General features: G+C 67.6%; 52 protein-coding genes (2 of these 52 running past the window's edge). 26 read left to right on the forward strand and 26 right to left on the reverse strand.

Going from position 1 to position 57,021, the window contains the following annotated elements; translation table 11 throughout:
- Positions 1-701 carry the 5' portion of a D-serine ammonia-lyase gene (locus tag H4P35_RS14610; RefSeq protein WP_226846065.1) on the reverse strand. 646 nt of this gene lie to the left of the window's left edge, so 701 of the gene's 1,347 nt are visible here — the first part of the coding sequence; its start codon is at positions 699-701; its stop codon lies beyond the left edge, outside the window.
- A 119-nt stretch (positions 702-820) separates the two neighbouring features.
- Here H4P35_RS14610 and H4P35_RS14615 point away from each other — a divergent pair, with 119 nt between their 5' ends.
- Positions 821-1,750, forward strand: a complete 930-nt coding sequence (locus H4P35_RS14615; protein ID WP_226846066.1) for a LysR family transcriptional regulator — start codon at positions 821-823, stop codon at positions 1,748-1,750.
- 11 nt (positions 1,751-1,761) lie between these two features.
- Here the strand turns inward: H4P35_RS14615 and fhuE are convergent, their stop codons facing one another.
- The 4 genes from fhuE to H4P35_RS14635 form a co-directional block, all read right to left on the reverse strand.
- Entirely contained in the window at positions 1,762-3,957 is a 2,196-nt protein-coding gene (gene fhuE / locus H4P35_RS14620) for a ferric-rhodotorulic acid/ferric-coprogen receptor FhuE (RefSeq protein ID WP_226846067.1), read from the reverse strand.
- Positions 3,958-4,061: 104 nt separating this feature from the next.
- Positions 4,062-4,706 carry a PQQ-binding-like beta-propeller repeat protein gene (locus tag H4P35_RS14625; protein ID WP_152384618.1) on the reverse strand — a complete coding sequence of 215 codons (645 nt, stop codon included), beginning with the start codon at positions 4,704-4,706 and terminating at the stop codon, positions 4,062-4,064.
- Positions 4,707-4,737: 31 nt separating this feature from the next.
- Positions 4,738-5,967 carry a helix-turn-helix domain-containing protein gene (locus tag H4P35_RS14630; protein WP_226846068.1) on the reverse strand — a complete coding sequence of 410 codons (1,230 nt, stop codon included), beginning with the start codon at positions 5,965-5,967 and terminating at the stop codon, positions 4,738-4,740.
- Positions 5,968-6,035: 68 nt separating this feature from the next.
- A complete protein-coding gene (locus H4P35_RS14635) occupies positions 6,036-6,614 on the reverse strand; it encodes a M23 family metallopeptidase (RefSeq protein ID WP_226846069.1) in 579 nt (192 codons plus the stop codon).
- Between the two features lie 186 nt (positions 6,615-6,800).
- Between H4P35_RS14635 and H4P35_RS14640 the strand changes: the two genes are divergently transcribed.
- From H4P35_RS14640 to H4P35_RS14670, 7 genes are all read left to right on the forward strand, one after another.
- Entirely contained in the window at positions 6,801-7,649 is an 849-nt protein-coding gene (locus tag H4P35_RS14640) for a DUF3348 domain-containing protein (protein WP_226846070.1), read from the forward strand.
- A 10-nt stretch (positions 7,650-7,659) separates the two neighbouring features.
- The gene (locus H4P35_RS14645) at positions 7,660-10,956 is read left to right on the forward strand and encodes a DUF802 domain-containing protein (RefSeq protein WP_226846071.1); all 3,297 of its coding nucleotides are present in this window, start codon (positions 7,660-7,662) and stop codon (positions 10,954-10,956) included.
- Positions 10,953-11,603 (forward strand): OmpA family protein, encoded by a 651-nt coding sequence (locus H4P35_RS14650; RefSeq protein WP_226846072.1) that lies wholly within the window; start codon positions 10,953-10,955, stop codon positions 11,601-11,603. Before H4P35_RS14645 ends, H4P35_RS14650 begins: the two co-directional genes overlap by 4 nt.
- On the forward strand, positions 11,593-12,312 hold the full coding sequence (locus tag H4P35_RS14655; RefSeq protein ID WP_226846073.1) for a DUF2894 domain-containing protein: 720 nt from the start codon (positions 11,593-11,595) through the stop codon (positions 12,310-12,312). Before H4P35_RS14650 ends, H4P35_RS14655 begins: the two co-directional genes overlap by 11 nt.
- A 74-nt stretch (positions 12,313-12,386) precedes the next feature.
- Positions 12,387-12,632, forward strand: coding sequence for a ParD-like family protein (locus H4P35_RS14660; protein WP_056318213.1), 246 nt, complete (start codon positions 12,387-12,389; stop codon positions 12,630-12,632).
- Positions 12,633-13,424 (forward strand): type I methionyl aminopeptidase, encoded by a 792-nt coding sequence (map, locus tag H4P35_RS14665; protein WP_056318211.1) that lies wholly within the window; start codon positions 12,633-12,635, stop codon positions 13,422-13,424.
- Positions 13,425-13,529: 105 nt separating this feature from the next.
- Complete coding sequence (locus tag H4P35_RS14670; RefSeq protein WP_226846074.1) at positions 13,530-14,780, forward strand: MFS transporter; 1,251 nt, start codon at positions 13,530-13,532, stop codon at positions 14,778-14,780.
- Here H4P35_RS14670 and H4P35_RS14675 read toward each other — a convergent pair.
- The 6 genes from H4P35_RS14675 to alaE all read right to left on the reverse strand — a co-directional run bounded on the left by H4P35_RS14675 (position 14,758) and on the right by alaE (position 20,583).
- The gene (locus tag H4P35_RS14675) at positions 14,758-15,624 is read right to left on the reverse strand and encodes a carboxylesterase (RefSeq protein ID WP_226846075.1); all 867 of its coding nucleotides are present in this window, start codon (positions 15,622-15,624) and stop codon (positions 14,758-14,760) included. The two genes, H4P35_RS14670 and H4P35_RS14675, sit on opposite strands and share 23 nt — an antisense overlap.
- Positions 15,621-16,778 (reverse strand): glycosyltransferase family 4 protein, encoded by a 1,158-nt coding sequence (locus tag H4P35_RS14680; RefSeq protein ID WP_226846076.1) that lies wholly within the window; start codon positions 16,776-16,778, stop codon positions 15,621-15,623. The genes H4P35_RS14675 and H4P35_RS14680 overlap by 4 nt, the downstream gene beginning before the upstream one ends.
- Positions 16,753-17,709: a glycosyltransferase family 9 protein gene (locus H4P35_RS14685; RefSeq protein WP_217617612.1), complete on the reverse strand. Its 957-nt coding sequence runs from the start codon at positions 17,707-17,709 to the stop codon at positions 16,753-16,755. Before H4P35_RS14685 ends, H4P35_RS14680 begins: the two co-directional genes overlap by 26 nt.
- 160 nt (positions 17,710-17,869) lie before the next feature.
- A complete protein-coding gene (locus H4P35_RS14690) occupies positions 17,870-19,177 on the reverse strand; it encodes an ATP-binding protein (protein ID WP_226846077.1) in 1,308 nt (435 codons plus the stop codon).
- Positions 19,170-19,871 (reverse strand): response regulator, encoded by a 702-nt coding sequence (locus H4P35_RS14695; protein WP_370638981.1) that lies wholly within the window; start codon positions 19,869-19,871, stop codon positions 19,170-19,172. Before H4P35_RS14695 ends, H4P35_RS14690 begins: the two co-directional genes overlap by 8 nt.
- 127 nt (positions 19,872-19,998) lie before the next feature.
- Complete coding sequence (alaE, locus tag H4P35_RS14700) at positions 19,999-20,583, reverse strand: L-alanine exporter AlaE (protein ID WP_226846079.1); 585 nt, start codon at positions 20,581-20,583, stop codon at positions 19,999-20,001.
- Here alaE and H4P35_RS14705 point away from each other — a divergent pair.
- Entirely contained in the window at positions 20,582-21,205 is a 624-nt protein-coding gene (locus H4P35_RS14705; protein WP_226846080.1) for a glutathione S-transferase family protein, read from the forward strand. The two genes, alaE and H4P35_RS14705, sit on opposite strands and share 2 nt — an antisense overlap.
- Before the next feature lie 46 nt (positions 21,206-21,251).
- Here the strand turns inward: H4P35_RS14705 and sodC are convergent, their stop codons facing one another.
- The 4 genes from sodC to H4P35_RS14725 form a co-directional block, all read right to left on the reverse strand.
- Entirely contained in the window at positions 21,252-21,776 is a 525-nt protein-coding gene (gene sodC / locus H4P35_RS14710; protein ID WP_056318192.1) for a superoxide dismutase family protein, read from the reverse strand.
- Between the two features lie 166 nt (positions 21,777-21,942).
- Positions 21,943-23,271, reverse strand: coding sequence for a DUF445 domain-containing protein (locus H4P35_RS14715; RefSeq protein ID WP_062841004.1), 1,329 nt, complete (start codon positions 23,269-23,271; stop codon positions 21,943-21,945).
- A gap of 78 nt (positions 23,272-23,349) precedes the next feature.
- A complete protein-coding gene (locus H4P35_RS14720) occupies positions 23,350-24,564 on the reverse strand; it encodes an AI-2E family transporter (protein WP_226846081.1) in 1,215 nt (404 codons plus the stop codon).
- A 53-nt stretch (positions 24,565-24,617) separates the two neighbouring features.
- Entirely contained in the window at positions 24,618-25,550 is a 933-nt protein-coding gene (locus H4P35_RS14725) for a LysR family transcriptional regulator (protein ID WP_180098596.1), read from the reverse strand.
- Positions 25,551-25,757: 207 nt separating this feature from the next.
- On the opposite strand from H4P35_RS14725, the gene H4P35_RS14730 reads away from it, so the two are divergent.
- From H4P35_RS14730 to H4P35_RS14760, 7 genes are all read left to right on the forward strand, one after another.
- Positions 25,758-27,878, forward strand: a complete 2,121-nt coding sequence (locus H4P35_RS14730; RefSeq protein WP_226846082.1) for a 3-hydroxyacyl-CoA dehydrogenase NAD-binding domain-containing protein — start codon at positions 25,758-25,760, stop codon at positions 27,876-27,878.
- 24 nt (positions 27,879-27,902) lie between these two features.
- Complete coding sequence (locus H4P35_RS14735; RefSeq protein WP_152384633.1) at positions 27,903-29,084, forward strand: acetyl-CoA C-acyltransferase; 1,182 nt, start codon at positions 27,903-27,905, stop codon at positions 29,082-29,084.
- A gap of 9 nt (positions 29,085-29,093) precedes the next feature.
- Positions 29,094-30,290 carry an acyl-CoA dehydrogenase family protein gene (locus tag H4P35_RS14740; protein ID WP_226846083.1) on the forward strand — a complete coding sequence of 399 codons (1,197 nt, stop codon included), beginning with the start codon at positions 29,094-29,096 and terminating at the stop codon, positions 30,288-30,290.
- 9 nt (positions 30,291-30,299) lie between these two features.
- The gene (locus tag H4P35_RS14745) at positions 30,300-31,433 is read left to right on the forward strand and encodes an acyl-CoA dehydrogenase family protein (protein ID WP_226846084.1); all 1,134 of its coding nucleotides are present in this window, start codon (positions 30,300-30,302) and stop codon (positions 31,431-31,433) included.
- 16 nt (positions 31,434-31,449) lie between these two features.
- Positions 31,450-33,390 carry an acyl-CoA synthetase gene (locus tag H4P35_RS14750; RefSeq protein WP_226846085.1) on the forward strand — a complete coding sequence of 647 codons (1,941 nt, stop codon included), beginning with the start codon at positions 31,450-31,452 and terminating at the stop codon, positions 33,388-33,390.
- A gap of 39 nt (positions 33,391-33,429) precedes the next feature.
- Entirely contained in the window at positions 33,430-34,413 is a 984-nt protein-coding gene (locus H4P35_RS14755) for a tripartite tricarboxylate transporter substrate binding protein (protein WP_056318169.1), read from the forward strand.
- Positions 34,414-34,574: 161 nt separating this feature from the next.
- Complete coding sequence (locus H4P35_RS14760; protein WP_226846086.1) at positions 34,575-35,261, forward strand: GntR family transcriptional regulator; 687 nt, start codon at positions 34,575-34,577, stop codon at positions 35,259-35,261.
- A gap of 11 nt (positions 35,262-35,272) precedes the next feature.
- Here the strand turns inward: H4P35_RS14760 and H4P35_RS14765 are convergent, their stop codons facing one another.
- On the reverse strand, positions 35,273-36,145 hold the full coding sequence (locus H4P35_RS14765) for a LysR family transcriptional regulator (protein ID WP_152384638.1): 873 nt from the start codon (positions 36,143-36,145) through the stop codon (positions 35,273-35,275).
- Between the two features lie 137 nt (positions 36,146-36,282).
- Between H4P35_RS14765 and H4P35_RS14770 the strand changes: the two genes are divergently transcribed.
- The gene (locus tag H4P35_RS14770) at positions 36,283-37,803 is read left to right on the forward strand and encodes an MFS transporter (protein ID WP_180098589.1); all 1,521 of its coding nucleotides are present in this window, start codon (positions 36,283-36,285) and stop codon (positions 37,801-37,803) included.
- Between the two features lie 50 nt (positions 37,804-37,853).
- Here the strand turns inward: H4P35_RS14770 and H4P35_RS14775 are convergent, their stop codons facing one another.
- The 3 genes from H4P35_RS14775 to H4P35_RS14785 form a co-directional block, all read right to left on the reverse strand.
- Positions 37,854-39,137, reverse strand: coding sequence for a cystathionine gamma-synthase family protein (locus H4P35_RS14775; RefSeq protein WP_180098588.1), 1,284 nt, complete (start codon positions 39,135-39,137; stop codon positions 37,854-37,856).
- Positions 39,138-39,305: 168 nt separating this feature from the next.
- The gene (locus H4P35_RS14780) at positions 39,306-39,905 is read right to left on the reverse strand and encodes a thiamine pyrophosphate-dependent enzyme (protein WP_226846087.1); all 600 of its coding nucleotides are present in this window, start codon (positions 39,903-39,905) and stop codon (positions 39,306-39,308) included.
- A complete protein-coding gene (locus H4P35_RS14785; RefSeq protein ID WP_128829144.1) occupies positions 39,905-40,441 on the reverse strand; it encodes a thiamine pyrophosphate-binding protein in 537 nt (178 codons plus the stop codon). The genes H4P35_RS14780 and H4P35_RS14785 overlap by 1 nt, the downstream gene beginning before the upstream one ends.
- A gap of 114 nt (positions 40,442-40,555) precedes the next feature.
- Between H4P35_RS14785 and H4P35_RS14790 the strand changes: the two genes are divergently transcribed.
- The 9 genes from H4P35_RS14790 to H4P35_RS14830 all read left to right on the forward strand — a co-directional run bounded on the left by H4P35_RS14790 (position 40,556) and on the right by H4P35_RS14830 (position 48,904).
- Positions 40,556-41,488: a LysR substrate-binding domain-containing protein gene (locus H4P35_RS14790; RefSeq protein WP_226846088.1), complete on the forward strand. Its 933-nt coding sequence runs from the start codon at positions 40,556-40,558 to the stop codon at positions 41,486-41,488.
- 116 nt (positions 41,489-41,604) lie between these two features.
- Entirely contained in the window at positions 41,605-42,300 is a 696-nt protein-coding gene (locus H4P35_RS14795; RefSeq protein WP_226846089.1) for an alpha/beta hydrolase, read from the forward strand.
- A 69-nt stretch (positions 42,301-42,369) separates the two neighbouring features.
- On the forward strand, positions 42,370-43,338 hold the full coding sequence (locus tag H4P35_RS14800) for a tripartite tricarboxylate transporter substrate binding protein (protein WP_226846090.1): 969 nt from the start codon (positions 42,370-42,372) through the stop codon (positions 43,336-43,338).
- A 38-nt stretch (positions 43,339-43,376) separates the two neighbouring features.
- The gene (locus tag H4P35_RS14805) at positions 43,377-44,333 is read left to right on the forward strand and encodes a tripartite tricarboxylate transporter substrate binding protein (RefSeq protein WP_226846091.1); all 957 of its coding nucleotides are present in this window, start codon (positions 43,377-43,379) and stop codon (positions 44,331-44,333) included.
- A 193-nt stretch (positions 44,334-44,526) separates the two neighbouring features.
- Positions 44,527-45,402, forward strand: a complete 876-nt coding sequence (locus H4P35_RS14810; protein WP_226846092.1) for an NAD(P)-dependent oxidoreductase — start codon at positions 44,527-44,529, stop codon at positions 45,400-45,402.
- A gap of 59 nt (positions 45,403-45,461) precedes the next feature.
- Entirely contained in the window at positions 45,462-46,427 is a 966-nt protein-coding gene (locus tag H4P35_RS14815; protein ID WP_056318153.1) for a tripartite tricarboxylate transporter substrate binding protein, read from the forward strand.
- A gap of 36 nt (positions 46,428-46,463) precedes the next feature.
- Positions 46,464-47,135 (forward strand): RraA family protein, encoded by a 672-nt coding sequence (locus H4P35_RS14820; RefSeq protein ID WP_056318150.1) that lies wholly within the window; start codon positions 46,464-46,466, stop codon positions 47,133-47,135.
- 2 nt (positions 47,136-47,137) lie between these two features.
- Complete coding sequence (locus H4P35_RS14825) at positions 47,138-48,190, forward strand: NAD(P)-dependent oxidoreductase (RefSeq protein WP_226846093.1); 1,053 nt, start codon at positions 47,138-47,140, stop codon at positions 48,188-48,190.
- A 54-nt stretch (positions 48,191-48,244) separates the two neighbouring features.
- A complete protein-coding gene (locus tag H4P35_RS14830; RefSeq protein WP_226846094.1) occupies positions 48,245-48,904 on the forward strand; it encodes a GntR family transcriptional regulator in 660 nt (219 codons plus the stop codon).
- Between the two features lie 27 nt (positions 48,905-48,931).
- On the opposite strand, the gene H4P35_RS14835 is transcribed toward H4P35_RS14830, so the two are convergent.
- The 7 genes in view from H4P35_RS14835 to H4P35_RS14865 are tightly spaced (at most 34 nt apart) and all read right to left on the reverse strand, a layout consistent with a single transcriptional unit that may run on beyond the window.
- Positions 48,932-49,945, reverse strand: a complete 1,014-nt coding sequence (locus H4P35_RS14835) for a PleD family two-component system response regulator (protein WP_056318137.1) — start codon at positions 49,943-49,945, stop codon at positions 48,932-48,934.
- 34 nt (positions 49,946-49,979) lie between these two features.
- Complete coding sequence (locus tag H4P35_RS14840; RefSeq protein WP_056318132.1) at positions 49,980-50,990, reverse strand: chemotaxis response regulator protein-glutamate methylesterase; 1,011 nt, start codon at positions 50,988-50,990, stop codon at positions 49,980-49,982.
- A complete protein-coding gene (locus H4P35_RS14845; protein ID WP_226846095.1) occupies positions 50,987-53,302 on the reverse strand; it encodes a hybrid sensor histidine kinase/response regulator in 2,316 nt (771 codons plus the stop codon). Before H4P35_RS14845 ends, H4P35_RS14840 begins: the two co-directional genes overlap by 4 nt.
- On the reverse strand, positions 53,299-53,949 hold the full coding sequence (locus tag H4P35_RS14850) for a chemotaxis protein CheW (protein ID WP_226846096.1): 651 nt from the start codon (positions 53,947-53,949) through the stop codon (positions 53,299-53,301). The genes H4P35_RS14845 and H4P35_RS14850 overlap by 4 nt, the downstream gene beginning before the upstream one ends.
- A gap of 4 nt (positions 53,950-53,953) precedes the next feature.
- Positions 53,954-55,240, reverse strand: a complete 1,287-nt coding sequence (locus H4P35_RS14855; protein ID WP_226846097.1) for a protein-glutamate O-methyltransferase CheR — start codon at positions 55,238-55,240, stop codon at positions 53,954-53,956.
- Positions 55,237-55,779: a chemotaxis protein CheW gene (locus H4P35_RS14860; RefSeq protein WP_226846098.1), complete on the reverse strand. Its 543-nt coding sequence runs from the start codon at positions 55,777-55,779 to the stop codon at positions 55,237-55,239. The genes H4P35_RS14855 and H4P35_RS14860 overlap by 4 nt, the downstream gene beginning before the upstream one ends.
- An 8-nt stretch (positions 55,780-55,787) precedes the next feature.
- On the reverse strand, positions 55,788-57,021 hold the 3' portion of the coding sequence (locus H4P35_RS14865; RefSeq protein ID WP_226846099.1) for a methyl-accepting chemotaxis protein. It continues 386 nt past the right edge of the window; 1,234 of the gene's 1,620 nt are visible here — the last part of the coding sequence; the start codon falls outside the window, past its right edge; its stop codon occupies positions 55,788-55,790.

The following is a 57,021-nucleotide window of genomic DNA, read 5'->3' on the forward strand; positions in this document are numbered from 1 at the left end:
GCCGACCGCTCGTCGTCCACGAAATACCCGAACGGATCCGCTTCGACCTGCGCCCGGCCCGCGGCCACGGCCTTTTCGTAGTCGCCCGCGTGCTCGACCACCTCGACTCCGCGCGCGCGCAGCCGCGCCTTTTTCCATTCCTTCGCGTCGGCCGACATATGCACCGCCGAGCGGAATCCCAGCGCCGACGCGATCACGCCGATCGACAAGCCCAGGTTGCCCGTGGACCCCACGGCGACCTGATAACGGGCGAACACGGCGCGGGCCTCGGGGCCGGCCAGCTTGCGGTAGTCGTCGCCCTGGCGCAGCACGCCCTCACGCATGGCCAAGGACTCGGCAAATTCCAGCACCTCGTGGATCCCGCCCCGCGCCTTGATCGACCCGGCCACCGGCAGCGCGTGATCCGCCTTGATCCACAACCGGCCCGCGTCCTGCGGCAGGCCCATGGCCGCCTGCATGGCGGCGGCGGGCAACAGCGGCGACTCGATCACGCCGCCCGTCGCGGCCAGCTCGGGAAATAATTCCGCCAAGAGCGGCGCAAACCGCGCAAAGCGCTCTTGCGCGGACAGCACCTGGTCCATCAGGAAGTGCGCGCCCGGCCCAGCAGCCGCACGCGTTTCAGGGCCGGTCCACAGCACCGGCTTTGCTTGACGGAGCGAATCCAGAACGGGGGATTTGGAGGGAGCGTCGGATTGAAACATGGCTGTGCTAGCGAATGAGAGCGCAAGGAATGCCCACATCCTAGAGGCGGCCGACGCTTTGCAGCAATATCAATGGTTAGAATTCTTCTTTGCGCTTTCCGCAAACCTTGGATCCGACCATGAACCCTCGCGTCCTGCAGGAGATTTCCCTGCGCTATTTCCTGGAAGTCGTGCGCACCGGCTCGGTCAGCGAAGCCGCCGCCCGCCTGGATGTCGCCCCGTCGGCCGTCAGCCGGCAGATTGCCCGCGTCGAACGCGAACTGGGCACGCTGCTGTTCGAGCGCCGCGCGCGCGGCATGGTCCCGAACGCCGCTGGCGAACTGCTGGCCGCGCACGCCAAGCGCATGCAGCAGGACGTGGATCGCGTGGCGGGCGACATCCTGGCGCTACGCGGCCTGCGCCAGGGCCATGTGCGCATCGTCAGCACCGAGGGCTATGCGTCGGAATTCGTCCCCGCCGCCATCGCGGCGTTCCGGCAGCACTACGCCGGTATCCGCTTTTCACTGGATGTCTGCTCGCAGCAGGAAATTCCCCAGCGCATCCGGGACGGCTCGGCGGACATCGGCGTCACGCTCAGCCTGACGTCTCAGCGCGATATCCGCGTGGAAGCGCGCGTGCCTGCGCCGGTGCGCGCGATCCTTTCGGCCGGCCATCCGCTGGCCGACCGCCGCGAGTTGGCGCTGGCGCAATTGATGGCGTATCCGCTTGCGCTGCCCACGCCCGATTCCACGCTGCGCCAGCTGATCGACATCAGCTGCAGCCGCCAGCAGTTGCACTGCGAGCCGGCGTTCACCAGCCGCAGCATCGACGCGCTGGTGGGTTTTGCCAGCGCGGGCGGCGGGGTCGCCTTCTGCGGCGAACTGGCGATCCGAAACCGCCTGGCGTGGGGAAAAATCGTCGCCGTGCCCCTGCGCGACCGCGAGATGAACGAGCGCCACTTCGAGGTGCAGACGCTGGCCGGGCGCATCATGCCGGAAGCCGCCAAAGCCTTCATTGCCAGCATCGCCGAGGCCGCGCGGGCGGCGTCGGGGCCAATCGGCCCCGCCTAGGCGCGCTGCGGTCAGTACTGGTAGCGCATCGTCAGCATCGCGCTGCGGCCCGCGGCCCACGCGCCCTGGCTGTAGAAGCCGATCTGGCTGTAATACTTGCGGTCGAACACGTTGTTCACGTTCAGTTGCGCCGACAGATTGCGGTTGAAACGGTAGCGCGCCATGAGGTTGGTCACGGCATAGCTGCCCTGCCCCACGCGCTCGTCGCCGTTGGGGCCGCTGGCGATGGTGTAGACGTGGCTTTGCCAGTTCACGCCCCCGCCCACGGTCAGGCGGTTCCAGTCTCCCGGCAGTTGGTAGGTCGTGAAGACGCGCACCAGGCTGCGCGGCTGGTCGGTCTGGATCGCGTTGCCGTCGCCATCGCGCGCGGTCCAGTGCGACCACCCGGCCGCCACATTCCAGCCCGGCGTCACTTCGCCCGACAGTTCCAGGTCGAACCCGCGGCTGCGCGTGCCTTGCGCTGCCGTGTACGCCTGGTTGGTCGTGCCCGGCACCATCTGGCCGGGATCCGCCTGCGCCACGTTGTCCTGGTCGATCTGGAAGACGGCGGCGCTGGCATTCAAGCGGCCGTCCAGCCATTCGCCCTTGATGCCGGCTTCATACGACTTGCCTTCCAGCGGGTCCAGCCAGTTGCCGTTGCGGTCCTGATAGGTCTGCGGATTGAAGATGCCTGTGTAGCTGACGTACGCCGTATAGGTGTCATTGATGTCGTACAGCAGGCCGGCGTATGGCGTGAAGTCGTTCTTGTCGAACTCGGTGCGCCCTTCGCCGCCAAAACCGACCGAATTGGTCTTCCAGGTGCTGTAGCGCCCGCCCACGATCAGCTTTAGCGGGTCCGCGAGGTTCAGGCGCAGCGCGCCGTACCAGCCGGTCTGCGTGGTGGTGTAGCGGTTGGCAATGATCGAATCGTTCCAGTCGGGTTCAGGATACGAGCCGTCCCAGTCCAGGAAATTGCCCACGGCGGCGGCGCCGATGGCAGACCGGTAGTTGAAGTCGCCCTTCTGACGGTTGAAGCTTGCACCCACCACGGCTTCGTGGCGGCGGCCGAACAATGTGAACGGGCCGTTTGCCTTCAGGTCCAGCGCGTTCTGCTTGCGGTCGCCCAGATACCAGGCCGGCGAGGCGCCCATGCCCAGTCCGGTTTCCCGATCCGGCCAGCCGTACAGGTACAACAGCTTGCCGTCCATTTCATTCTTGGAATACGAGCCCACGGCCTGCACACGCCAGTCGTTGTCGAAGCGGTGCTCCAGGCTGGCAAACGCGCCCTGCGTGGTGCTGCCCCACGAGGACCAGCGCGCGCCGGTGTTCAGCGACCGGCGCCAATCGGTGCGCCCGCCGTCCGCATACCAGAGCGGAAAGCCGCCCCACGTGCTGCCCTTTGGCTCGTTGTCCTGGTAGTTGTAGCCCACGCTGAGCGTCGTGCGCGAGGTCAGGTCGGCGTCCACCACGCCGTAGAAAACCTTCTTCTTGTTCTGGTAGTAGTCCAGGAACGAATGGTTGTCCTGGTACGCCGCCACGATGCGGCCGCGCACGCTGCCCTCGGCATTGAGTGGCGTGGACAGGTCTGCCGTGGCGCGATAGGTGTCCCACGTGCCCACGCCCGCGCTCAGGTCCGCCTTGAACTCGCGGCTGTCGGCGTGCTTGCGCACCAGGTTGATCGAGGCCGACGGATTGCCCGCGCCCGTCATCAGGCCCGTGGCGCCCCGCACGACTTCCACGCGGTCGTAGATGATCGGGTCGACGGACGACTCGCCTGCCGCATAGCCCACGTCGAACGCCGTGGGCACGCCGTCGTACATGTAGTTGGTGATGCTGAAGCCGCGCGAATTGAAGGTGTAGCGCTCGCTATCGAAGTTCTGCACCGAAATGCCGGGCGTGCTGGCCATCACGTCCGCCAGCGACCGCATGTCCTCGTCGTCCATGCGCTGACGCGTCATGACGGTGACCGACTGCGGCGTCTCGCGCAGCGACAGCGACAGCCCGGTGCTGGCCGCCGTGGCGCGCGGCGTGTAGGAACCGGTTCCCTCGGTCGTGTTCGCGTTGGCGGTGTCGCCCACCACCTGCACCGACGGCATCGTGGCGACAGCGGCCTCCTGCGCGACCGCGCCTGCCGAGGCCAACGCCAGAAAAACCATCGCCGACGTGCGGCGCAGCACAAAGCGAGGGTGAACAAGGGGGCCGCGCGCGACGCGTCTCTGATCTTGCATTGTGGCTTCCTACCGAATTGGAATAAGAGTGACAAATCGGCACGAAGTTTAAATGCAAATACTTCTCATATCCACTAATGTTGTATTTTTCCAATTGCCCTGGGTCAACTGGACGCTTTTGCGGGGCGCTGCACCGCTCGCACCTTGCCGCTCTCGCCGCCTCCGCAGTAGAACGTGCCGCCGCCGTCGGATTCCAGTCCCGACACGCCCACGCCCGCCGGCATCTCCACGGCCTCCAGCACTTGCCCGGTGCGCGGTTCCAGGCGCCGCAGCTCGCTTTCTTCCGCTTCCCAGGTGCCATGCCACAGCTCGCCGTCCACCCACGTCACGCCTGTCACGTAGCGGTTGGAATCAATCGTGCGCAGCACCTTGCCGGTGGCGGGATCGACCTGATGAATCTTGCGGTCGCGGTAGGCGCCGACCCACAGACTGCCTTCGGCCCACGCCATGCCGGACACGCATTCGCCTCCGGGCGCGGGGATCGTGGACAGGATTTCCCCGCTCGAGGGGTCCACCTTCTGGATGTGGCCATCGGCAATCTGATAGAGATAGGTGCCGTCGAAGGCCGTGCCCGCGTTGGCCGTGATGTCGAGCGCGCGGGAGGTCTGTCCGGTCACGGGGTCCATGGCGACGAGGCGGTCGCCCGTGGCAAACCACACTTGTTCGCCGTCGTACGTCAGCCCGTGGACTGCATCGACACCGGGGAACGGGCCATATTCACGCAGGATTTCGGCTTGAGATCGTTTCATGTCGGCTTCCTTTTGTAGGGGTCCGTTCATGCTAATGGCCCGGCAGAATCACCGGAAGTAACAAGCTTGTCGTGAATCCTGGCACGGGCGGCAGCATCCAGCGCCGCGCGCGCCCCTGGCCGAAGGCCTGCACCTTGCCGGCTGCGGCCAGCGTCTCAAGCGCGCGCTGCACGGTGCGCTGGCTGGACCCGACGACCAGCGCCAGCGCCGAACTCGACCAGCCCTCGCCGTCGGCCAGAAAGGCGAGCAGCGCGCCCGCCTCCGGATCCGATTCCTCGCCCGCAGGCGCCAGCAGCGCCACGTCGCTCGCCACAAGGGGCTTGAGCGCGTAGCCGTGCCGGGTGGCCTGCACGTCGGCCAGCGGGCCGATCACGACCCGCAGACGGCCCATTTCGACACGCAGGCGCGCGCGGTGCGTGTCGTCGAAATAGCGCGTGCGAAAGGCCTGGGCGATGAGCGCCTCGCGCGTTGCCTCGCCGGGCCAGTTTTGCGCCAGCGCCCGCAACAGCGCAAACAGCACGGGGCGGCCGGCCAGCGCGATGGTCCCTTGCGCTGCGCGCACGGCGTGCCGGCAGGCATCCACGACCAGCGCCCCGGACGCGAGCAACGCCTCGACCTCGTCCAGCGACAGGGTCCTTTCGCTGTCGTGTGCGATGCGCCGCGCCGCCGGCGCGTCCAGCGCCTGTTCGGCGTGTTCCACTTCCGCCATCAGCGCCGGGATCCTTGCCTGGCCGGCGCACTGCGCCGCGCGCGTGAGTGCGGCCCGGCCTGCCGCAGCCTGCTGGCGGCGTATGGCGATGCCCGCGACAATGAGTTCATGAATGGCCCGCGACGCCCACGGCAACGCGGCCACGTCCAATCCGGCGAGCGTGCGCTCGGCTTCTTCAAGACGCCCCAGCAGCAACTGGCGGCGAGCCGCCAGGTGACCGGCATGCGCCGCATTGACCACATCGCCGTGCGCGTGCAGCGTGGCGCGCGCGGCATCCAGCGCCTTCTCGCCATTGCCCAGGTCGCGCGAAGCCAGCGCGATTTCGGCCCCGGCGACGACGCAGCGGGCCCGCGCCACGGCCTGTCGCGGCCCAAAAGCGCGGGCGGCGCCTTGCAGCAGGCTACGCGCGCGCGCCAGATCGCCCAGCTGCGCCATGGCGATGCCGCGCAAGGCCAGCGCGGGCGCGTCGCTACGCAGCGCCACGTGGTTCAACGCGCCCAGCGGGTCGCCCGCCGCCAGCGCGCGCGCCGCAGCCGAGATCAGAAAGTCCATGGAAAGTGCGCCACGCCTTGCCCCATTATTCTGGCCAGGACACAAATCTACACCGGCGCGCCGCGCGCTTATTGCGGGGACGACACCGGCATGGGGGAACCGCCGGGCGAGATCAGGAGCGGATAGGGATTGAGCGCCCCGCCCCCGGCATAGATGCCGTAGTGCAAATGCGGCGGCGTGCCTTTGGCGTTGCCCGTATTGCCGACAAAGCCCAGCACGTCGCCCGGCGCAACAAGCTGGCCGCGGCGGATATCCGCATAGCCGTCCAGGTGCGCGTAATAGTGCATCTGCCGGCCCGGCCCCATCACCCAGACCACCTGGCCGCCCAGTGTGTTCTCGCCGATGCGTGTGACCACGCCTTCGGTTGCCGACAGCACCGGCGTGCCGCGCTTGGCGAAGATGTCGATGCCCTGATGCGTGCGCCCGCCCGACCGCGAGGCGCCCCAGGTATCGGCCAGCCGCCGGGGCGCTACGCCCTGCACGGGTACCGGCAACGACAGCGGCGCGTCCTGCCAGGAAAGCCGCGCCATGTGCCAGGGTGCGCGCGCCGATTCGGGCAGGCGCGGCCAGACCCAAACCGCCAAGGCGGCCAGCGCGGCAAGAACGAGGAGTCGTCGGGTAAATCGCCAGGGGGTGCGGGCATCCATGCAGGGTTCGACGGACGGGCGGGCCGAGGGTTCCTGCCCGCCGGGTGGCGACACAGTGTTGCGGCAGCGGCGACGCGCCGGCCATGATGCGACCCCATTTTGTGCTTTGTCCCCGGTCCGGGCGTCCCGACAGGCCCTCCGGGGCCGTCGCAGCGTGTAAACTCCCCCCTTTTTGACTCTGGTGGTATGTTGCAAGCCCCCCAGCGCACAGGTTTAAGCGGCCCGACGCTCATTCGCTTGCTGACTCGCCTGACGGACGCGGAAGTCCAGCAGTCCAGGCAGTCGCTATCCGACCATCTGAGCCAATGGCTTGGCTGGACGGACGCGATCGCCCTGTCGGCGGCGCTCAATACCGCTCCGCCCGTGATTGCGCCCGGCGCCCGCATGTTCAGCAGCGCCGAAGAACGCGAATGCGTGCGGGTGCGCACCACGCTTGCCGACGCCATCGCCAGCGACACGGCGGCCACGGCCGCCAAGCGGGTTGCCCCGGCTCGGGCGCCCGCCAAGAAATTGGCGGCCGTCCTGGCCGAAGATGCGTTCGATTATTCGAGTTTTCGCCAGCGGTATCTGTCGTTGCAGCACACGATGGAAACCAGCGTAGGCAACCTGCGCAGCCGGCTGCGCGGGATGGTGGCCGCCCGCAACGGGGAGTGGACGCGCCTGGCCGTCGTGGACGCGATCATGGACCGCGCGCTGCTGCCCAAGGAGCGGGCCCTGCTGGGCGCCATCCCGAAACTGCTGCAGGTGCACTTCGACGGCCTGCGCAAGGCCGAGGAAGCGGCGCTGGCGCAGGCTGCGGAGCAGGCCCTGGCTGAACCGGGCGCGCCGGCCGATGCGACGGCCGACGTGCCAGGCGATACCCAGGCGCCCGCCGTTGACGCCGCGCAGGCCGGGACGTCGCCGCCCGCCCCGGCCATTACCGCCGGCGCGTGGCTGGACACGTTCCGTGCCGACATGCGCGCCGTTCTGCTGGCCGAATTGGATGTTCGTTTACAACCGGTCGAAGGGCTGCTCGCCGCCCTTCGCACCAGCTAATTAGGACACTATGTCCAAGAATCTGATCAATATCGTGGTTTTCCTGGCCGGACTGGCCGTTGTGGGCTGGATCGGCGCGGGTTACGCGGGCACGAACCCGCTGGCGCTGGCCGTGACGCTGCTGATTGGCGTCTGTTACCTGGCGGGCGCGCTGGAACTGCTGCGCTACCAGCAGGCAACGTCGTCGCTGACGCGCGCCGTATCGGACCTGAACGAAGCGCCGGGCAGCCTCGGCGCCTGGCTGGACAAGCTTCCGGCCGGTCTGCGCAACGCGGTGCGCCTGCGCATCGAAGGCGAGCGCGTGGGCCTGCCCGGCCCGTCGCTCACGCCGTATCTGGTGGGCCTGCTGGTCCTTCTGGGTATGCTGGGCACTTTTCTTGGCATGGTCGTCACGCTGCGCGGCACTGGCCTTGCGCTTGAAAGCTCGACCGATCTGGCCGCGATCCGCGCGTCGCTGGCCGCCCCCGTCAAGGGTCTGGGCTTTGCTTTCGGCACCTCGATCGCCGGCGTTGCCGCGTCCGCCATGCTGGGCCTGTTGGCCGCGCTGTCGCGGCGCGACCGCGTCCACGCGGCGCAGCTTCTCGATACCAGGACCGCGACCACGCTGCGCGTGTACTCGCAAGGCTACCAGCGCGAAGAATCCTTCAAGCTGCTCCAGCGCCAGGCCGAGATCATGCAGCGGCAGGCCGAAGCCATGCCCGCCATCGTCGGCCAGCTGGAATCCATGATGAAGAGCATGGAACAGCAGAACCAGGCGCTGAACGAACGCCAGATCGCCAGCCAGACCGCCTTTCAGGGCAAGGCCGAAGCCGCCTACGCCCGGCTGGCGTCCGTCATGGAACAGTCCATGAAAGACAGCGTGGCGCAAAGCGCGCGCTCCGCCGGCGAGGCCCTGCAGCCTGTCGTGCAGGCCACGATGGACAGCCTGTCCCGCGAAACCGCCACCCTGCAGGACACCGTGGCCCAAGCCGTGCGCCAGCAGCTCGAAGGCCTGACGGCAGGCCTGCAAGCCGCGACGACGGACGTCGCGGGCATCTGGAGCCAGGCGGTCGCTGGCCAGCAACGCGCCAGCGAGGCCATGGCCCAAGACCTGCGCGCATCGCTCGACCGCTTCGCCCAGACCTTCGAACAACGCTCGGCCAGCCTGCTGGACAGCGTGTCGGCACGTCTGGAGGCGTCGTCGGGCGACATGTCGCAAGCTTGGACCGAAGCGCTGTCGCGCCAGCAGCAGGCCGGCGAAAAACTGGCCGGCGACAACCTGCAGGCGCTCACCGCCGCGGCCGCCAGCTTCGAGCAGCATTCGGCGTCGCTCTTGCGCACCCTGAACGCGTCGCACGCCGCGCTGCAAACCGACCTTGCCTCGCGCGACCAGCAGCGCCTGGCCGCCTGGACCGAAACGCTGGGCACGATGGGCGCCACGCTACGTCAGGAATGGGAGCAGTCCGGCGCGCAGGCCACCGTCCGCCAGCAGGAAATCAACGACACCCTGGCGCAGACCGTGCGCGACGTTGCCGAACAAGCCGCCGCGCAGGCGGCCCTGCTCGAAGGCGTGTCGGCCCGCATGGAGGCCGCCGCCAACGGCGTGTCGGACCAATGGACCCGCGCGCTTGCCCGCCAGGAAGAAGCCAGCAGCAAGCTGGCCGCCGGCAATCAGGCCGCGTTGGAAGCCGCCACGGCGGCATTCGAGCAACACGCCGCATCGCTCCTGCGCACGCTGGACCAGTCGCACACCGAATTGCAGGCCGCCCTGGCCGCGCGCGACGAAGAACGCCTTGCTGCGTGGCGCGACACGCTGGGCGCCATGACCGCCAAGCTGGGCCAGGACTGGGAACAGGCCGGCGCGAACACCGTCGCCCGCCATCAGGAAATCAACGACGCGCTCGCCCAGACCGCGCGCGGCATCGCCGGTCAGACCGAAGCGCAGGCCCGGCTGCTGCAAGACGTGTCGACCCGCCTGGAAACGGCGGCAGGCAGCGTCACGCAGGCCTGGACGGACGCCCAGACCCGCCAGGAAGACCTGGGCAAGCAACTGGCCGCCGACAATCAGCGCGCCCTCGAAACGGCGGCGGCCGCCTTCGGCCAGCATGCCGACGCGCTGCTGCGCACGCTGGACCAGTCGCACGCCGACCTGCAGGCCGCGCTGGCTTCGCGCGACGAAGAACGCCTGACCGCCTGGACCGGCTCGCTGACGGCGATGGCCGCCAAGCTGGGCGAAGAATGGGAACAGGCCGGCACGCAGGCCGCCCTGCGCCAGCTGGAAATCAGCGACGCGCTCAGCCAGACCGCCCGCGACATCACCGCCCAGACGCAGCAACAGGCCGCGCTTCTGGAAACCGTGTCGTCTCGTCTGGAGACCGCCGCCGGCGGCGTCACGCAAGCCTGGCTAGACGCGCAGACCCGCCAGGAAACCGTCGGCAAGCAACTGGCCGACGACAACCGCGACGCGCTGCAAACCGCGTCCGCCGCCTTCGGCGCGCATTCGGCCGAGCTGCTGCAGACGCTGGAACAATCGCACACCGCCCTGCAAGCGGCACTGGCCGCCAACGACGAGGAACGCCTGACCGCATGGACGGCCAAGCTGGCGGACATGGCCAATGCGCTGCGCACCGAATGGCAGCAGGCAGGCGCGCAGGCGGCCGGCCTGCAACAAGAGATCTGCGACACCCTCAGCCTCACTGCGCAGGACATCACCGCGCAAACGCAGGCCCACGCCAGCGAAACCATCGCCGAGATCGGCCGTCTGGTCCAGGCCGCGTCCGAGGCGCCGCGCGCCGCCGCCGAAGTCATCGGCGAACTGCGCCAGAAGCTGTCGGACAGCATGGTGCGCGACAACGACATGCTCGAAGAGCGCAACCGCCTGCTCGAGACGCTCGGCACGCTGCTGGACGCCGTCAACCACACCGCGGCCGAGCAGCGCACGGCCGTCGATGCCCTGGTGGCGTCGTCGGCGGACATGCTGGAACGCGTGGGCGCGCAGTTCACCGACAAGGTCGAGTCCGAAACCGGCAAGCTGACCGAAGTCGCCTCGCTGGTCACCAGCAGCGCGGTCGAGGTCGCCAGCCTGGGCGAATCCTTCGGCGCCGCCGTGCAGGCCTTCGGCGAATCGAACGACAAGCTCACGGCGCATCTGCAACGCATCGAAGCGGCGCTGGACAAATCCATCGCGCGCGGCGACGAGCAACTGTCCTACTACGTGGCGCAGGCCCGTGAGGTCGTCGACCTGAGCCTCATGTCGCAAAAGCAGATCATCGAGAACCTGCAGCAGCTTGCCGCCCAGCGCGCCACGGCCGGAGCGGAAACGGCATGAGCGAGGATATCGACGGCGGCGTGGAGCCGACGGCGCCGGCCTGGGCCGTCTTTGGCGACCTGATGTCGGTGCTGCTGGGCGCCTTCGTCCTCATCCTGGTCAGCGTCGTCGCGGTGCAGTTGCAGTTGTCGACGCAGCTTGAGGAAGAGGTCAAGCAGCGCCAGGAAGAAACGCAGCGCCGCGAGACGCTGGAACAGGCGCTGGCCGGCCCGCTTGCCGCTGGCCGCGTGACGCTCGTGAACGGCCGCATCGGCATCAGCGGCAGCGTGCTCTTCGCCCTGAACTCCGATCAGCTTCAACCCGAAGGCCGCGAGATCCTGAAAAGCCTGATCGAACCGCTGTCCGCGTACCTGAAGACCCACAATGAAATCCTGATGGTCAGCGGCTTCACCGACGACCAGCAGGTACGCGAGGGCAACCGCCGCTTTGCCGACAACTGGGATCTTTCCGCGCAGCGCGCCCTCACCGTGACGCGGGCCCTCATTGACGAAGGCGTACCGTCGTCAATGGTCTTTGCCGCGGCCTTCGGGGCCGAGCAGCCGGTCGCGTCCAACGCGGACGAGGAAGGCCGCGCCAAGAACCGGCGCGTCGAAATCACGCCCATCCCCAAACCCTCGAACGAAGCGGGTAAGCCCGGTGCGCAGTGACGGCAGCCGCGAGGCGGTCCTGAACCCGCGCGCCGTGCTGGACGGCTGGCGCGCCAGCGGCGCCGACCGCGCCGACCCGCTGCGTTTTCATCTGATCGACGCGCTGGCACGCCGCGCGGCCGCGTATGACGGCCCCGTCCGCCAGCGGCTGGATGGGCGGCTGGCCGACCTGATCCAGGCGTACGAATCGGGCCTGACGGACGCGGGCGCCGCCGAGGACCTCCCTGGCTCACCACCTGCCCCCGAACACGGCCCCCTCGCCGGCCTGGTCGCCTACCTGGCCGGCCCCGGCGCTGCCGGCCCTCCGCAGGCTGCGGACGCGGAATCCGACCGCGCGTGCGCCGAGCGGCTCGACCCGCTGGGCCTGCGCGCCGCCTATCCCGAGCTGCCGCTTCTCGACGAGTTCCAGACGCTCTGGTCCCGCTTCAGCGCCGACCGCCAGGTCCGCCAGTCGCAGGAACAGGTCCACAAGAACGCCGGCCCGCTCAACTCCAATCAGCTCGTGCACCGCGCGCTCTCCCTGATGCGCGAAATGTCGCCCGGTTACCTGCAGCAGTTCCTGTCGTACACGGATGCGCTGATGTGGATGGAGCAAATGACCGCGGCGGCCGCCCCGGCGCCCAAGGAAGCGCCCCGCGCCGGCGCCGCCAAGAAGTCCGCGCGCAGTAAGCCCCGCAAGCCAGCCAAGGAAAGCAAGGAATCCGCCTGAGGCCGATTTGCACGCGGCGGCTCGGCGCAGTACGATACGTTCCATATACGAAACATATACGGAACACATCCACCATGGGTATCGTCAAAATTTCCGAGCAGATGCACGAGAACCTGCGCGTCGCCAGCGGCGCCCTCAGCCGCTCCATCAATTCCCAAGCCGAACATTGGATGCGCATCGGCATGCTCTCCGAGCTCTATCCCGAACTGCGCCATGCCGACATCTGCCAACTGCTGATCCGCATCGACCAGGCCGAAGGCTTCACCATCGCTTCCCTCTCGCAAGGGTTGCCGCAACCCGCGCAGCAGGAGGCCGCATAAATGGCCAAGAAGGTTTCCATCAAATCGGCCGCCGACATCGAAATGGCCCGCAAGGCGGGCGCCATGGCGGCCGAAGTGCTGCACATGATCGGCGAACACGTTCGCCCCGGCGTCACCACCGACGAGCTTGACCGCGTCTGTCACGACTACATCGTCAACGTGCTGAAAGCCACGCCCGCCAACGTGGGCTACCACGGCTTTCCCAAGACCATCTGCGCGTCGGTCAATCACGTGATCTGCCACGGCATTCCGTCGGCCAAGGTGCTCAAGAACGGCGACATCCTGAACATCGACGTCGCGGTCATCAAGGACGGCTGGTTTGGCGACACCAGCCGCATGTACTACGTTGGCCAGCCCAGCCCGCTGGCCCGCCGCCTGGTCAACACCACCTATGAAGCCATGCGCGCCGGCATCATGGCCGTCAAGCCCGGCGCCACGCTGGGCGACATCGGCCACGCCATCCAGACCGTCGCGCACCGCGAGCATTTCAGCATCGTGCGCGAATACTGTGGCCACGGCATTGGCCAGATCTACCACGACGATCCACAGGTGCTGCACTACGGCCGGCCCGGCGAAGGCCTGGTGCTGCAGCCCGGCATGATGTTCACGATCGAGCCCATGATCAATGCCGGCAAGCCGCAGACCAAGCAGTTGCCCGACGGCTGGACCGTCGTCACCAAGGACCGGTCGCTGTCCGCCCAATGGGAACACATGGTCGTCGTCACCGAGACCGGCTACGACGTGCTGACCACCTGGCCCGACGGCTTCGGCGACTACCCGCCCATTCCCTGACCGAAGCGCGTCCTTGCCGCACAGCAAGGACCGGAGTGCGGGGCCGCAAGGGTACGATCAACATCGTGCCCTTGCCGTTTGCGCGGCCCCCGCCGCTCCATTCCCATGCCCGCCCTGCCCTCCACCTTCCGCCGCCTTGCGGCGTCGAACCTTGCCGCGCAATTCTCCGAGCAGATCGCGCTGGCGGCTGCGCCCTTGTATGCCGTGCTGACCCTGGGCGCCACCGCGGCGCAGACCGGCTATCTGCAGACCGCGCAGACGCTTCCGTTCCTGTTGCTTTCCCTGCCCGCCGGTGTGCTGGCCGACCGGATGTCGCGCCGGTCCCTCATGACTGGCGCCGAATGCGTGCGCGCGGCAAGCCTGATTGCACTGCTGACGCTTTTGTGGACGGGCGGCCTCAGCCTGCAATGGCTGGCGGCGCTGGGCTTTGCCGGGGCGGTGGGCACCGTCGCCTACAACGTCGCGGCCCCCGCCTTGGTGCCCAGGCTGGTCCCTCCTGCTGAACTGTCCAACGCCAACCGCTGGCTGGAGCTGGCGCGCAGCGCCGCCTTTTCTGCTGGTCCGGCCGCGGGCGGCGCGCTGGTCGGGTGGATGGGCGCATCCACCGCTTACGTGCTTGCCACCACGCTGTCGCTGCTGGCCGCCGTGTTTCTTGCCGGCCTGCCGCAAGATGCGCCCAAGCCCGCCATGCGGCGCCATCCGCTGACCGAACTGCGCGAAGGCGCGGCATTCGTCGCCACGCATCCCTTGTTGCGCCCGGTTCTCTTGACCGCCCTCTTCTTCAATACCGCGTGGTTTGTCCTGCTGGCCATCTATGTTGCGTACGCCGTGGATCGGCTGGGCTTGTCGGCCGCGGGCGTCGGCATCACGCTGGGCATCTACGGCGCGGGGATGCTGGCCGGCGCGCTGGCGGCACCGTGGCTCGCGCGCCGGCTGTCGTTCGGCGCGATGATCGGCGCGGGACCGCTATCCGCTTTGCTGGCCAGCATCATCCTGCTGACGACGCTGGCCTTTCCGTCGGGTGCATGGGCGGCGGTCGGCTTCTTCCTGTTCGGCGCGGGTCCCATCCTGTGGACCATCACCACGACCACCCTGCGCCAATCGGTCACGCCCAACGCCTTGCTGGGCCGTGTGTCATCCGTCATCGTGACGGCCAATTTCGGCGCGAGGCCCATTGGCGCCCTGATCGGCGCGACCTTGGCTGCGAAGTTCGGCGTAGAAGCCTGCCTCTGGGTGTCGACCGCCGGCTTCTTCATCCAGTTCGCCGTGCTGTTCACGTCGCCGGTGCTGCGGTTGGAAAGGCAGCCAGAATTGGTTCCTGCGCAACCCGCGATCAAGGCCAAGCAATCCCGCTGACGAACGCCGTGGCCCGCGAGACGACATCGCCGCATCCGCGGCCCATCGTGATCACATGGTCACGGTCTGCCAGCAGCTGCAAGTGCACATTCGTGTTGCGCGCCGTTTTCGCGATCTCGAACGCGCCGGATACGGTCGCGACGTCGTCGTGCCGTGCATGGATAACGAGGCACGGCGCTCGCACCATGTCCATCCGGCGCCGTACCGCGGCCGCCAGCTTACCCATCTGGCCCAGCGCCCTCCACGGCGTACCCGGCAAGCCCGCGCGGCGCGGCCGTCCCGGCACCGCGCGATGCCGGGCGATGCCCAGCATACGCAACACCGGCAGCAGGAAGGCCGTGCTTGCCCGGCGCGGACCCGCACGGTCGTCATGACGGAGCACGGGCGATAACGCCAGGACGCCGGCTACGTGGAACGGCCGCTCCTGCGCCAGGGCAAGGGCCAGCACGGCGCCCGTGGCGATTCCGCCGACGACGATGCGATCGGTCCGGCTGGCCAGCATATCCGCCCCCCGGCGCACGCTGGCCAGCCAATCCATCCACCCTGCGCCGGCCAATTCTTGCAGCGACCCGCCATGACCCGCCAGCTGGACAGCCATCACGCTGTAGCCCTGTTCATTCAGGCCGCGCGCCAGTTCGTGCATTTCCCAGGGCGCGCCGCCCAGGCGGTGGATCAGCAGGATTCCCGTGCGCGCGCGCTCGCCCTTGCCCACAAGCAACTGCTCGCCCGCCTGCGGCGATAACGGTGGCAGTTGGCCGTCGCATGCCGTCGCCGTCCGGATGACCGATGCCGCGCACGGGTCCGGACACGCCGTCACCTTGCAGACCATGTCAATCGTGGTCATGCCGACGCCCCCCCGCGCTGATAGCGTTCGGGCGGCAAGCGTGCACCCACGGCGACGCGATACGCCTCGAGCGTGCGGAACATCTTTTCTCCCAGGCGCAGATGCGTATCTGCGAACGCCCGCGCGTTGGCCACAATGGCCTGAGCATGCCAAGGCCGGTTCCGGATCTGCAGGATGCAGTCGGCATACGCCGCGACGTCACCGGGCGCGGCAAGCCAGCCGGTACGGCCCGGCACGACGATCTCCGGCAGCCCACCCACATTGCTGGCAACGACGGGCCGCTCGCCGGCGAAGGACTCGGGCACGATGCGCGACCAGGCTTCGGTCGCGGACGGAACCAGCACCACGTCCGCGGCGCGGATCATGTCGGGCACGTCGGTCCGATGACCTGCAAACACGACATGCTCCGCGATGCCCAGATCCACGGCCAGGCGGTACAGCGAATACGCATACGGTTGTGTGCGCGCGGTCGCCATGCCCACGACCAGGGCCACCGCGGGCACGCCTTGGATGCGCAGGCGTTGCACCACGCGAAGCAGATCGGCCTGGCCTTTCTCCGGGCGCAGCATCCCCACGGTGGCGATGACGTAAGACGCCTTGGGCGCCGGTATCCCCAAGCCGCGACGGATCCGCAGGACGGCATCCGGCGCGTCACCGGACTGAAAGAACGCGTCGCCGGCCCACTCCCCGACCACGCTGATCCGGTCGTCCGGCACCAGCCGGGCCGCCAGCAGTTCTTGTTTGCCGACGTCGCTGGTGGCGATGACGTGGTCGCAGCCGAGCTTCCATTCCAGCCGGCGGCGCAGGGATGAACGCATGGGCTTGGCAAAATGACGCGTGCGCACGACGGCGCACAGATCCCGGCACAGCGCGGCCGTCTTGGCGTCTGCGCGGCTATGGCTATCGATGACCTGGATGCGCATCGCCTGGACGGCCCGGCGCAGCGCCAGGACGGTCCTGGGCGAATAGGCAGGGTTGAAGTCAATATCCACGGTCGTCAGCTTGCGCTCCCGCGCGGCGTGGCTCACGGCGCTGCCCGAGGGCGACGCAATGGCCACTTCGTAGCCGTGAAGGTGCAGCCAGCTCGCCTGCTCCAGCGTGCGGAATTCCAATCCGCCCAGACTGCGCTCAGCCAGCGTGTGCAGTATGCGCATGATGATCCAATACATCCAGACAGGCCGCCAGCACTTCACCGGGCGTGATCGAATTGATGCCGCTTGGCGGATGCCGCGGCACCACGAACGCCGACCCGCGCCGGCGCCAGAACCACTCGGGATTCGCTTCGTTGAAAACGCCCACATACGGCACGCAAGCGCCTTGCGCGATGTGCGAGGGGCCGCAATCGTTGGCTACCACCAGCCGCGCGCGCAGCATGATGGCGCTCAGCTCGGCGATGGGCCGGCAATAGGCAATGGAGAAGTCCGGCCGCTGCATCGCGCGCAGGGCATCCCGCTCCGAGGCTTCCTGCTGGCCCAGCACGAAGAGAAAACGGGTGCCGGCGCCCAGCAGCGGTTTCAGCCTGTCGGCCAGCCGCAGGTAGTTCGACAGGCTCCAGCGCTTGAAGTCGCCGGCGCCGCCCCCGGGAATCATCACCACGTCGCCGCCCAACGGCACGCGCAGGTGCGGACGCGCCAGCGTATAGAAACATGCGCGCGTCGCCCCCTCCAGGTCGAATGGCCGGTACGACGCCAGCAAGCGCAGATTGGCCTGGCCGATGTATTCGGTGATGTCCTTGCGATGGCAATGCGTCCAGGCCACGTCGCTGAAGCGGGCATTGCGAAAGCCCAACCGGATCGCCGGACGGCGCAGCAGATTGACCACGCCGAATCGCTCGCTGCTGTGATGCAGGCTGACGGACATGCGGGTCTCGGATTTCAGGCTGCGCAGGTAATCGATGAATGTCGAGGCACGTACGAACTCGTCGACCCACGGCAGCGCCCGGTAGAAATTGCCCACGTCGTCACGGGCGACCACCTTCAGCCGGCGCGATGGCCACCATGTCTTGAGCTGATACAGCGTTGGCATGGCGACGATCTGGTCGCCCAGCTGCGGCTGGCTTCTGACATACACAACGATCTCCGACACCTGCGGCCTCCGTATTGACGGCCAGTTGGCCGATGGCCGGCAATGTATCGGGAGGCGTCAGGCAAATTTCCCGGATCTCTTTAACAATTGTGAAGAAGCATTAAGCGGCCCGGCATACCACTGCACAACGCCGGCGGCCGCGCGCGGCGGGCGGGTCGGATCAGGCCGCTTGCCAGCGAATCACGAAGCGGGCGCCGCCCAGCGGGCTCTCGGACACCAGCGCCTCGCCGTTGTGCCATCGCGCCACGCGGCGCACAATCGCCAGGCCCAGCCCGGTACCGCCAGTGCCGCGCGCTCGGCTTTCGTCGAGCCGGATAAAGGGATCGAACACGCGCTCGCGATCGGCGGGCGGCACGCCCGGCCCATCGTCGTCCACCGTCAGCACGTACTGCCGTGGCGCGGGGCTGGCAAGTCCGACCTGCACCTGCCCGCCGGCGTGGCGGATGGCGTTCTGCAGCAGGTTGAGCAAGGCGCGCGTCATGTAGCGCGGGTGCAGCCGCACGTCGCCTGCATCGCAGTGCGTCACCACGCACTGCACCCCCGACAATTCGGCCTCGAACGACGCATGCTGCACAACGGAATCGAGCCACCCGCGGGCGTCCTGGGCTTGAAGCGGAATGTCGTCGCTCTTGTGTTCCAGGCGGGCGTACATCAGCAATTCCGACGCCATGCTGTCCAGCTCGGCGACATCGTTCTTCATGTCCTCGACCAGTCGCCGGCGCGCGGCGGGATCGGCCTCTTGCTCGATCATGTCCAGCTCGAACGACAAGCGGGCGATGGGCGTGCGCAGTTCGTGCGATACCGCGTTGGTCAGTTCGCGCTGATTGCTGATCAGCGCGCTGATGCGTTCGGACATCTGGTTGAAGGTGTCGCCCAGCCCACGGATGCTGGAAAACCGCGACAGCTGGGCGCGCACCCGCAGGTCGCCCTGCCCCATCCGCTGCGCGGCGGTCTTCAGCGCCTCCAGGTCGCGCCAGACCGGCAGCGCCCACACCAGCATGAAGGCGCACAACAGCACGCCCAGGGCAGCGTAGATTGCAACGATCACCCACGTGCCGACGAGCGGCTCGGGCGGCAGCTTGACCATCAGCCACTGTGCGCCCGGGCCCGGTATGGCGGCCACGAAGCTCATCAGGTTGTCGCGCAGGAAGAACCCGCCCGCATCGATGGTGCGCCGCTCATCGCGGGTCAGCGCGAAATCGGCCGCGTTGTAGTCGGCCGGCTCCAGCACCTGCAACGCCAGTCCGTAATGCGGCGCCAGCGTGTTGCGCACGTAGTCGGGGCGCGCGTCCGGCGGCACGTGGGCCAGCTCCTGCTTCAGGCTATGCAACTGGCCTCGGACAGCTTCGCGCGTGTAATTGGCCGTCTCCGACTCAAAAAGATAGTTTGCCGCCCGGTCGACGACTTCGTTGGACAGCACGAAGCCAATGGCCAGCACCACGAAGATGCGCAGGACGAACTTAAGCATCGTCCAGCTCGTGACCCTTGGGCGAGAACAGGTAACCCTTGCCCCAAATGGTCTTGATGCGGGCCGGATCCCGCGGATCGTCATCGAGCTTGCGGCGCAATTTGCTGATGCACACATCCACGGTGCGATCCAGCCCATTGAATTCGACGCCGCGCACCGCGTTCAGCAGATCGTCGCGCGTCAACACCTGCCCAGCCTGGCTGGCAAGCGCCCAGAGCATTTCAAATTCCAGTGTCGTCAGGTCGACCTCGACCCCGGCCACCATCACCGCGCGCGTCTGGCGGTCGATGGACAGCGCGCCGAAATCCAGGCGTTCAGGCTGCAGCTCGGTCTGGTTGTGGCGCCGCATCAAGGCGCGGATCCGCGCCAGCAGGACGCGCGGTTCCACGGGCTTGATGACGTAATCGTCCGCGCCGGACTCCAGGCCCAGGATGTGATCCAGGTCGTCTTCGCGCGCCGTCAGCATCAGGATCGGCGCAGTCGAGAACGCACGCAGGTCGCGGCAGACCTGCAAGCCGTCGCGGCCCGGCAGCATCAGGTCCAGGATGGTGATGGCCGGCTCGTGGCGGCGGAACGCATCCACCGCGTGATCGCCACGATAAGCCTGGGCAACATTGAAACCGTGTTGTTCCAGAAACTGCGCGATCAGGCGCGCCAGCTTCGTATCGTCTTCGACTAACAGGGCCTTGGTCATGGTGGGCAGACAGAGGTTCATGCACCGTCACAGTGCAATGGCGCGGCAAGCATACACCGAAAGAAAAATACTCAATCCGGGCCATGACTTTGTCGAGCGGCATTGAACTCACGTCTGCGGGCGCGGCTCATTCGTTGAGCGACATTGGCCGATCCCCGCCCGGAGGCAAACGAAACAGACGCCTCACCCCATTCAAGAACGCCCCATAAGGCCGCCCGAGCACCAGCATCATCACCGCCGCGCCGAATACGCCGCGCACCAGACCGTCGCCAGAGGCGCCGCTGAAAGCGATGATGGCCGCGTAGATCGGCACCTGGAAACTCATCAGTGCCACGCTATCCCACAGCAGCCGGGACGCGCGCGTGTCCGTCGCGCGCCGCATCACCCAGTCGCGCCACATCCCATACGGGCGCCCCACCGGAATCATCAGCGCGCCGCCAAGCAGCCGAGCGTGGAACACCTGTTCCCAGGTCATTCCCGCTATCCAGCGCTCGTTGATGACGCCGGTGGTGGTAAAGAACAGGATCAGCGCCAAGGTATCGGCGAGATAGGATCGGGTAGAAAGTGGCATTGGCGTCTTGGCTGTCACCTGCGGTTTTCCTGAAACTGTTCCGGCTGCGCATTCCCCGGTCTGTATCTGGCGGTGGCCCTTGCCGCCCGCTAGACTGCGGCGATCCTGTACTTCCGAACGCCCCGCCGGGCTGGCTGTCATGCTGAAAATTCTGGGTAAGGCCTCGTCCATCAACGTGCGCAAAGTGCTGTGGACGTGCGCAGAACTGAACCTGCCCTTCGATCGCGAAGACTGGGGCAGCGGTTTCCGGCCGACGTCCGATCCGCAATTTTTGGCGCACAATCCCAATGCGATGGTGCCCGTGATCCAGGATGGCGACTTCGTCCTGTGGGAGTCCAACACCATCATCCGCTATCTGGCGGGCCAGTATGACGGGCGGCATCTTTATCCGGCCGAGCCCAAGGCGCGGGCCCGGGTGGATCAGTGGATGGATTGGCAGGCAACGGACCTGAACCGGTCCTGGAGCTACGCGTTCATGGCGTTGGCCCGGCAGTCGCCTGCGCACCAGGACGCCGCTGCCATCGACGCGTCGTGCAAGGAATGGGCGCGATTCATGGGGATCCTGGACCAACGCCTTGCCGACACCCGGGCGTACGTGGCGGGCGACACCTTCACGCTGGCCGACATTCCCGTTGGGCTGTCCGTGAACCGCTGGTTCGAGACGTCCTTCAGCAAGCCCGCGCTGCCGTCGGTGGCGGCCTATTACGACCGCCTGGCCGAGCGCGACGGCTACCGGCAGTACGGCCGCAACGGGACGGCCTGAGAACGGGGCGAGACCGGCGCCGGCCGGGCCGGCGCAGTCATCCTTGCTACTTCACGACGCCGCAAACCAGGCGTCCGCCCCCGCCGCCCAGCGGCTCGGGCTTATCGCTGTAGTTGTCGCCGCCCGCGTGGATCATCAGCGCGTGCCCCTTTACGTCGGCCAGCTTCAGATGCGGCGCCAGTACGGTTTTCGTCGCGCTGCCGTCGGCCGCAACGGTGAGGAATGGCAGGTCGCCCTGGTGTCCGTCGGTAGCCATCGGTCCCTTGTGGGCCTTGGTGCCCTTCGGGTCCAGATGGCCGCCCGCGCCGCCGCCCGGGGCGGTCTTGCCGTTCACCATGCCCGGCTCGCAGGAGCCTTTCTCGTGGACATGGAAACCCCGCTCGCCCGGCGGCAGGCCTTTGAGGTGGGGCGTGATCTGCAGCCCCTCCTTGGTGTCTTTCAAGGTGATGGTGCCGGCGCTCTTGCCCACGCCTTCTGGCGTCAGGAACGACATCGAGACGTCTTCGGCCAGCGCCGCGCTGGACGCGCCCGCCAAAGCCAGCGCCGTGACAAGCATCGAGAATTTCTTCATGAATTGCCTCCTGGAAAGATGCCCGCGAACTGCGGGCGGCCAACGGAGCGAGACGCGCGCCTCGCGCGATGGGTGGCGCCAATGAAGATAGCACCGGCGCCGAGCGGTCCGCCAGCAAACTTCATTCCTGATACAAGGTTTGACACGGCGTAGGACACCGCGCCGTTTATCCGTTCACCAGCAGGATCACCGCGTGCAGCAGCACGCCGATCAGCCCCCCGACCAGCGTGCCGTTAAAGCGGATGTATTGCAGGTCGCGCCCCACGCTGAGCTCAAGTTCATCGACCAGATGGCGCTCGTCCCAATTCTTGACGGTGCGTGAAATGTGCTCGGTGACGCCCACGCGCAGCCGGCCGGTCAGCCGCCGCGCGCCGCCCAGGATGTGGTTGTTGATGGCCTCGCGTAGCCGCGGGTCTTCGCCCAGTTTGCGGGCCAGCGCCAGCAGCGCGCTTTCCAGGTGCGCGGCCAGCGCGGAGTGTTCGTCCGCCAGGTCGCGCCGCAGCGCCGCATGGATGTCGTCCCACAGACCCTGGACGTACTCCTGGACCTTGGGATGGTCGATGGCCCGCTGCTTCAGCGCTTCGACCTGGCCAGCCAGGGCGGGATCCGTCTTCAGGCGTTCGATGTAGTTCATCACCCAGGCCTCGTAGTCCCGGCGCACCGGATGATCGGGCTGGGACAGCACATCGCGCAGCTCTTCGACCAGCGCGCGCGCCAGGCGGTCGGCCAGGTTGTCGGCAATGTTGTCGACGGACTTGACCACGTCGACGGCGGCGATGATGCGCGGCCATTCCTTGCGGGCGAACTTCACGAGCAGCGTCGACGCCCGTTCCTTGACGTCTTCCTCGGCCAGATAGCCGCCCAGGCGTTCCAGCGCGGCGTCCAGCAATTCCTGGTGCCGCCCGTCGCGGGTCAAGAGGCCGAGGACCTCGCCCGCCGTGGCGGCCGCGTCCCAGCGGCGCAGATTGCTGACCACGAACTCCTGGATGACGCCCCGCACGGCACGGTCGTCCAGCAGGTCCAGTGTCTGCAACGCCACCCGGCGCGCGCCGTCGCTCAGGGCGCGGGCCTGGGCGGGCCGCGCCAGCCAGCGGCTGAGCCGCGCGGCGGGGTCGAAGACGCGCAGCTTTTCGATCAGGGTATCGGGGTCCAGGAAGTGATCGCGCACGAACACCGCCAGGCTGTCGCCGATACGGTCCTTGTTGCTGGGGATGATGGCGGTGTGCGGAATGGGCAGGCCCATGGGCCGCCGGAACAGCGCCACCACGGCGAACCAGTCGGCCAGCGCGCCCACGGTGGCTGCCTCGCAAAAGGCGCGAACCCATGCCCACGCGCCCTGCCCGCCCATGACGTGGCTGGTGATGAAGCCGCTGACCATGGCCACCAGCAGCGCCAGCGCCGCGATCTTCATGCGGCGCAATTGCGTGCGCCGCGCATCCAGGGATGGCGCGGCGCGCACGCCGGAGAGCCGGTCGGAACGGAAAGTGTCGGTCATGGAGAATCCGGTGATTCGAGGTGCAAGCATACCAATCGCACGCCGCCCGGCCATTGCGACCGGGCCTGCCCGAAAGGCCTACTCGCTCAGAAACTCGGACAATGCCTCCAGCCCTTCGATGTGGTCGGAAACCACCTTTGCGATGAACGCAATGGGCACCGACAGCAGCGTGCCCCAGATGCCCCACAGCCACGTGAAGAGAAGCAGCACGATGAACACGGCGACGGCATTCATGCGGGCGATCCGCCCCGACATCCAGGTGGTGACGAGCACACCGATCAAGAGCGCGATCGCGACCGAACTCATCGAGATCGCCAGCGCCGGGCCAAGTTCTCCGAACTGGACCAGGCCGGCAATGCCGGTCCCGACCGCGGTCATCAGCGGGCCGAAGTACGGAATGATGTGCAGCGCGCCGGCCACCACCGCCCACGTCGCGGCGTTTTCCAGCCCGAGCCAGCGGAACGCCACCCACGACAGCAAACCCAGCGCTACGTTGGTCACCAGCATCATCGCCATGTACATGTGGATGGAGTTGTTGATCTGGTCCAGCATGTGCACGCTGATCTTCTTCTGCGACAACGTGTTGCCCGCCATCTTCACGAACTTGCGCTTGAACGCATTGCCCGACAGCAGCAGGAAAAAGACCAGGAACACGCACATGGTCGCCTGCCCTACGAAGGTCGCCAGGCCTTTCGAGCCCCACAGCAAGATGTCGTTCAGGCCCGCCTCCGGTTTCGCGACGACGACCCGCCCGCCCGCCTTGGACGCGCCGGATTCCTGCAGGATGCTTGCTGCGTTGCGCAATTTTTCCAGGAACGACCCGTCCCCGCTCAACAGGCCGCCCAACGTGCGGGACAGCTTGCTGGATATCTCGGGCAACGCATTGATGATGCCGGTGACCTGGTCCTGCGTGAAATAGATCACACAGCCAATACCGACCGCGATGGCGCCCATGACGGCCACCGTGCCCAGCCACCGGGGCACGCGGTGCCGTTCCAGCATTGCCACGACCGGGTCCAGGGTGTAGGCGACGACAATTGCCATGACCACCGGCACGATGAATTCCTGGGCAGCCTTCAAACCGAACAGCACCGCCAGCACGGTCAGCGTCACGAGACAAAAGCCGCTGACGCGCACAAGCGGCGTCGGCGCGGGCGGCTTGATAAGGCCGGCGTCCTGGGCCGTGACCTTTTCTTCTGGCGGTTCGGGTTTTTCCTCGGCCGGCGGGGCCGTCACCGGCTCCGGGCCCTGCCTCTGAGTGGAGGTGTCCACTGGCGTCGCGCTGTCCATCATTCCCCTCACATCCAATTTGCGAAGGCCTTCAGCAAGTCTCGTGCCCGCGGGCGCTACCCGGCGCTTACCGCCAGCAGACCGGGTTCGCCGTCATGCCGCCGCTGCGCGCGTTCGAGGATGAATTCGATCATCATTGCCAGCGCGCGCGGGTGATGGCGGTTGGGCATATACAGCATATACATGCCGCGCCCGAAAATGCTCAGCCGCCAGTCCGTCAACGCCGGTAACAGTTCGCCGCGCGCAATGTCTTCATGCACCACGTAGTCCGGCACCACGCCCACGCCCAACCCCGCGCGGATGGCGTCGCGCAGGAAGGCGTAGTTGCGGGAAATGACGGTGGGTTCCAGCACCACATGCTGGCGGGGCTGGCCGCCGTAGTAGGCCGACAGGCGCAGCGGCCGCCCGATCACGGCGGCGCTGATGACGGGCGTGCCGGCCAGGTCTTCCGGCCGCTGCGGCAGGCCGCGGCTTGCCGCATAGTCGGGGGACGCGCAGGCCACGTAGCGCACCTGCCCCAGTTCCCGCGCGACCAAGTGCTGCGGCGGGTCGGACATGATGCGCACAGCGATGTCGACCTCGTCGCGCAGCAGGTCTTCGACGCTGTTCTCGAACAGCACGTCCAGCACGATGTCGGGGTAGGTCTTCTTGAATTCCAGCAGCCAGGGCGTCATCACGAACTGCCCGTACCCGCTGGGCACGCTCAGGCGCACCTTTCCCTGCGGCGTTTTGCCCAGCGTTTCGATCGACTCGCGCGCGGCCGCCAGTTCGTCCTGAATGCTGCGGCCGTGCTTGTACAGCTTCAGGCCGATCTCGGTAGGTTCCACGCGCCGGGTCGTGCGCCGCACGAGCTGCATGCCCACCGATCGCTCGAGCTGGCTCAGGTGATAGCTGACGTTGGCCCGCGTCATTTTCAGGCGGCGCGCGGCTTCACTGAGATTGCCCGCGTCCAGGATTTCGACCAGCAGAGTGAGGGATTTGGTGTCCATGACGGCGCTCCTTGCCGTGCATTGTCAAATTTTCTTGTCCGGAGTGTCAATTATCGATGCCATTGTCAAGACATCTTTGCTGGGAAAGAATAAAGCCATAACAGACGGGCCACGCCTGGCCCGCCCCAGGCTCCGCTCGCGCAGCCGTCGGTGCTCCGGCATGCCGGCGCCGCGCGCGAGCAGGAAGCCATTAAGGAGACACTGTCCATGACAGACAGCGCAAGCACCGGCGCGGCCCAGACGCGCCGCCATGAAGACATTATGGTCGTCGTCATCGACCATCCTCCCGTCAACGCCCTGAGCGCCACCGTGCGCCGCACGTTGTCCGAGGCCATCGCGCAGGCGCAGACCGACACGCGGGTGCGCGCGATCCTGCTGATCGGCGCCGGCAAGAATTTCATCGCGGGCGCCGACATCCGCGAATTCGGCAAGCCGCCGCAACCGCCCCTGCTGCCGGACCTGTGCAACCAGATCGAAGCCAGCGCCAAGCCGGTCATTGCCGCATTGCATGGCGCGGCGCTGGGCGGCGGGCTGGAGATTGCGCTGGCGGCGCACTACCGGGTGGCGATGGCCAGCGCCAAGCTAGGCCTGCCCGAAGTGAACCTGGGCCTGTTGCCCGGCGCGGGCGGCACGCAGCGCGCACCCCGTTTGATGGGCGCCGCCGCGGCGCTGGATCTGATGCTGAGCGGCAAGCCCCTGTCCGCCGATGCAGCCCTGGCAGCGGGGCTGGTCGACGCCCTGGCCGCCGAGGACGACCCGTTGGACGCCGGCCTGGCCTACACACGCCAGCTGCTGGCGCTGAACGCAGGCCCGCGCCGCACGCGCGACGCGGCCAACGCGCTGGCGGACGAGACTGCGCAACGCGCGGCGGTGGACGCCGCGGCCGAACGCGTGGCCGCCACCACCCGTGGTCTGTTCTCCCCCGCCAAGATCGTGCAAGCCGTGCGCGCCGCGATCGACCTGCCCTTCGACGAGGGCCTGCGCACCGAACGCGCCCTGTTCCTGCAATGTCTGGACAGCCCGCAACGCGCCGCGCTCATCCACGCGTTCTTCGCCGAGCGTGACAGCGCCAAGATTCCCGAGCTCAAGGAAGCCCGTTCCCGTCGTCTGGAACGCGTGGGCATCGTGGGCGGCGGCACAATGGGCGCGGGCATCGCCGTGGCGGTGCTGGATGCCGGTCTGCCGGTGGTGATGGTCGAACAGGACGATGCGGCCCTGGCGCGCGGCCGCACCCGCGTCGAACAGGTGTACGACCTGCTCGTCAAGAAAGGCCGCATCACCGCTGACGAACGCGCGGCCCGCCTGGCGCGCTTTACCGGCGCCACGGATTACGACGCGCTCGGCCAGGCCGATCTCATCATCGAAGCCGTGTTCGAGGACATGGCCGTCAAGCAGGCCGTCTTTGCGCAGCTGGACCGCGTGGCCAAGCCCGGCGCGGTGCTGGCCACCAATACCTCTTATCTGGACGTGGACCGTATCGCCGAAGCGACGCGCGGGCCCGCCGACGTGCTGGGCCTGCACTTCTTTTCGCCCGCCAACATCATGAAGCTGCTGGAAGTGGTGGTCGGTCGTCACACCGCGCCGGATACCGTCGCCACCGGCTTCGAGCTGGCGCGCCGGTTGCGCAAGATTCCCGTGCGCGCGGGCGTCTGCGACGGCTTCATCGGCAACCGCATCCTGGCCGTGCACCGGCAGGCGGCCGACATGATGATGGAGGACGGCGCCTCGCCGTACGACATCGACGCCGCCGTGCGCGCGTTCGGCTATCCGATGGGTCCCTACCAGATGGCCGACCTGGCAGGCGGCGACATCGGCTGGGCCACCCGCAAGCGCCGCGCCCCCACGCGCGATCCCGCGCTGCGCTATGTGCAGATTCCCGACCGCCTCTGCGAGCGCGGCTGGTTCGGGCAGAAGACCGGCCGCGGGTTCTATGTGTATCCCGACGGCGCCCGCCAGGGCACGCCCGACCCCGAGGTGCTGGCCATCATCGACGACGAACGCCGCCGCGCCGGCGTCACGCCCCGCCCATTCACGCAGGAAGACATTTTGCGGCGCTATCTGGCCGCCATGGTCAATGAAGCCGCCAACGTGCTGCATCAGGGCATCGCGCTGCGCCCGTCCGACATCGACGTGGTGTTCCTGTCCGGCTACGGCTTTCCGCGCCATCGCGGCGGCCCGATGCACTACGCCGACAGCGTGGGCCTGGCGCACATCCTGGCCGACATCCGCGGCTACGCGGCCGAAGACCCCGCGTTCTGGAAGCCGTCGCCGCTGCTCGTGCAGCTGGCCGAATCCGGCCGCACCTTTGGCAGCCTGAACGCCGCCTGATCCAAACTCCTTTTAGGAACCCCAATGCGCGAAGCCGTCATCGTTTCCACTGCCCGCACCCCCATCACCAAGGCGGGGCGCGGCGAATTCAACCTGATCGCCGGGCCCACGCTGGCCGCACACGCCGTGCGCGCCGCCGTGGACCGCGCCGGCATCGACCCCGCCCTGATCGAAGACGCGTTCATCGGCTGCGGCTATCCGGAAGGCGCGACCGGGCGCAACATCGGCAGGCAGGCCGTCATCCGTGCCGAGCTGCCTGTCAGCGTCGGCGGCGCCACGATCAACCGCTATTGCGCGTCCGGCCTGCAGGCGATCGCCTCGGCCGCGAGCCGCATCGTGATGGATGGTGCGCCCGCCGTGATCGCCGGCGGCGTGGAACTGGTATCGCAGATCCGCACGCGCGACGACGGCGTCAGCGGCATGGACCCGTGGATCGTGGCCAACAAGCCCGAGCTGTATCTGCCCATGATCGAGACCGCCGACATCGTGGCCGCGCGTTACGGCATCAGCCGCGAGGCGCAGGACCGCTTTGCCGCGCAAAGCCAGGCGCGCACCGAGGCCGCGCAGGCCGCGGGCCGCTATCGCGAGGAGATCGTTCCGGTCACGACCACCATGTCCGTCACGGACCGCGCGACGGGCGCCATCACCGAGCGCGAAGTAACGGTGGACAAGGACACCTGCAACCGCCCCGGCACCACCTACGAGGCGCTGGCCGGCCTGGCCCCTGTCCGGGGCGAGGGCCAGTTCGTCACGGCGGGCAATGCCTCGCAGCTGTCGGACGGCGCAGCGGCCTGCGTGCTGATGGAAGCCGCCGAAGCCCAGCGCGCCGGCATCCGGCCGCTGGGCGCGTTCCGCGGCTTGGCCATCGCCGGCTGCGAGCCCGACGAAATGGGCATCGGCCCGGTGTACGCGGTGCCCAAGCTGCTGGCCCGCCACGGCCTGAAGGTGCAGGACATCGACCTCTGGGAACTGAATGAGGCATTCGCGTCGCAGGCGCTGTATTGCCAGGAAAAGCTCGGCATCCCCATGGATCGCCTGAATGTGGACGGCGGGTCCATCGCTCTGGGCCATCCCTTTGGCGTCACGGGCGCGCGGCTGGCAGGCCACGTCCTGATCGAGGGCCGCCGCCGCGGCGCCCGCTACGCCGTCGTCACGATGTGCATCGGCGGCGGCATGGGCGCGGCCGGCCTGTTTGAAATCTACTGAGAGACCCGCATGGATCTGGAATTCACCCCCGAAGAAATCGCCTTCCGCGACGAGGTGCGCGCCTTCCTGGACGCGAAGCTGCCGCGGCGGCTGTCGGACAAGGTCAGCGAAGGCAAGCTGCTGACACGCGATGACATGACCGAGTGGCATGCCATCCTGAACACGCAAGGCTGGCTGGCCACGCATTGGCCCGTGGAATACGGCGGCACGGGCTGGAACGCATCGCAGAAGTACATCTTCGACAACGAATGCGCGCTGGCCAATGCGCCGCGCATCGTGCCCTTCGGCCTGAGCATGCTGGGACCCGTGCTGATCAAGTACGGCACCGAGGCCCAGCGCCGCTACTGGCTGCCCCGCATTTTGGACGGGTCGGACTGGTGGTGCCAGGGCTACTCGGAACCCGGCGCGGGCTCGGATCTGGCGTCGCTCAAGACCACGGCCGTGCGCGACGGCGACAGCTATGTCGTCAACGGCCAGAAGACGTGGACCACGCTGGGCCAGTACGCCAACATGATCTTCTGCCTGGTGCGCACCTCGCAGGAAGGCCGGCGCCAGGAAGGCATCAGTTTCCTCTTGATCGACATGAACAGCCCGGGCATCGAAGTGCGCCCGATCATCACGCTGGACGGCGAGCACGAGGTCAACGAGGTGTTCTTCTCGGACGTGCGGGTTCCTGCCGAAAACCTGGTGGGCGAGGAAAACCGCGGCTGGACCTGCGCCAAGTACCTGTTGACCTATGAACGCACCAACATCGCGGGCGTCGGCCAGTCCACGGCCGCGCTGGAACGCCTGAAGGCGGTGGCCGCGCGCCAGAAGCGCCACGGCCGCCCGCTGGCCGAAGACCCGGATTTTGCCGCGCGCCTGGCGCGCGTGGAGATCGAGCTGGCCAACATGCGCACGACCAACCTGCGCGTGGTCGCGGCGGTGGCCGGCGGCGGCGCGCCCGGCGCGGAGAGCTCGATGCTGAAGATCCGCGGCACGCAGATCCGCCAGGAGATCAGCGCCTTGAACCGCCGCGCCATGGGCCCGTACGCGCGCCCCTTCGTGCCCGAGGCGTTGCACGACGGTTATGACGCGCCCCCCATCGGCCCGGACGGCGCAAACAGCGCCGCGGCGCAGTACTTCAACAACCGCAAGCTGTCGATCTTCGGCGGCTCCAATGAAATCCAGAAGAACATCATCTCCAAGATGATCCTGGGACTGTAAGGGCTGGCCATGAATTTCGAACACACCGAAGACCGGCGCATGCTCTCGGACATGCTGCGCCGCTTTGTCGCCGAGCAATACGACTTCACCACGCGCATGCGCCACGCCGAATCGCGCGAGGGCTACAGCCCCGAGTTCTGGCGCCGCTACGCCGAGCTGGGCGCCATCGGCGCACTGTTCACCGAGGCCGATGGCGGCCTGGGCGGCGCGGGCTTCGATATCTCCGTCGTCTTCGAAGCCCTGGGACGGGGCCTGGTGGTCGAGCCCTTCCTGGACGCCGTGATGGTCGGCAGCGCCATCGCCGCGGCGGGCTCGCCGGCGCAGCGCGAGGCGCTTGACGGCCTGATCGCCGGCAGCCTGACCGCTGCATTGGCCCACGCCGAACCGGCGTCGGGCTACGACCTGAATCAGGTGGCCACGCGCGCCGAATCCAGCCCCGACGGCTGGGTGTTGAACGGCGCCAAGGCCGTCGTCTACGCGGGCGAGCATGCCGACCTGTTCCTGGTATCGGCGCGCACGGCAGGCAATGTTGACGACGAATCGGGCATCGGCCTGTTCCTGGTGACCCGTGGCACGCCGGGCCTGGCGCTGCGGGGCTACGGACTGATCGATGGCGGCCGCGCCGCGGAACTGGTGCTGGACAACGTCAAGCTCGCCCCCGACGCCCTGCTGGGCGACGCGCAGGCCGGTCACGCGCTGCTGGAACGCGCCGTGGGCCGCGGCATCCTGGCGCTGTGCGCGGAAGCCGTGGGCGCCATGGACTGCGCGCGCGACGCCACGCTGGAATACCTGCGCACGCGCCGCCAATTCGGCGCGCCGCTCGGCAGCTTCCAGGCCTTGCAGCACCGCCTGGCCGACGTGCTGCTGGAAATCGAGCAGGCCCGCTCGGCCGTCATCAACGCGGCGGCAGCTGTGGACCATCCGGATCGCGCCACGCGCGAACGCGCGCTGTCCGCCGCCAAGGTCACGATCGGCCGCATCGGCACGCTGGTGGCCGAGGAATGCATCCAGTTGCATGGCGGCATCGGCATGACGTGGGAACTGCCGCTGGCGCACTACGCCAAGCGCCTGGTCATGATCGATCACCAGCTGGGCGACGAAGACCACCACCTGCGGCGCTACATCGCGCTGGGGCAGGCATGAGCGCGCAGGCACGGCCATGATCGACTCCCCATCCTCGACCCGCGCCCGCCCCTTTGCCGCACCCTTTGCCGCGCCGTTTCCGGTACGCACGGCGCAGGACGTCCAGCGGTTGCAGGCGCGGCCGCTGGCGGACACGCTGACGGTACAAAGCACGTACGAGATCTTCTGCAATTCCGCCGACGCGTTCGGCGACACGCGGGCGCTGACCTTCCTGCGCAGCGCCGACCCGGCAGACGATGCCATCAGCTGGACCTACCGTGAACTGCTGGCCGGCATCCACCAGACCGCCAACCTCTTGCACAGCCTGGGCCTCCGCGAAGGCGACGCCGTGGGCGTGCTGCTGCCCGGCTGCCTGGAATACCACCTGGCGCTGTGGGGCGGCGAGGCGGCAGGCATCGTGCAGCCGCTCAATCCCCTTCTGACCGACGACAAGCTGGCGTCCTTGATGACGACGGCGCGCGCCAAGGCGCTGATCGCCTATGGGTCCGACGTGGAATGCGGCTCGTGGTCCAAGGCGCTGCGCCTGATGGAACGCGTGCCGACCCTGAAAACGCTGCTCCGCGTGGCGCCGTGGCACGAGGCCGAAGCCGACCGCCCCGCGCTGCCGGACTTCGCGCGCGATTTCAACGCGGCCCGCGCCGCCCAGCCCGCCGACCGCCTGGTCAGCGAACGCGTCATCCGCGCCAGCGATGTGGCTGCCTACTTCCACACCGGCGGCACCACGGGCGCGCCCAAGCTGGCCATCCACACGCACGCCAACCAGGTGTTTTCCGCGTGGGCGGCCGTGCAGCTGCAAAACGCCGGGCCGGGCGACGTGGTCATCAACGGCTATCCGCTCTTTCACGTGGCGGGGGTGCTGCCGGCGTCGCTGGCGGCGTTGTCGGCTGGCGTCGAAACCGTCATTCCCACCACCCTGCTGCTGCGCAACCGCGATGTGCTGCGCAACTACTGGCGTCTGGTCGAAAAGCACCGCGCCACCTCGCTGCAAGGCGTGCCGACCATCCTGGCCGCGCTGGCCGAGGTGCCGCTGGACGGCGCCGACATCTCGTCGCTGCGCTACTGCCGCACGGGCGCGGCGCCCCTGCCCGCCGAGCTGGCCGCGCGCTTCAAGCGCCTGTTTGGCCTGCATGTCAGCGAAAGCCTGGGCATGACCGAGATGGCCGGCATCACGTCGATCTCGCCGCCGGGCTGTGAATTTCCGGTCAATTGCGTGGGGTTTCCGCTGCCCTATGTACAGGTGCGCATCGTGGGGCTGGACATGCCCGCGGGCCAGCCCGCGCGCGACCTGCCCGCCGGCACGCCGGGCATGGTGCTCATCAAGGCGCCCAACGTCATCCCGGGCTTTCTGGATCCCGCGGACACCGCGCACGCCTTCACTGAGGACGGCTGGCTGATCAGCGGCGACGTCGGCTTCATGGATGCCGAGGGCCGCCTGCATCTGCAAGGGCGCGCCAAGGACCTGATCATCCGCGGCGGCCACAACATCGATCCCAAGACCATCGAAGACGCCCTGGCCACGCATCCGGCCGTGCAACTGTGCGCGGCGGTCGGCGCCCCCGACGCCTACGCGGGGGAATTGCCGATCGCGTTCGTCACGCTGGCCGAAGGCCGTGACGCGACCGAGGCCGAACTGGTGGCCTACGCCGCCGCGCACGTGGACGAAGGGCCCGCACGGCCCAAGCGCGTGGTGATTCTGGACAGCATGCCCATGACCAACGTGGGCAAGATCTACAAACCCGATTTGCGCCGCCTGGCGACCGCCGTGTCGGTCGAGGCCGTGGTGGCGCGCACCCTGCAAGCGGCTGGCCGCGCCCAAGACGATCCCGTCTTTCGCGTGCTGGCCGATGCGCAACCGGATGTCGCCGTAGAAGCCGGCGCCGGTGCGCCCGCGCCGCTGATCGCCAGCCTGCGCGAGGCGCTGTCCCGGCTGCCTGTCAAAGTCGACGTGCGCGATTGACTGGCATCCCATAACAACACCCACCAGGAGACAACACCCATGGCCCGACTGCCCCTGCGACGCGCTTGCCTCGCCGCCCTTACGCTCACCCTGGCAAGCGCCGCCTTGCCTTTTTCCGCCAGTGCGCAGACCGACTTTCCCACCAAACCCATCACGCTGATCGTGCCCTTCCCGGCCGGCGGCTCGACCGACCGGCATCTGCGCATCGTGGCGCAGGATGCCTCGAAGTATCTGGGCCAGCCCGTCATCGTGGAGAACCGCCCCGGCGCGGGCGGCACGCTGGGCACCGCCACCATGGCCAAGACGGCCAAGCCGGACGGCTACACCATCGCCCTGTACACGCTGGCAATGCTGCGCATGCCTTACATGCAGAAAAGCAGCTGGGATCCGATCAACGACTTCACTTTCATCCTGGGCCTGTCGGGCTACACCTTCGGCTTCACCGTCCGCTCGGATTCGCCCTACAAGACGTTCAACGAGTACATCGAAGCCGCGCGCAAGGCACCCGGCAAGATCGACTACGGCTCGACCGGCATCGGCTCGTCGCCGCATCTGATCATCGAAGAGATCGCCATCAACGCGAACGTCAAGCTGAACCATGTGCCGTTCAAGGGCAACGCCGACATGCAGCAGGCGCTGCTGGGCGGCCACGTCATGGCGCAGAGCGACGCCACGGGCTGGGACCAGTTCGTCGATTCCGGCAAGATGCGCCTGCTGGTCACCTTTGGCGACAAGCGCACGACCCGCTGGCCCGACGTGCCCACCGCGCAAGAGCTGGGCTACAAGGTCGTGTCCACTTCCCCCTACGGTCTGGCCGGTCCCAAGGGCATGGACCCGGCGGTCGTGAAGATTCTGCATGACGCGTTCAAGAAGGCCCTCTTCGATCAGGCCAGCATGGACGTCATGAAGCAGCTCAATCAGGAGCCGGCCTATCGCAGCAGCGAGGACTACAAGGCGTGGGCGCAGGCGACCTTCGTCAAGGAAAAGGACCTAATCGAGCATTTGGGGCTGATGGCCAAATAGCAAGCGGCGGTTCGGGCGGCAGGGTTGCCGTCCGCCGGAGCCAGACCGTAGGCGCGGCGTGCGGACAGATTTTGCATGCAAGAAATGTCCACCGCCGCGCCTGCCTTTTGTTAGACTGGCTGCCCGATGATTTTCCACACCGGCAGCCCCTGCCGCGCCTCATGATCCAGGACGTCCAGCCAGACCCCAGCGCCGACGACATCGCAAGGGAAGTGTCCGCCGCCATCGTGGCGCACAAGCTTCCGCCCGGCACCCGGTTGCGCGAAGAGGCCCTGGCCCGGGTCTACAAGGTCAGCCGCACCAAGATCCGCGCGGCGCTTTTGATGCTGTCCAAGGACAAGCTCATCAACATCGTGCCGGACAAGGGCGCCTTCGTCAGCAAGCCGGATGCGAACGAGGCGCGCGAGGTCTATGCGGTGCGCCGGATTCTGGAGGCCGCGCTGGCCCGGGAATTCGTGGCGCGCGCGACGCCCGACGATTACAAGCGCATCGACGACCACCTGGCCGAGGAACGCCGCGCGCTCGACAGCGGCGACGTGCAGACACGCAACCGCCTGCTCAGCCATTTCCACATCCTGCTCGCCGAAGCCGTCGGCAATTCCGTCCTGACCGGCATGTTGCGCGAACTGTCGGCGCGCAGCGCGGTGATCACCGTGCTGTATCAGACCTCGCACGATGCCCATTGCTCGTCGCGCGAGCATCACGCCTTCATCGAGGCGGCGCGCGCGGGCGATGTCGAGCGGGCCTGCGCCCTGATGGACGAACACCTGGAGCACGTTCTCACCGCGCTGGACTTCAACGGGGACAAGCAGGCCGGCAGCGACCTCGTCGCCGCGCTGCTGAGCTGAGGCCCCTTCCGCTATCCTGCGCGCAGCAATTGCTCCATGCGCTGCTGCAGCCAGCGCTCGGTCTCGTTGAGCACCGCCCCCTGCATCCATAGCGTGCGCACAGCCAGCATGGGCAGCGCCAGTTCCGCGCAGGGCAGCGGCCTGAGCGTCGTACGAAAACTCTCGTACTCCGCAATGTTCAGGGGCAGGATCGCAAAGCCCAGCCCGTCGGCCACCATGCCCGCAATGCTGTAGAAGCTGTCGGTGCGCCAGACCGTCGGGCTCAGCACCATGTCCTCCACGCCTTCCATCTGCATGACCAGCTGGCGGTGACGCGCCAGATCCTCGCGCGACACCTGCGGCAAGCCCGCCAGCGGATGGCCGGACGCGACGAAAATCCCTTGCGCCACGTTGCCCAGGGATTGGTGCGCGAAGTCGCTGCCGGGATCGCCCCGGTCGAAGTGGAACGCGATGCTTGCCCGGCCCTGGCGCACGTAATCGGCGACCTCGGTCGCGGTGCCGTTCAGTTGCGTCAGCTCCAGCGCCGGAAACCGCTCGGCCAGTTCCACCACCAGCGCGCCCAGCACCAGATAAGGCAAGGCTTCATCCAGCGCAATGGACAGGCGCGCCTCCTGGCCGCCGGCGAACGCCAGCGCCCGCTGCGACAACCCGCCGGCCTGGCGCAGCAGTTCCTTGGCTTCTAGCAGCATCACCTCGCCAGCCGGCGTCAGCACCGCGTTGCGGCGCGACCGGTCAAACAGTTCCACCCCAAGATCCGCCTCCAGCAGCCCCACCGCCGTGCTGACGGCCGACTGCGCGCGCCCGATGCGCCGCCCCGCCGCCGAAAACGAACCCGCTTCGGCGGCTGCCACGAATTGCCGTAATTGATCCAATGTCCACTGCATGGAGTGCTCCTGATTAACCATCTATTTTATAGATGGAATCCAACTTTTTATGGCCAATATCTAGATGGATAATGCGATCCGTGATCCCGAGCGCGCCCGACGCGCCGGGATCATGGTTTTCAATAAGGAGTAGAACCATGCAGCGGACTCATTCGAACGCTGTTGCCGCGGCCACCCCCGGCCGCTGGCTCGTGCTGGCCATCGTGTCCAGCGCGTTGCTGCTGATCGTCGTGGACATGACGGTCCTGTACACCGCCCTGCCGCGGCTCACCCACGAACTGGGCGTCACGGCCTCTGCCAAGCTGTGGATCGTGAACGTCTACGCACTTGTCGTGTCCGGCCTGCTGCTGGGCATGGGCACGCTGGGCGACCGCCTGGGGCACAAACGCCTGTTCATGATGGGGCTGGCCGTGTTCGGCGCGGCCTCGCTGGCTGCCGCCTACTCGCCCGGCGCAATCGTCCTGATTGCCGCGCGCGCGTTGCTGGGCGTGGGCGCGGCGATGATGATGCCCGCCACCCTGTCCATCCTTCGTCTTGCGTTTGCCGACGAGCGCGAGCGCGCCGTCGCGATCGGCGTCTGGGCGTCGGTCGCCTCGGGCGGCGCGGCGCTGGGGCCCGTCGTGGGCGGCCTGCTGTTGGAGCATTTCTGGTGGGGTTCCGTGTTTCTCATCAACGTGCCCATCGTGCTGCTGGCGCTGCCGCTGGCGTGGCGCTTCATTCCGGCCAGCCGGCCTGACGCGTCGCGCCCCTGGGATCTGGCCGGCTCGCTGCAAGTGATGGCAGGCATGGTCCTGTGCGCCTACGCGCTCAAGGAACTGGGCCGCGCGTCGCCTTCCTGGCTGCACGCCGCGCTGGCCTGCGCAGCAGGCGCCACCATGCTCGCCATCTTCGTGCGGCGGCAGCGGCGGCGTCCCTACCCGCTGATCGACTTCTCGATCTTCCGCAATCCGTCCTTCAGCTCTGCCGTGGCGGCGGCGCTGTTTGCCGCAGCGGCGCTATTGGGCATGGAACTCGTGTTCAGCCAGCGGCTGCAACTGGTCCTGGGCATGTCGCCCATCCAGTCCGCGCTTTTCATCCTGCCGCTGCCGCTGGCCGCGTTCGTCGCCGGACCGCTGGCCGGTCTGCTGCTGGGGCGCATCGGCAGCCGGCGCCTGCTGTTCCTGGCGCTGCTGGTGTCGGGACTGGGCATGGGCGGCTATCTGCTGACCTACGACGGGGCCGTGATGCCGCAACTGATCAGCCTGTGCGTGCTGGGCCTGGGCATTGGGGCCACCATGACAGCCGCCTCCAGCACCATCATGCAAAGCGCCACCCCCGAGCGCGCCGGCATGGCCGCGTCCATCGAGGAAGTCTCGTACGAGCTGGGCGGCGCGCTGGGCGTGACCTTGATGGGCTCGATCCTGTCCGGCGTCTACGCGCAGTCGCTTTCCGTGCCGGCAGGCGTGACGGCCACCGGCGCGGCGCGCGACAGCCTGGACGAAGCGCTCATCGTGGCCGGCAGCCTGCCCGCGGACTTGGCGGCGACGCTGACATCGCTGGCCCGAACCGCCTTCGAAACCGGCTACGCCGCGGTGATCGCCACTGCCACGATCATGCTGCTGGGCACGGCCGCGTTCGTGCTGCTGAACCGCACCCGGCGGACAACACAACCGGGCTGAAGGCGCGCCCGCCCGGCCGCAACGTCAGCACACCGCGCGGCGCGCGCCGCTCAGCCGTTGCGGAACGCGTGATCCAGGTCCGCGATCAGGTCTTCCTCGTGTTCCAGGCCGATCGACACCCGGATCAGCCCTTCGGACACCCCCGCCGCATCGCGTTCCTCGGCGGGCACGCCGGAATGCGTCGTCGATGCCGGGTGGCACACCAGCGTTTCCGTGCCGCCCAGGCTGACGGCCGAGCGGAACAGATGCAGGGCATTGATGAAGCGGAACGCGCGCTCGCGGCCACCTTCCAGCACGAAGGCGAAGGTCGAACCCGGTCCGGTGCACTGGCGCTTGTAGACCTCTTGATAGGCGCGGTCCGCAATCAGTTCAGGGTGGAATACCCGCACCTTTTCGTACGGGTTTTCCGCCAGCCACTGCGCGACGCGCGTCGCCGTGCGCGCCGCCTGCTTCATGCGAAGCACCACCGTTTCCATCGACCGCGTGATCATCCAGCATGAATGCGGGTCCAGTTGCGAGCCGAAGGCGCTGCGGATGGCGCGCACCTTCTTGATGAGCGCCTTGCTGCCAGTGACCGCCCCCGCCACCAGATCGCTGTGGCCGCCGACGTACTTGGTCAGCGAGTACACCGACAGGTCCACGCCGTGTTCCGCCGGCTTCTGAAAGATGGGCCCCAGCAGCGTGTTGTCGCATACCGAGATTGGCCGGTAACCATGCCGCGTTTCGAACGCATCCAGCTCGTTCTTCATTGCCTCGAAATCGAACAGCGCATTGGTCGGATTGGCGGGCGTCTCGACATAAAAAAGCTTGACCGGCCCTTTCTCGGCAGCCGCTTCCAGCGCCGTGCGCATGCTGCGGGGCGACAACCCGTCCGCGACGGGGTGCGACCCAATGCCCCACTCCGGAAAGATCTTGCCGATCAGCGTCTCGGTGCCGCCATAAAGCGGCACGGACTGCACCAACTGGTCGCCAGGCCGCAAAAAAGCCATCAACACCGCGCTGATCGCGGACATGCCGCTGGACGTGACCGCCGCGTCCTGCGAGCCGTCCAGCAGCGACAGCCGGTCCTCCACGATCTCCAGGTTCGGGTGATTGAACCGGCTGTACACCAGCCCCGCCGTCTCGCCCTGCGGCAAGGGCTTGCGGCCCGACACCAGGTCAAAGAACGCCGCGCCGTCTTCGGCCGTGCGGAACGCAAACGTGGACGTCAGAAACACCGGCGGCTTGACCGCCCCCTCGGACAGATAGGGATCGTAGCCATAGGACATCATCTGGGTTTCGGCATGCAGGGGACGGCCGAAGATGTCCTTCTTGTGGTAGCTCGAGTACGTCATGGTGTGCCTCTTTCTGGTGTTCCAGCCAAGCGGGCAGGCGCGTCACGCATCTTTCAGACAATAACGCCGGGGCGCGAGCGAAACATTGCAGGTTGTGACCCGCACCAGATCAGAGGCGCCCCGGCGCCGCGAGCGGCACCGAGGTGGCATTCAACCAAGCGCCCGCAGTCAGAACGGCTGCAGGCCAAGCGCGGCTCGGAACCGGTTCTTCACGTGCACGCCGTCGCGGGACGGTAGCGCGCGGGGCGGCTCGTCGGGGCTGATGAACGCCTGCACGAACGTGACGCCGCGCCGCGCCCGCACGCGCTCGGCGACTTCCCCCGCCTGGCCGGTTTCGCGGACGCTGAACGCCTCCCGGATGCCGAACCCGCGCGCCACAGCCACGAGGTCCGTGCCCAGGCTGGTGTGGCTGCGCTGCATGCCGGTCTCGCCAAAATGCCCGTTATCCAGCACCAGGATGGTCAGGTTTGGGGGCTGCTTGGCACCGATGGTGCCCAAGGTGCCCACGCCCATCAACTGCTCGCCGTCGCCGGTGATGACGAGCACCGCGCGCTCGGGTTGCGCCAGCGCCAATCCGAGCCCCAGGGCCGCCGCTCCGCCCATCGCGCCCCATAGATAGAAGTTATGGTCGCGGTCGCCCGCGGCGAACACGTCGTAGGACGGCGATCCCAGCCCCGAGATGACGAGCGCATCGGGCGTGGCGGCGATCAGTTGCGACACGAAGGCGCGGCGCTCGACGGCGCCTTGTGGATTCAGGTTCGTCGACATCAGTTGCGCTCCCACTTCTTACGTCCGATCAAGGTCTGCGACAGCAGCACGGCCACCTGTTCGCCCGCGAGAAACGCCGAATCCAGCGCTGCGCCAACGATCTCTCCCACCTCGTCGGGGTCGGATGCCCGCAGCACCGTGATGCCCATCAATTCCAGCGCCTGCTGCGTGGTCCGGCCCATCGGCCCTTGCCACGGATTGAACTCGGCGTATTCGCCGCGCATCGTCACCAGCGTCAGGAACGGGAAGTTGCAACTGCGCAGCAGCGAGAACATGTTCACGCAATTGCCCACGCCGCTGCTTTGCATCAGCAACGCGGCGCGCTGGCCGCCCAGCCACGCGCCGCTGACGACCGCAACTCCCTCTTCTTCTGTGGTCAGGACCACGTCGTTGATGTCCGGATCCTGCTGCGCCTGCCGGATCGCGTAGGCATGGCCCGCGTCGGGGACGTAGGCGATCTGGCGGATGCCGCCGGCTTTCAGCGCGTCGAACACGGCTTGTTGCCAGGCGGGCGCCTCGGTGGTCGTTGAAGTCATGGTGGGTTTCCCTGTGGCTGAAGTGCTGCGAGCCATCTTATATCGCTATAGAATTACCAACTAAATAGAATTTGCTGATGGATTTAATCACTCATCCGCATACCCGGAGCGCCAATGGACTTGAAGCAACTGAAGGCGTTCGTAACCGTGGCCGAGACCGGCAGCGTGACCAGCGCCGCCCGCCTGCTGAACATCGTGCAGCCTGCGGTTTCCCGGCAATTGAAGCTGTTGGAAGACGATATCGGCACGCCGCTCTTCACCCGCGGCCGCCTCGGCATGGAACTGACCGACGCCGGCAAGACGCTGGAGGACTACGCGCGGCGCGCCTTGAACGAGTTGGACCGCGCTCGCGCCGAGATCCGGCCGTCCAGCGGCACGGTGGGCGGCATCGTCACCGTGGGCCTCTTGCCCAGCACGGCTGACATGCTGTCCAGCGCGCTGCTGTCTGCCGTGGCAGCCCACTATCCCGGCATCCGCCTGCGGTTGACGGCGGGGTATGCCGGCCATCTGCAGTCGTGGCTGGAAACCGGCGACGTGGACATCGCGCTGCTGTACGACTCCAAGCCGAATCCCGCATTGAAATTCCGCACCTTGCTGGAAGAGAGCCTGTGGTTCGTCGGCCCGCCGGACAGCGGACTCGACACCCGCACGCCTGTCCGCATGGCTGACATCATCGGCCGGCCTCTGGTGTTGCCGGGCGCCCCGCATGGCCTGCGTTCGCTGGTCGAGCAGGCCGCACGCACGCAAGAGACCGAGCTGCACATCGTGGCCGAGACCAATGCCATGAGCGTGCAGAAGCGTCTGGTGCTGGACGGCCACGGCTACACCATCCTGCCCTCGATCGCCGTGGCCGACGACGTGGATCGCGCAATCCTGGCCGCTGCACCGGTCGTGGATCCGTTGCTGGTGCGACGCATCGTGCTGGCGCAACCCGCCACCCGTCCCATCGCCAATTCCGTGCATTGCGTCCTGAACGAGTTGATCCAATGCGCGCGCGATGCGGTGCGCAATGCACGCTGGCCGTCCGCCCGCTGGTTGTCCAAGTAGCCCCGCGCGCCGGCCGCGCCATCTCCCGCCGTGATGAATTCCATCACGAAATTCTATTTATTCGGCCTTTTCATAACGGATTAATCTGGGACACCTGACAGCGCTTTCTGGCCGACATGTCCCACCTGATTGATACCGAACTCCCCGCCGGCGCAAGGACGGAAACACGGCTGATCCCCGGTCCGGCCGGTCCGCTGGCGTTGCTGATTGACCGCCCCGCTACGCCGCACGTTGGGGTGGCCATCGTTACTCATCCGCAACCGCTGTTGGGCGGCACGCCTCGCCACAAGATCCCGCACAGACTGGCGCACGGCGTCCGGGATGCAGGATGGATCGCGATACGGCCCAGCTTTCGGGGCGTGGGCGCCAGCGCCGGCGTGTATGACCATGGCCTGGGCGAATCCGAAGACATTCTCGCCGTCGTGCACGCCGTACGTGCCGAGTCCCCCAATACACCGCTGGCGCTGATTGGCTTTTCATTTGGCGCGTATGCCCTGGCCCGCGCGATTCGCGCGCTGACCGACCAGGACGCCGCGCCTGACGCCGCCATCCTGGCCGGGCTGCCGGTCGGCGCCGTCGAGGGTGACCGGGTCTACGACACGCCGCCCTTGCCCGCCGGCGTGGTGCTGATCCATGGCGAATCGGACACGCAGGCGCCCTTGCAGCCGTTGCTGGCGTGGGCGCGGCCCACCTCCCATCCGATCATCGTCGTCCCCGGCGCGGACCACTTTTTCAACCATTCGCAGGACCTGCTGCTTTCCCTCGTCCTTGCGCATCTTCCCAAGGAGGCCGACAAGGCTCGTACAGATTGATCGCGGCGCCCTTTCACACCTCCCCGGTACGCCATCGAGCAAGAGGGAGGGTTCAACAAGGAGACAGACATGCGCTTTCCCATCAAGCGTTGGGCGTGCGGAGCCCTCGCGTCCGCATTCAGTGCGGCCGTCATGGCGGCCGCGCCGTATCCGGATAAACCGATACGCCTCATCGTCCCCTGGCCCGCGGGCGGCTCGGCGGACACAATCGGCCGCGCGCTGGGCGATGCCTTGGGCAGGCGCCTGAATGCGACGGTCGTGGTCGAAAACGTGGCGGGCGCTTCCGGCACCATCGCAACCACCCAATTCGCCCGCGCCGCGCCGGACGGCTACACCCTCCTGCTGGCCAGCAGCTCGGCCAACGTCTCGGCGCCCAATCTGTACGCCAAGGTGCATTTCGACCCGATCAACGACTTCGCGCCGATCGGTGAAGTTGCGCTGGTGCCCAGCGTGCTTATCGTCTCGGAGAACTCGCCGTTCAAGCGTCCGATCGACATCGTCGCCGCGGCACGCAAGCAGCCCGGCAAACTGACCTACGGCTCTGGCGGCACCGGCAACTCGGGGCATCTGTCCGGCGAACTCTTCCGCACGATCAACAAGATCGAGGTCACGCATGTGCCCTACAAGGGCAACAACCCTGCCTTGACCGACCTGATGGGCGGGCGGCTCGACTACATGTTCGACAACGGCGCAATCGGGCACATCCAGAGCCAGCGCGTCCGCGCGTTGGCCGTTGCCGCCGACGCCCGGCTCAAGGCCATTCCCAACGTGCCGACGTTCAAGGAACTGGGCATGGCGGGCATGCAACTGACGACGTGGTTCGGCCTGGCGGCGCCGGCCGGCACGCCCGCGCCCATTGTGGACAAGTTGAGCAGCGCCCTGAACGCCGTGATGTCCGATCCCGCCTATTCGCAACGGCTCATCGCAATGGGTGCCGAATTGCACCAAAGCACGCCTGCGGCATTCACGGCTTTCTGGGCAGAGGAACTGGACCGCTACCGCCAGCTCATCCAGTCCGCAGGCATCCGGGTCAATTGACGCGCAAAAGCGCACGACAGCCCATCAAGGAGACAGGCATGAAGGCAACTGCATTTCAACGGATTTTCGTGACCGGGGCGCTGGCGCTGGCGGCTAGCGTGGCGCATGCAGCGTGGCCCGACGATCGTCCGATCGAACTGGTGGTGGGATTCGCGCCCGGCGGCGGCACGGACGTCATGGCGCGGCTGGTTGCCCAGCACATGGAAAAGCGCCTGGGCGGCAAGGCGCGGATCATCGTCATCAACAAGCCGGGCGCGGGCGGAGAAATTGCGGTGCGCTACGTTGCCGCCGCCAAGCCGGACGGCTACACGCTGGGCATGATCAACGCCCCCGGCTTCGTTTATCTACCGGTCAGCAAGGGCGCGAAGTACAAACCCGAGGACATCCGGCTCATCGCCCGTCTCGTCGACGACCCGCTGCTTTTCATCAAGCGGCGCGGGTCGAAAGCGCCGGACGACCTGCAGTCACTCGTCACAAAGCTGAAGCAGTCGCCCGAATCGCTGTCCTTCGGCCACAGCGGCGACGGCACGACCGGACATCTGGCCTTGATGGACATGGAGCGCAGCCAGAACGTACGCGGCACAAGCGTGCCGTTCAAGGGCGGCGGCGATATCCGTCTGGGGATCCTGGGCGATCACATCGACTACGGCTTGATTACCGTGAGCGAAGTGCCGGAACTGGTTGACCCGAAAGGCCCCTTCGAGGCCATCGCCATCGCCAGCGACAAGCGCCACAACACCATTCCCACCGCGGCGGAGTCCGGGGTGACGCTGCGATATTCGTCCGAGCGCGGCATGGGCGGCCCGGCGACCTTGCCGGACGCCATCCGCGACAAGCTGGAGCAGGCGCTTCAAGACACGCTGAAGGATCCTGCCTTCCTGGCGGCATCGGGGCGCGACGCCGCCGTGCTGGCCTTTCAGCCGGGCGAGGAATGGAGGGCCAGCCTGGCCCGGCAGACACGCGCCTTTCAGGAAGAGGCGAACACGAAAAAGTAGGCGCCTGATGCCGGGCAGCGCTTGCGCCGCTGCCTGGCATCCACCTTCCGGACGCCCCTTGCGATGTGTTTTTTGGCCCTGTTTGTTTTTTTTATGTACTTTAATTAAACAAAACCTAGGGTAAACGCCCCCTTTATCTCCGGAAAAAGCCGATCTATAAACACATACTGTTTTTTTTATGTGTTTTTCTAAGATGAAAATTGCACTCATTGGATGCGGCGAAGTCGGACATTGCTATACCCGCGCCTGGACCGCCGCCGGACATCGCATCGTCGGCATCTGCGACCTGCGTTCGGACGCCGACATGGCGGACCGCGCGCAGGCCGCAGGGGCAATCTTGCATGCCGAACCTGGCGCCTGGCTCGCGGAAGCGGACGTCGTCGTTTCCGCCGTGTACGGCTACAACGCCGCCGAGGTCGCGGCCCAGGCGCTACCGCATATGCGCGCCGATGCGGTGTACGCCGACTTCACCACCGCCAGCGCCCCCGACATGCAGAAGGCCGCCGCCGCAGCTGCCGCACACGGCATTCCCTTCATGGACGTCGCCATCATGGGCGCCATCGCCCTGCTGGCCGAGAAGACGCCGCTGCTGTGCGCCGGCGATGGCGCGGCGGTTGTGACGGCGCTGGGCGAAAGCGCGGGCGCGACAGTCCGGATCATCGAAGGAAAGCCTGGCGATGCGGTGCGCCTGAAGCTTCTGCGCAGCATCATGACCAAGGGCATGGAAAGCCTGGCGGTCGAATGCCTGGTGGCGGCCGAACGCATGGGCCTGCGCGATTCGCTGTACGAAGTGCTGGCCGACATCGACCGCACGCCGCTGACGGCGTTCATGGATTCGTTCGTGCGCTCGCACGTGCTGCACGCGCCGCGCCGTCTGGCCGAGGTGCGCGAAGCGCGCGACCAGTTGCATGAAGCGGGTCTGGAGCCGCTGGCGCTCAACGGCGTCGAAGCGCTCTTTGCCCGGTCCGCCCGCGGCATCGAGGCCGCGCGCGCGAACGGTGAGGCCCCGGCCGCCGACACGGTCCAGGCGCGCCTTGCCTGGCTGACCACGCTGGCCCGCCAGTCCTGACACCCCACCGCGCCCCAGAGCGCGGACCGAATCCGCAATAACACTTAGTGAGGAAGACAATGAAACTGTTCAAGAAACTGCTGGCCGCATCCCTGGTGCTGGGCTGCGCCGCGGCGCAGGCCGCCGACCTGGGCTCGGCGCCGATCACCCTGATCTCACCCTTCCCGCCCGGCGGCGGCACCGACACGCTGACGCGCATGATCGGCAGCGCGATCAGCCAGGACGCCGGCTGGAACATCGTGGTCGAGAACAAGCCCGGCGCCGGCGGTAACCTGGCGCTGGACGCCACGGCCCGCGCCCGCCCGGACGGCCACACGCTCGTCATGGCGCAGACCGACAACATCGTGCTGAACCCGTGGCTCTACAGCAAGCTCAGCTACGACACCTTCAAGGACTTCAAGCCGGTAGGCCCCGTGGCCTCCTCGCCCAGTGTCTTCGTCGTGCTGCCCGACTCGCCCTTCAAGTCGCTCGGCGACGTCGTGAAGGCCGCCCAGGCCAAGCCCAACCTGGTTTCGCTGGGGATCCCCGGCATCGGCGGCACCGGTGACCTGACCGGCTATCTGTGGCGCAAGGCGGCCAAGATGGAACTGATGCACGTGCCCTACCGTGGCTGGAGCCAGGCCTTCCCCGATCTGGCCAGCGGCCGGATCGACATGTACGTCGGCTCGGTGGCGTCGCTGCTGCCGCAGATCCGCGGCGGCAAGGTGCGCGCGCTGGGCGTGGTCGCCAATGAGCGCTCGCCCGCCCTGCCGGACGTGCCCACCTTCCCGGAAAGCGGCTTTCCGACCATCAACCAATCGATCTGGTGGGGCCTGATGGCGCCGGGCAAGACGCCGGACGATGTCGTCGCCGCGCTGAACACCGAATTGCAGAAGGTGCAATCCAACCCCGAATTGATCAAGAAGCTTGAAGAGGCCGGCTACAGCGTCCTGAAGGGCTCGCCCGAGGACCTGGCGCGCCGCCATCGCGCCGATCACGACGCCTTCGGCAAGGTCGTGCAAGAAGCCGGCATTCCCAAGCAGTAAGCCCCACACGTATCCATCCAGCGATCAGGAGCAGAGATGACAGGTTTTGAAATCCACGCCCGCCAACGCGCGGTCAGCAAGGAACTCGTCGAGAAATTCCGCCAGGTGCCGGTGGCCAACGTCAGCGACTGCATGTCGCGCATGACGGCCGGCGGCGCTCGCCTGCGGCCCATGCACGACGGCACGCCCCTGGCCGGGCCGGCCCTGACGGTGCGCACACGTCCCGGCGACAACCTGCTGGTGCACAAGGCGCTCAGCCTCGCGCAGCCGGGCGACGTCATCGTGGTCGATGCCGGCGGCGACCTGACCAACGCGATCATCGGCGAGATCATGACCACCTATGCCGAGTCGCGCGGCATCGCGGGCATCATCATCAACGGCGCCATCCGCGACTGCGGCACCATCCGCCGCAGCGCCTTCCCCGTCTATGCGGCGGGCGTCACCCACCGCGGGCCGTACAAGGACGGACCGGGCGAGATCAACTGCGTCGTCGCGCTGGACGGCATGACCATCGCGCCGGGCGACCTGATCCTGGGTGACGACGACGGACTGCTCGCGGTGCCGTACGAACAGGCCGAAGCCATCTATCAGGCGGCAGCGGCAAAGCACGACGTGGAAACCAAGATGCTGGCCGATATCGCCGCCGGCACGCTGGACACGTCGTGGATCGACGCCCGCCTGCGCTCGCTGGGTTGCACGGGAGTCTAGCCATGCGCGATGCGGCAGTCAGCAGGCCCGATCTGCGCGTCGTGCGCCTGGATCTGTGGATCGATCCCGCGTTTGACGAGGCGATCGCGCGGGACGCCACGCTGGACCTGCGCGTGCTGCCGGCGCAAGGCGACGCGGTGACCGCGGCCGGCTTGGCCGGCGCCCATGCCTACCACGTCAGCGCGGCCAAGGACGAAGTCCCCGCGCGGTGGCAGGTGTCCGCCGACCTCTTGGCCCAGTGCCCTCAGTTGCTGTGTGTCTCGTCCGGCGGCGCCGGTTACGACACGGTCGACGTGGCCGCCTGCACCCGCGCGGGCGTGGCGGTGGTGAACCAGGCCGGCGCCAACGCCGCGTCAGTGGCCGAGATGACCTTCGCCCTGCTGTTGTCGCTGGTCAAGCGGCTGGGCGAATCGGAAGCCGCGCTCAGGGCGGGCACCGCGGTGAGCCGCGAGGCACTGATGGGCCGCGAGATCGAAGGCCGCGTGATCGGCATTGTCGGCATCGGCGAGATCGGGCGCCGCGTCGCCCGTATCGCGGCCGGCTTCGGCTTGAAGGTCATTGCCTACGATCCGCTGCTGGCCGACGCGCAGATCGCCGAACGGGGCGCCGCGCCCGTCAACTTTGATGCGCTGCTGGAACAGGCCGATATCGTCAGCCTGCACTGCCCGCTGAACGCCGTCACGCGCGGGATGTTCGGCGCGGCGGCGCTGCGCCGAATGAAGCGCGGCGCGCTCTTCGTCTCCACCGCGCGCGGCGGCATTCATGACGAGGACGCGCTGCTTGCCGCGCTTGAGTCCGGCCATCTTGCCGGCGCGGGCCTGGACGTCTGGCAGGTGGAGCCGCCGCCGCCACGCAGCGGCCTGCTGCACCGCCGCGACGTGGCCGCCGCCTTTCACACGGGCGGCGTCACGCACGAAGGCCGCCGCAAGGTGGCGCAGGGCTCGGCCACGCAGATCATCGACATGCTGGCCGGACGCAAGCCCGCGCGCCTCGTCAACCCTGAGGTCTGGCCGCGCTTTCTGGCGCGTCTGGCCGAGCATGGGGTGAAGGGGTAGCGTCCGCCGTTGGTATAGTCGCAACTTTGAAAACCGGGAAGAGCCAGCCTCCTCATGTCGAGCGCCAGTGATTACGTCTACGGCGAATTGCGCCGCCGCCTGATGGCCGGATCGTTCCTGCCCGGCGAACCGCTGCGCGAGGAACACATCGCCACCCAGCTCTCGGTCAGCCGCACGCCCGTGCGCAACGCGATCGAACGCCTGATTGCGGACGGCCTGGTCACCCGCGAAGGCCGGCGCGGCGCGGTCGTGCTGGGCTGGCAGGACCGCGACATCGACGAAGCCTTCGAGCTGCGCATGCTGCTCGAACCCTACGCCGCCAAGACCGCCGCCGAACGCGCCACGCCCGAACAGATCGACGAGCTGGAACGCATCAACCAGTGCATGCTCGACGCGGTCAATTCCGGCGCGCCCGACCACGTCGCCCAGGTCCAGCACAACAACAACCTGTTCCACCACGCCCTGCTCGAGGCCGCGCAGTCCGCGCGCGTGCGCTCCCTGGTCGAGAACCTGCTGGACATGCCGATCATCATCGGCTCGTTCTATTTCTACGGCCGCGAAGACATGCTGCGCAGCGTGGAACACCACCGCCAGATCATCGCCGCGATCCGCGCGCGCGACCCCGAATGCGCGCAGATCGCGGTGCGCTTTCACCTGGCGTCAACGCATCTTCTGTTCCGCTCGCACCGGAAGGACAGGAAGACGGGCGGGTAGGCTCGCGCAGGCCGGCGGCCAGACGCCTTAGATCTGTCCCGGCACCACCCGGTTGCGGCCCTGCCGCTTTGCTTCATACAGGCCCCGGTCGGCCGCCTGGATCAGCTCCGTGCACGGTTGCCCGTCCAGCGGCACGGCGGTCGCCAGACCGATGCTCACCGTCAGCCACGGCCCGAAGCCCGCGTCGCGTTGGGGAATCTGCATGGCTTCCACTGCGCGGCGCAGCTTTTCGGCGGCCAGGCGCGCGCTGCCGCCGGGCGTTCCCGGCAGCACCAGCGCAAATTCCTCGCCGCCAAAACGCGCCGCCAGGTCGGTGGACCGGTCGCAACTGGCGAAGATGGTGTTGGCGACGCGCTTGAGGGCTTCGTCGCCCGCAATGTGGCCGTAGGTGTCGTTGTAGGACTTGAAGTGATCCACGTCGATCATCAGCATGCTGATCTCTCGGCTGTCCCGGCCCGCGCGCTGCCACTCGGCATTCAGGTACTCATCGAAATAGCGCCGGTTGCCCAGCCCGGTCAGGCCGTCCGAATTGGTGAGCCGGCGCAGTTCCATGTTGCTTTCCAAGAGTTGCTGCTGGCTCTGGCGCAATGCCTGATAGGCTTCGTCGCGCTGCACCAGCGCCATATAGGAACGCGAGTGGTAGCGGATGCGCGCAATCAGCTCGATCGAATCCGGCAATTTCACCAGGTAGTCGTTGGCCCCCGCCGCGAAGGCTGCACTCTTGATGGCGGGATCTTCCTTGGTGGACAGGACGATGATCGGGATGTCGCGCGTCACGGGATGGCCGCGGTATTCGCGCACCAGGGACAGGCCGTCCACGCCGGGCAGCACCAGATCCTGCAGGATGACCGTGGGCCGCGTCTGGATCGCCACGCTCAGCGCCTTGTAGGGATCCGAGCAATAGTGGAAATCGATGTTGGCTTCGGGCACCAGCGCGCGCCGGATGGCTTCTCCCACCATGACCTGGTCATCGACGAGCAACACCATCGCCCCGTGCGAATTGAGATCCGCGGAAACCGTGTCTTCAGGGGATGGCAGCATAGTGGGTCCTTGATGTCCTACGTTGTGCCGCGCCTCAGGCAAACGCCCGGATGACGCGAGACGCAATTTGATCGAGCGGCCGAATCTCGACCGCGGCCTTCATGGCGGCAGCCGCTTTCGGCATGCCATAGACCGCGCTGGTGGCTTGGTCCTGCGCGATGGTGAGGCATCCGCGTTCGCGCAGCGCCTTCAGGCCGCGCGCCCCGTCCTGGCCCATGCCGGTCAGCAGCACGCCGACCGCAATGCCGCGCCAGTGCTGCGCCACGCTATGGAAGAAAACATCGATGGAAGGCCGATACAGGCTTTCGCGGGGGCAGTCGGTGTACCGCAGGGTACCATCCTCGCAGAGCGCCAGATGATCATCCGTGCCCGCGAGCAGCACCTGGCCGGGCAGCGGCGACTCGCCTTCGCGCGCCAGCCTGACCGGCAGCGGCACCTGGTCATTGAGCCAGTCGGCCATGCCGGCCGCGAACGAGGCGTCCACATGCTGCACCAGCACGATACCGGCTGGAAAATCCAGGGGAAGATCGCGCAGCAGCTGCGCCAGCGTCGCCGGGCCGCCGGCCGAAGCGCCGATGGCAAGCAGGCGCCGCGCGCCGGCGGACGCGGCGGGCTTGCTGACCGGGCTGAGCGCCGGCCGGTTGCCGTAGCGGCCGATCAGCCACCCGATGTTGCGGATCTTGCGCAACAGCGGCGCCGCGGCCGTGCGCATGTCCGTCGCACCCACCATCGGCGTGTCCACGGCATCCAGTGCGCCGTGCCCCATGGCATCGAAGACGCGCGAGGTATGGCCCGCCACGTCGGAGGTCACCACCACGATGGCGCAGGGCGTTTCCGCCATGATGCGGCGCGTGGCCTCGACGCCGTCCATGACGGGCATGATGAGGTCCATCAGCACGACATCGGGACGGTCGCGCGCGCATTGCTGCACGGCCTCCAGGCCGTCTGACGCCGTCCAGGCAATCTCCAGCCCGGGTTCCAGCGCGATGACGCGCCGCAGGACTTCGACGGCAAGCGGCATATCGTTGACGATCCCGATTCTCACGTCCGAGCCTTCCCGATGAGGTCTTCCACGGCGTCGAGCAGCGCATCATCGTGAAAGCTGCCCTTGGCCAGATAATAGTCGGCGCCGGCGTCCAGCCCGCGCTGCCGGTCCTCTTCCCGGTCCTTGTACGACACCACCATGACGGGCAGCGCCTGCAGCCTGGGGTCGGCCTTGATGCGCGTCACCAGTTCGATGCCGTCCATCCGCGGCATGTCGACATCGGTCACGATCAGGTCGAAGTCCTCGTTGCGCAACATGTTCCAGCCGTCCATGCCGTCCACGGCGACCGCCACATCGAACCCGCGGTTCAGCAGCAGCTTGCGCTCAAGCTCGCGAACCGTCAATGAATCGTCCACCACCAGCACGCGCTTGCGGCGGCGCGCGGCCGCCGCGCCCGCCCCGCTGTCCACCCGCGACAGGCGCCCGCCCTCGATAAGCTTCTGAACGGACACCAGCATGTCCTCGACGTCCAGAATCAGGAGCGGCGTGCCGTCGTCCATCAGCGAGCCGGCCATGACGTCCTGCACCTTGCCCAGCCGGGGGTCCAGCGGCTGCACGACCAGCGTGCGCTCGCCCACGTACCGGTCGACGGCGATGCCGTAGAGGCGGTCATGATCGCCCACCACCACCACGGACAAGGTATCGGCGGCCGGGGCGGCCTCGCCGGCGCGCAGGATCTGCCGCGCCGACACCAGGCCGATCTGCCGTCCCTGGAAACGGAAGTGCTGTTGGCCTTCCAGCTGCTCGATGTCGGTGGCGTCCACCTGCAACGCGTGGCTGACGTAGGCAAGCGGAAACGCGTAGATCTCGTCCTGCACCTGGACCAGCAGGCTGCGCACCACCGACAGCGACAGCGGCATCTCCAGCACGAAACGCGTGCCCCGCCCCTGCTGCTGGTGGACCCGCACGGCGCCGCGCAACTGGCGCACCATCGTCTGCACCACGTCCAGCCCAACGCCGCGCCCGGAGATTTCAGTCACTTCGTCGCGCGTGCTGAAGCCCGAGAGGAACAGGAATTCCAGCAGTTCGGCTTCGCTCAGGCGTGCCGCGGTTTCCGCATTGGTCAGCTTGCGTTCGACCACTTCCTCGCGCAGGTGATCCAGCGATATGCCGGAGCCGTCGTCGGCCAGTTCGACCAGCAGCATGCCCGCCGAATGGCGTGCCGACAGCGTGATCAAGCCCTCGGCCGGTTTGCCCGTCAGTTCGCGCTGCGCGGGCGACTCGATGCCGTGGTCCACGGCGTTGCGCAACAGGTGCATGAGCGGCGCATCCAGTTTTTCCAGGATGTCCCGGTCCACCTGCGTGTCTTCGCCCTCGATCTCCAGGCGGACCTGCTTTCCCAGTGAGCGGCCCAGGTCGCGCACCATCCGCGCCATGCCGCCCACGCCGTCGCCAAAGGGCCGCATGCGGCACGCGAGCGCGGTGTCGTATAGCCGCCGCGTCAGGTGGTTCATGCGCCAGCCGAATTCGTCGACTTCACTGGCGCGCAGCGTCAGTTCCCGCTGGCATTGTTCGAGGATGCGGTGGGCATCGTCCAGTGCCGCCTGGCCGCGCGCATCGAGCTGCTGTTCGGCCAGCACGGCGCGCACCCCGTCCAGCGCGTGCGCCGCGCCCGCCTGCAGCCGCCGCAGCCGCAGCATGGCGGCGCTGAAGGGCCCTACCCATTGCGACTCGACCAGCGTTTCGCTGGACAGGCCCAGCAGCTTGTTCAACGTATCGGCCGTGACTCGCAGCACCCGCTCGCCCTCGCCCGCGCTGCGGTCCGAACTGCGGCGCGCGGGCGGCACCGCGGCGGCCGCGTCCACCACTTGGGGCTTGTCTGCGGGCGCCGGGGCTGCCGGGACGGGCGCATCTTCCGTCAGGCGTATCGGCGGCAGATGGCCGCTCGGCCGGGAAGGACGCGCCACCGCCGCCGACGACGTGGCGGGCAGATTGGGCGCGCTGCTCAGCCGCGCCACCAGGTCGCCGATCTCGGCATCGAGCTCCACGCCAGGCGTGGCCACACGCTGCAGCAAGTCCGTGCCCAGCAGCAAGGCGTCGATGTCGGCGGCTTGCAGACGCAGACGGCCCTCCTGGGCGGCCACAAGGCAGTCTTCCATGGCGTGCGCGATACGCACGGCCGGATGCAGGTCCACGATGCGCGCGGCGCCCTTGAGCGAGTGGGCGGCACGCATGCAGGCCTCGAGCTGCGGCGCGGACGTGGGATTTTTCTCCAGGGCGAGCAGCCCGTCGTTGAGCACCTGCACCTGGGTGCGGGTCTCGATCTGGAACAGTTCAAGCAGCGACGCATCGCGCATCTGATCGGGATTCACGCGAGGCTCCGTTCCAATGCCTGCATCAGCAGGGTTTCATCCAGCACGCCCACCGCGCGGCCGCCGCAGCGCGCCACGCCGCGCGAGTACTTCAGGCTGGCGCCCTGCACCGTCGAGGGCAGCGGCTCAAGCGCGTCCAGGTCCACTTCGTGCATGCCCTCCACTTCGTCCACCGGCAGCACCACGGCGCGGCCCGCGCCGCCGACTATCAGCATGCGCGCGGTGGCGGGCCGCTCGCGCGCATGCGGCGCCGCGGCGTCCAGCCCCAACAGGCGCGTCAGCGATACGCAGACGGTCAGCGTGCCGCGCACGTTGGTCATGCCAAGCACGGCGGGATCACGCCGGTGCGGCAGGCTGATGATGCCTCGCGTGCCGGCAACCTCGTCCAGCGATCGCGTCGGCAGGCCTATCCACTCACGATGCATCCTGAACACCAGGAGCGACGACAGGTTGGCCGCGTGCTGCGGCGGCGCGGCTTCCTCGTCTTCCTGCATGGCGGGCGGCAGACGGTCAAGGATGCGCTTGGCTGCCGCGGCATACACCGGACAGTTGCGGCAATGCACGTGTTCGGCCAGTTGCGCGCAGCTTTTGTCCCCGCGGATGCCGATGCGGTTCCAGCAGTCGTCCACGCCAGAAAGCGATGCCATTGCGTCAGTCACGTCGCGCCTCCCCGCGCGCCGCGCGCGCCTGCAGGCGGCGGGCGCCTTCTTGATCCCCGTCCGACGCCACCAGCGCGGCCAGATGCAGCAACGCCTCGCGGTGGTTCGGATCCAGGTAGAGCGCCTTGCGGTATGCGGCCTGCGCCTGCCGCGACTGGCCTTGCGCATCCAGCAGCAAGCCCTGCAGATGCAGGGCCTCGGCGCTGGCGCCATGAATGTCCAGATGCGCCTGGCACTGCGCCATCGCGTCGCGCACCCTGCCCAGGTCGGCCAGCGCGGCGATCTCGCGCAGCGACGCCTGGGCCGCCTGCCCCGCGCCTTGCGCGGACGGCACGTCGGCGATCGCGGCATGCGGCACGGGCAGCCGGGGCGCGGGCGCCTGCGCCACCGGACGGCGCGGCGGCGTCCAGGCATGCACAAGGGGCCGCTGGCCGGCCAGCGGCGCACGCGCGGGCGTCGGCGACTCGACCGGCGCCGGCGCGGGCGTGGCGCGAAATGCAAAGGACCGCGGCAGCGGCACCGCCGGCAGGCGGCGGCCCGTCAGAAGACTGGTTTCGGCGGGTCCCACGAACAGCAAGCCGTCCTCGCGCGCAAACCGGCGGAGCACTTGCACGGCGCGTTCCTGCGTGGCCATGTCGAAGTAGATCAGCAGGTTGCGGCAGAACACGAAGTCATACGGCGCGGCGCCTGCCAGCAAGTTTGGATCGAACAGGTTGCCGGGCTGAAACCGGACCTGCCCGCGCACCCGCGCCGCCAGTTGATGGCCTTCCGGCACTTCGGAAAAATGGCGGTCGCGGAACGCCAGATCGCCCCCGCGAAACGAATTGCGGCCGTACACGGCGCGCTGCGCAAATTCGACCATGCGCACGCTGATGTCCACCGCATCCACCTGAAACCGATGCGCCGGCACGCCCGCATCCAGCAGCGCCATCGCAATGGAATACGGCTCTTCACCGCTGGAACACGGCACGCTCAACACACGAAGCACGCGGTTTTCGCAGCCCGGCGCAAACAGGCGCTCGCGCGCCAGCGTCGCCATGGCGACCTGGGATTCCGGATATCGGAAGAACCAGGTCTCCGGCACGATCACGGCTTCAATCAGCTGCTGCATCTCGTCGGGCCAGGCCTGCACGCGCATCAGGTAGTCCTGCTCGTCGTCCACGCCGGCCGCGTGCATGCGGTGCCGCACGGCGCGCTCGACGGCCGCCTGACCGATGGACCCGCTGTCCAGTCCCATGCGGCGCTTGAGCAGCCCGCTGAATTCCTCGATCAGGCTCATGGCTGCGCCTCAGTCATCGCAGCCTCGCCACCAGCCGGAAACAACATTGCCCGCACGAAATCGGGCAACAGGTCATCCACGCTGACGGCTTGCACCATGCCGTGCGCGTCGGACAGAACGGGACCCAGATAGCGCGCCTCGGCATTGTCCAGCGCATGCGGCTGAAACGCCGCCGGGTCGTAGTGGACGGTTTCGGTGGCCTGCTCCAGGATCAGGCCAAGCAGGCGCTCGGCGCTGGCCGGACCAGCGCGGTAGCGCACCAGCGCAAGCCGCGTGCTGGTCACCGCGGCGCACGCCCCTGCACCGGCCAGCGCGCTCATGTCGATGACAGGCACCGCCGTGCCGCGGCGCTCCATCATGCCCGCGACCCAATGCGGCGCGCCCGGCACCTGCTTGAAGACGCGCAGCCCCAGCACTTCGGCGATGTCCGCGGCGTCCAGCGCATAGCGGTCCGCGCCGATCCGGAAAAGCAGATACAGCCGGCGCGCCGGGCCGGCATGGCCCGCGGCGGCACGTGGGCGGACGGAGGAAGCAGTCATGGACGCAATCACACCTTGAAGCGCGACACGCCACTGCGCAGGTCATTGGCCACCAGCGTCAGTTCTTCGATGGCAAGGCTGGACTGCCGCAGCGATTCAACTGTCTGCTGGGCCGCGTCGCTGAGCTGCTGCAAGGCCTGGTTGATCTGTTCGGCGCCGGTGGCCTGGGCCTGCATGCCTTCGTTGACCATCTGCACGCGCGGCGCCAGCGTCTGCACCTGCTGGATGATCTGCGACAGCTGGTCGCCCACCTGCTGCATGTCGGCCATGCCGCGGCGCACTTCCTCGGAGAACTTGTCCATGCCCATCACGCCGGCCGACACCGACGACTGGATCTCGCGCACCATCTGCTCGATGTCGTAGGTGGCCACGGCCGTCTGGTCCGCAAGGCGGCGGATCTCGGTGGCCACCACGACAAACCCGCGGCCGTACTCGCCGGCCTTCTCGGCCTCGATCGCCGCGTTCAGTGACAACAGATTGGTCTGGTCCGCAACCTTGGTGATCGTGGTCACCACCTGCGTGATGTTGCCGGCCTTTTCATTCAGCACCGCCAGCTTGGCGTTGACCGAGCCCGCTGCCCCGACAACGTTGCGCATCGTGTCTTCCATGCGCGCCAGACCCACCTGGCCGCTGCCCGCCAGCGTGGCGGTCTGCTCGGCCGCGCTGGAGACTTCGGTCATGGTGCGCACCAGTTCGCGCGACGTCGCGGAGATCTCACGCGAGGTGGCGCCGATTTCCGTCGTGGTGGCGGCCACTTCCGACGCGGTGGCCTGCTGCTGCTTGGACGTCGCGGCAATTTCCGTCACCGACGTGGCCACCTGCACGGCCGACCGTTGCGTCCTGCCCACCAGGCCGGTCAGTTCGTCGACCATGCCGTTGAAACCCGTTTCGATGGCGTTGAACTCGTCCTTGCGCGCCAGCTTCAGGCGCCGGGTCAGGTCGCCGCTGCCGGTGGCTTCCAGCGTCTTGACGATGTCGCGCATGGGGTTGGCGATGGCGCGCATGAGCAGGTAGCCGCACACGATCGACGCGGCAATGGCCATCAGCAGAGACACAATCATTCCTGTCTCGGCCGCTTCCACCGATTGCTGGATGCTGACCGCGGCATCGTCCGCCTGCTTCTTGTTTTCGCTCACCATCCTTGCCAGGATGTCGCGCCCCCGGTAGAACGAGGGGCGCAGCTCGGTCACGATGCGAGCCTGTGCGCGGGCCGGTTCGGCCAGCATGGCCGGCGAAAGAATA

The organism is Achromobacter sp. 77 (genome assembly GCF_020541125.1).
Classification (GTDB): domain Bacteria; phylum Pseudomonadota; class Gammaproteobacteria; order Burkholderiales; family Burkholderiaceae_B; genus Achromobacter; species Achromobacter mucicolens.

Bases quoted from the DNA above. Each gene is read 5' to 3' on its own strand.
- H4P35_RS14615 (WP_226846066.1), top strand. From the start codon at position 821: ATGAACCCTCGCGTCCTGCAGGAGATTTCCCTGCGCTATTTCCTGGAA.
- fhuE (WP_226846067.1), bottom strand. From the start codon at position 3,957: ATGCAAGATCAGAGACGCGTCGCGCGCGGCCCCCTTGTTCACCCTCGC.
- H4P35_RS14625 (WP_152384618.1), bottom strand. From the start codon at position 4,706: ATGAAACGATCTCAAGCCGAAATCCTGCGTGAATATGGCCCGTTCCCC.
- H4P35_RS14630 (WP_226846068.1), bottom strand. From the start codon at position 5,967: ATGGACTTTCTGATCTCGGCTGCGGCGCGCGCGCTGGCGGCGGGCGAC.
- H4P35_RS14635 (WP_226846069.1), bottom strand. From the start codon at position 6,614: ATGGATGCCCGCACCCCCTGGCGATTTACCCGACGACTCCTCGTTCTT.
- H4P35_RS14640 (WP_226846070.1), top strand. From the start codon at position 6,801: ATGTTGCAAGCCCCCCAGCGCACAGGTTTAAGCGGCCCGACGCTCATT.
- H4P35_RS14645 (WP_226846071.1), top strand. From the start codon at position 7,660: ATGTCCAAGAATCTGATCAATATCGTGGTTTTCCTGGCCGGACTGGCC.
- H4P35_RS14650 (WP_226846072.1), top strand. From the start codon at position 10,953: ATGAGCGAGGATATCGACGGCGGCGTGGAGCCGACGGCGCCGGCCTGG.
- H4P35_RS14660 (WP_056318213.1), top strand. From the start codon at position 12,387: ATGGGTATCGTCAAAATTTCCGAGCAGATGCACGAGAACCTGCGCGTC.
- map (WP_056318211.1), top strand. From the start codon at position 12,633: ATGGCCAAGAAGGTTTCCATCAAATCGGCCGCCGACATCGAAATGGCC.
- H4P35_RS14670 (WP_226846074.1), top strand. From the start codon at position 13,530: ATGCCCGCCCTGCCCTCCACCTTCCGCCGCCTTGCGGCGTCGAACCTT.
- H4P35_RS14675 (WP_226846075.1), bottom strand. From the start codon at position 15,624: ATGACCACGATTGACATGGTCTGCAAGGTGACGGCGTGTCCGGACCCG.
- H4P35_RS14680 (WP_226846076.1), bottom strand. From the start codon at position 16,778: ATGCGCATACTGCACACGCTGGCTGAGCGCAGTCTGGGCGGATTGGAA.
- H4P35_RS14690 (WP_226846077.1), bottom strand. From the start codon at position 19,177: ATGCTTAAGTTCGTCCTGCGCATCTTCGTGGTGCTGGCCATTGGCTTC.
- H4P35_RS14695 (WP_370638981.1), bottom strand. From the start codon at position 19,871: ATGACCAAGGCCCTGTTAGTCGAAGACGATACGAAGCTGGCGCGCCTG.
- H4P35_RS14705 (WP_226846080.1), top strand. From the start codon at position 20,582: ATGCTGAAAATTCTGGGTAAGGCCTCGTCCATCAACGTGCGCAAAGTG.
- alaE (WP_226846079.1), bottom strand. From the start codon at position 20,583: ATGACAGCCAGCCCGGCGGGGCGTTCGGAAGTACAGGATCGCCGCAGT.
- sodC (WP_056318192.1), bottom strand. From the start codon at position 21,776: ATGAAGAAATTCTCGATGCTTGTCACGGCGCTGGCTTTGGCGGGCGCG.
- H4P35_RS14715 (WP_062841004.1), bottom strand. From the start codon at position 23,271: ATGACCGACACTTTCCGTTCCGACCGGCTCTCCGGCGTGCGCGCCGCG.
- H4P35_RS14720 (WP_226846081.1), bottom strand. From the start codon at position 24,564: ATGATGGACAGCGCGACGCCAGTGGACACCTCCACTCAGAGGCAGGGC.
- H4P35_RS14725 (WP_180098596.1), bottom strand. From the start codon at position 25,550: ATGGACACCAAATCCCTCACTCTGCTGGTCGAAATCCTGGACGCGGGC.
- H4P35_RS14730 (WP_226846082.1), top strand. From the start codon at position 25,758: ATGACAGACAGCGCAAGCACCGGCGCGGCCCAGACGCGCCGCCATGAA.
- H4P35_RS14735 (WP_152384633.1), top strand. From the start codon at position 27,903: ATGCGCGAAGCCGTCATCGTTTCCACTGCCCGCACCCCCATCACCAAG.
- H4P35_RS14740 (WP_226846083.1), top strand. From the start codon at position 29,094: ATGGATCTGGAATTCACCCCCGAAGAAATCGCCTTCCGCGACGAGGTG.
- H4P35_RS14745 (WP_226846084.1), top strand. From the start codon at position 30,300: ATGAATTTCGAACACACCGAAGACCGGCGCATGCTCTCGGACATGCTG.
- H4P35_RS14750 (WP_226846085.1), top strand. From the start codon at position 31,450: ATGATCGACTCCCCATCCTCGACCCGCGCCCGCCCCTTTGCCGCACCC.
- H4P35_RS14755 (WP_056318169.1), top strand. From the start codon at position 33,430: ATGGCCCGACTGCCCCTGCGACGCGCTTGCCTCGCCGCCCTTACGCTC.
- H4P35_RS14760 (WP_226846086.1), top strand. From the start codon at position 34,575: ATGATCCAGGACGTCCAGCCAGACCCCAGCGCCGACGACATCGCAAGG.
- H4P35_RS14765 (WP_152384638.1), bottom strand. From the start codon at position 36,145: ATGCAGTGGACATTGGATCAATTACGGCAATTCGTGGCAGCCGCCGAA.
- H4P35_RS14770 (WP_180098589.1), top strand. From the start codon at position 36,283: ATGCAGCGGACTCATTCGAACGCTGTTGCCGCGGCCACCCCCGGCCGC.
- H4P35_RS14775 (WP_180098588.1), bottom strand. From the start codon at position 39,137: ATGACGTACTCGAGCTACCACAAGAAGGACATCTTCGGCCGTCCCCTG.
- H4P35_RS14780 (WP_226846087.1), bottom strand. From the start codon at position 39,905: ATGTCGACGAACCTGAATCCACAAGGCGCCGTCGAGCGCCGCGCCTTC.
- H4P35_RS14785 (WP_128829144.1), bottom strand. From the start codon at position 40,441: ATGACTTCAACGACCACCGAGGCGCCCGCCTGGCAACAAGCCGTGTTC.
- H4P35_RS14790 (WP_226846088.1), top strand. From the start codon at position 40,556: ATGGACTTGAAGCAACTGAAGGCGTTCGTAACCGTGGCCGAGACCGGC.
- H4P35_RS14795 (WP_226846089.1), top strand. From the start codon at position 41,605: ATGTCCCACCTGATTGATACCGAACTCCCCGCCGGCGCAAGGACGGAA.
- H4P35_RS14800 (WP_226846090.1), top strand. From the start codon at position 42,370: ATGCGCTTTCCCATCAAGCGTTGGGCGTGCGGAGCCCTCGCGTCCGCA.
- H4P35_RS14805 (WP_226846091.1), top strand. From the start codon at position 43,377: ATGAAGGCAACTGCATTTCAACGGATTTTCGTGACCGGGGCGCTGGCG.
- H4P35_RS14810 (WP_226846092.1), top strand. From the start codon at position 44,527: ATGAAAATTGCACTCATTGGATGCGGCGAAGTCGGACATTGCTATACC.
- H4P35_RS14815 (WP_056318153.1), top strand. From the start codon at position 45,462: ATGAAACTGTTCAAGAAACTGCTGGCCGCATCCCTGGTGCTGGGCTGC.
- H4P35_RS14820 (WP_056318150.1), top strand. From the start codon at position 46,464: ATGACAGGTTTTGAAATCCACGCCCGCCAACGCGCGGTCAGCAAGGAA.
- H4P35_RS14825 (WP_226846093.1), top strand. From the start codon at position 47,138: ATGCGCGATGCGGCAGTCAGCAGGCCCGATCTGCGCGTCGTGCGCCTG.
- H4P35_RS14830 (WP_226846094.1), top strand. From the start codon at position 48,245: ATGTCGAGCGCCAGTGATTACGTCTACGGCGAATTGCGCCGCCGCCTG.
- H4P35_RS14835 (WP_056318137.1), bottom strand. From the start codon at position 49,945: ATGCTGCCATCCCCTGAAGACACGGTTTCCGCGGATCTCAATTCGCAC.
- H4P35_RS14850 (WP_226846096.1), bottom strand. From the start codon at position 53,949: ATGGCATCGCTTTCTGGCGTGGACGACTGCTGGAACCGCATCGGCATC.
- H4P35_RS14855 (WP_226846097.1), bottom strand. From the start codon at position 55,240: ATGAGCCTGATCGAGGAATTCAGCGGGCTGCTCAAGCGCCGCATGGGA.
- H4P35_RS14860 (WP_226846098.1), bottom strand. From the start codon at position 55,779: ATGACTGCTTCCTCCGTCCGCCCACGTGCCGCCGCGGGCCATGCCGGC.